Source organism: Mycobacterium sp. DL99, from assembly GCF_004762045.1.
Lineage (GTDB): Bacteria > Actinomycetota > Actinomycetes > Mycobacteriales > Mycobacteriaceae > Mycobacterium.
Genome location: NZ_SJOM01000007.1, coordinates 1,909,158 through 1,966,400, shown reverse-complemented (window position 1 = coordinate 1,966,400; position 57,243 = coordinate 1,909,158). Strand labels below are relative to the sequence as shown.

Sequence of the window (57,243 nt, the reverse complement as noted above, 5' to 3'; positions counted from 1 at the left end):
TGCCGCGGCGGCAATCGTCGCGATCGTCGCGCTGGCGGCCGGCCTGATCTGGTGGACCAGTGACGCCCGGGCCACCATCAGCCGGCCCGCCGCGTCACCGGTCCCCTACCTGACTCCGGCGCGCGAGGTGCCGGCCGGTCTGCAGGAGCTGTGGACCACCGACAGCCCGAAGACCACCGAACCCGTGCTCGCCGGCGGGTCGGTGGTGACCGGCGACGCATCCACCGTCGAAGGCCGTGATCCGGTCACCGGTGCGGTGTTGTGGAGCTACGCCCGCGACCTCGAACTGTGCGGTGTGACGTCGGTGTACCAGTACGCCGTCGCGGTGTATCCGGATGTCCGCGGCTGCGGACAGGTCAGCACCGTCGACGGCAAGACCGGCAGGCGCGGGCCGGCCCGCACCGCCTACGCCGACCCCGAGGTCCGGCTGTCCTCCGACGGCTCCACGGTGCTCTCGGCCGGGGACAGTCGCCTCGAGCTGTGGCGCTCGGACATGGTCCGGATGCTCTCCTACGGCGCCCTGGACGCCCGCATCAAACCGGACGTACCGGCCTCACCGGTGTGCCGCCAGCTGTCGGCGGCGGCGAGTTCCTCGGCGGTGTCGGTGCTGGAATCCTGCCCGAAGAGCAAGTTCATCCGGCTGACGCTGCTGCGCCCGGCCGACGAAGAGGACACCCCCGACGTGCGGTACGTCGAACTGCAGGACATCACCGACGAATCCGGGGCCCAGGTGGTCGCGGTATCGGGCACCACGACCGCGGTATACCTGCCCTCCCCGAAGCCGATGGTGAACGTCATCGACGAGACCGGAAAGACTCTTGCCAGCCTGCCGCTGGCCAAGCCGGCCGCACCGCAGTCGACCACCACCCGCACCGGGGATCTGATCAGCTGGTGGACCGGGGACTCGGTGCTGGTATTCAGCACCACCGGAACCGCCGGCCTTCAGTACAAGTTCACCGTGACGCCCACCGTGGACGAGTCCGGACGTCATATGCCCGTCGGACCCGCCACGGTGATGGCCGGGCAGCTCCTGGTTCCGGTCAACGACGGTTACGACGTCTTCGATCAGCAGACCGGTGCCGGGCAGCGGCACATCGCGCTGCCACGGACACCCAGCGTGTCGCCGGTCGTGCCGGTGGTGGCCGGAGACACCCTGCTCGAACAGCGCGGCACGCAATTGGTGGCGCTGGGCCCAGCGTGACCCGGCCTGGTCAGGCTCAGCCGATGTCGATAACGATCACGGTGGTGTTGTCGCTGCCGCCGGCATCGTTGGCCACCTGAACCAGCCGCTGCGCCGCGACCTCGGGTTCGTCATCCGCGGCGGCGCCCGCGATGTCGGCATCCTCGGCTCCGGCGAACAGTCCGTCACTGCTGATCAGGAACCGGTCGCCGGGACGGCAGTCGAGATCGAACAGATCCGGCCGGATGAAGGGGCCGATGCCCAGCGCCCGGGTCAGCAGGTGCCGGTGCGGGTGGAAGCGGGCCTCCTCCCGGGTGATCTCACCGGCCCGCACCAGCTCCCCCGAGACACTGTGATCGTCGGTGAGCTGACACATGACTCCGTCGCGGATCCGGTTCAACGGCGAATCCCCGATGTTGATGGCCATGGGGCCGCCCTGCTCGTCGTCGAACATCGCCACCACCGTCAGCGTGGCCCCCGAGCTGGTACCCGATGCGCTGACATGTGCGAAGACCTGCTCGTTGGCGGCCTGCACCGCGCCGATGAGCCCGTCGCGGTCAGGTGCGGCGGCGAATCCGGCGGCCAGCACCTCGACCGCGATCCGGCTGGCGTGTTCACCGCCGGGCCCGAAACCGTCGGCGACCGCGTACAGGATGCCGTCCGCGAGCAGTGAATCCTGGTTGCTCTCCCGCACCGGCCCCTGATCAGTGGCCGTCGCGGACCGTAACACCGAAGCCATCCAGATCGTCCTCTCGTCGCTCCGGCGACCCCCTGCCACCGGAGAAAATTGAGCGAGCAGCGCGCCGCGGACCATCACGAGCGCCTTACGGCGGTGCGCATATTCATCATCAAGCGCTGTCCGCCAGGCAGCCAGTTGCTGCTCGGTCGGGTCCCGCAGGAATTCAGCGATCTCGGCGACCGGTACCTGGGCTCCCCGGAGCAACCCCACCGTCCGAGCCTGAGCAATCTGGCCCCGCGAGTAGTACCGGTAACCCGTGAGTTCATCGACAGCGGCCGGCACCAATGCCCCCGATGCCGCATACGAACGCAACATCTTGGCCGACAACCCGGTCCGGGCCGCGAACTCCCCGATGCTCAGCAGATCTTCGTTCATGTCGTCAGCATCGGGTCTGCCCGTAGGAGAAGGTCAAGTAGCGCCCTAGACCACCTCAGGCGTGAACGTCGGCAGCTTCTTGCCGGACTTCCAGTGCTTGAGCAGGGCCTGGGCCAGCTCTCGATAGGCCAGGCCTCCCTTGCTCTTGCGGCCGGCCAGTACCGAGCATCCCGACGCGCTGGCCTCGGCGAACCGGACGGTACGCGGAATCGGCGGGGCCAACACCGGCAGCTCGTACCGGTCGGCAACGTCGAGCAGCACGTCACGACTGTGGGTGGTGCGCGAATCGTAGAGCGTGGGCAGCGCGCCCAGCAGTGCCAGTTCGGGATTGGTGATCTGTTGCACGTCAGAGATCGTGCGCAGGAACTGGCCCACGCCGCGGTGCGCCAGGGTCTCGCACTGCAACGGCACGATCACCTCGTTCGCCGCGGTCAGACCGTTGAGCGTCAACACCCCCAGCGACGGCGGACAGTCGATGATCACCACGTCGAAATCGGATTCGACCTTGGCCAGGGCCCGCTTGAGCGCATATTCCCGCCCGGCCCGCATCAGCAGCATGGCTTCAGAGCCCGCCAGATCGATGTTGGCCGGCAGCAGCGTCATCCCCTCGGCCGTCTCGACCAGAGCCGCCCCCGGCTCGACGTCGCCGAGCAATACCTCGTGTACCGACACCGGCAGCTTGTCCGGGTCATGTCCCAATGAAAACGTCAGACAGCCTTGCGGATCCAGGTCGACCAGCAGAACGCGCCGCCCCTGCTCGGCCATCGCCGCACCCAGCGATGCCACCGTCGTCGTCTTGGCTACCCCACCCTTTTGATTGGCGACCGCTAATACTCGCGTCACACTGTTATCCAAGCACGCTCTCGGCGGCATTACCGGAACGTGGGGCAGAATCGCCGTTGTGAGCGACCGCCTGCACCGCCTGATCCTGCTCCGCCACGGAGAGACCGAGTGGTCGGCGACCGGCAGGCACACCGGCCGCACCGAGCTGGAACTCACCGAGGCCGGACGCGAGCAGGCCGTACTGGCCCGCCCCGCGCTCGCCGAACTGCAGCTGAGCGATCCGCTGGTGATCAGCAGCCCGCGGCGCCGCGCGCTGGCCACCGCCGAACTGGCCGGCCTGCACGTCGATGAGGTCAACCCTGTGCTGTCCGAGTGGGACTACGGCGACTACGAGGGACTGACCACCCCACAGATCCGCCAGACCGTGCCCGATTGGCTGGTGTGGACGCATGGTTGCCCCGGCGGGGAGACCGTCGCGCAGGTCAGTGCCCGGGCCGATCGGGCCGTGGCACTGGCGCTGGCGCATGTGCCCACCCGGGATGTGGTGTTCGTCGGGCACGGGCATTTCTCCCGCGCGATGCTGACCCGCTGGACCGAACTGCCGGTGGCCGAAGGCATCCGGGTATCGATGGTGCCCGCCTCTCTCGCGGTGTGCGGATTCGAGCACGGCGTGCGCCAGATCACCGCGCTCGGCCTGACCGGTCACCCCAACCCGTGCCTGTCGCAGTGAATCCGTCGTTCGTATTGGCCGGCCCGACCGGCGCCGTCCTGGCCGAAGGCAGCCGCGCCGGATATGCCGACATCGCCGACGCCCAGGCAGCATTGCGTTCTGGAACACCAATTGTGTTGGGCGCGTTGCCATTCGATCTATCGACGCCCGCCGCCCTGTACGAACCCGACACAGTTCAGTTCACCGACGCACTGCCGGGCTGGCACGCGAGCCCGCCCCCGGCGGTACTGGATCGCGAAACCCTGCCGCCCGGTCCGGTGCATCGCGGGCGGGTGGCCGAGGCGATCCGGCGACTGCGCGACCCACAGGTCCCGATCGACAAGGTGGTCCTGGCCCGCTCGTTGCGGCTGACCGCGGATTCCCCGTGGGACGTTCGAAGTGTGCTGCGCAGGCTGGCCGACGCCGACCCGGCCGCCACGGTCTACCTGGCGGATCTCTCCGCGGCAGGCGAAGCGCACACCGGTACCGCCCTGGTGGGCGCGAGCCCCGAGTTGTTGGTGGCGCGCGAGGGCGAGATGGTGATCTGCCAGCCGTTCGCCGGATCGGCACCACGATCGGCCGATCCCCAGATCGATGCGGCCAACGCCTCCGCGCTGGCCGCATCGGCGAAGAACCGTCACGAGCATCAGCTCGTGGTCGACGTCATGCGCCAGGCGTTGGACCCGTTGTGCGCGGATCTGCAGATCGCCGAGGAGCCCGAGTTGCACGGCACCGACGCGCTGTGGCACCTGAGCACCCCGGTTGTGGGCCGGTTGCGCGAAAAACAGACCACCGCAATCGATCTGGCGCTTGCACTGCATCCCACCCCGGCGGTCGGCGGAGTTCCCACCGATCGCGCCGCGGCACTGATCTCCGAGCTGGAGGGCGATCGCGGGTTCTACGCCGGCGCCGTCGGCTGGTGCGACAGTCACGGCGACGGACGCTGGGTGGTCTCGATCCGGTGCGCGGTGTTGTCCGCGGATAGATACACGGCACTGGCCAGCGCCGGCGGCGGTATTGTCGCCGAATCCGATCCAGATGACGAAGTCGACGAGACCACCACGAAATTCAGAACCATCCTGACTGGACTAGGGGCGACATGAGCGAGTTGATCCGCCGGGCACGGCCGGGCGACGAGGTCGAGATCACCGCGATGATTCGCGAGTTGGCCGAGTTTGAACGGGCCGCAGACGAGTGCACGGTGACCGAAAAGCAGATGCACACAGCGCTTTTCGGTGACCGGCCGGTGGCATATGCGCACATGGTGGAGATCGACGGGCAGGTCGCCGCGACCGCGGTGTGGTTCCTGAACTTCTCCACCTGGGACGGCGTCGCCGGGCTCTACCTGGAGGACCTCTACGTGCGTCCGGCGTTCCGGCGCCGCGGTCTGGCCCGGAAACTGTTGTCCACGTTGGCCGGTGAATGCGTCGATCAGGGCTACACCCGGATGACCTGGGCGGTGCTGAACTGGAATGTCAACGCCATCGCGCTGTATGACGCCGTCGGCGGCAAGCCACAGACCGAGTGGACCACCTACCGGGTGTCGGGCCCCGAGCTTTCGGCGCTGGCCCGTGAAAACCGCCCGCCCGAGTAGCTCCCTTCGCCGTCAGGACCATTCGACACAATTCTCCCCTCCTTCAATTTTCGACAACCATAGGACTTATCAGGTTGTCTGATAAGTTGTAGGCTCCATCAGGCAGGCCTGCTCCAAGTCACCCGTCGGAAAGTGAGGGCCATGTCCGATTACGAAGATCTGTGCTGGATGCCTGCGGTCGAGTTGTCCAGCAGAATTGCCAAACGCGAGATCACCCCGGTCGATGTAGCCGAAGCCGTCTTGCGCCGGATCTCCGAGGCCAATCCGAAACTCAACGCGTTGGTCCACCACGACCCTGATCAGGTGATGGCCGATGCGAAAGCACTCACCGAGCAGCTCGCGGGTGGGCACCCACTATCGCCGCTGCACGGCATCCCATACAGCCTGAAGGAAGTGTGCGCCGCCGCGGGAACGCCGACGACCTCCGGCATCATCGCATTCAAGGATGTCGTAGCCGACCATGACGAACCCGTGGCCGCACGACTGAAGTCGGCCGGCGGCTTGTTCCTCGGCAAGACCAATCCGGCGGAGGGCGGTTACAAGGCCAACTCGTCCAATCACCTGTACGGCACGACCCATAACCCTTGGCGACGTGGCATGACCGCCGGCGGTTCCAGTAGCGGCGCGGGGGCAGCTGTCGCAGCGGGAATCGGCCAGTTGGCGCAGGGCACCGACGGTGGTGGGTCGGTACGCATTCCGGCGGCGGTCAACGGGGTTGTCGGGTTCAAACCAGCCCTCGGCCGCATCCCGCAGACGCGACTTGCCGGTCGGTTTCACACGTTTGCCTACCATGGCCCGATCACCCGTACGGTGGCCGACGCCGCACTTATGCTCAACGCGATGGCGGGATTCGACTCGGCTGATCCGCTTTCGCTGCCGCCGGATGGGATCGACTACGTCGCGGCGCTGAACCGGGGCATCGAGGGTGCGCGCATCGCCTGGTCGCCGGATCTGGGGTACGCCACCGTCGACCCCGAGATCAATGAGGTCTGCCGCCGGGCGGTGTCGGCCTTCACCGAATTGGACTGCGTTGTCGAAGAAGCCGATCCGGGTTGGGACAGCCCCGAACAGACAATGTGGGAAGGCGTCTGGGCCCCGGTGTATTCGTCGATGCTCGACGCGGCCGATTGGGATGCAGAGGCCGGCCGGGTGGACGAACAGCTCATTGAAGTGATGAGGGCAGGCGCTCGCCTGACAGCGCGCGACATCCAGCGAGCCGACGCCGCGCGGGGTCGCATGGTCGATCAGATGACAGCATTCATGCGCGATTTCGACTTTCTCGTCACGCCGGTCACCACCCAGCCCACCTTCGCAGCCGACGAGTTCTGCCCTGGCAACTTGTCGGATGCTCCACTGCCACACCAGCTGATGGGTTGGGTGCTCACCTACCCGTTCAACATGACGACCAACCCGGCAATCTCGATACCCGCCGGATTCACCGCGGCCGGGATGCCAGTCGGACTGCAGATCGTCGGCGGCCTGCGGGCTGACGCGGCGGTCCTCAACGCCGCGGCAGCTTACGAGCGGGTACGGCCTTGGTCGCATCAACGACCGGATCTGCTTGCCGCACAAGGCTAGTCAGAGTCAGCGTTGCCGCCACCCGAGCGGCGGCGGCAACGCCGGCATCAGTCGGGCGCCATGGCGGCTTGTTCGTTACCCCGGCGGTCGGATTCCAACTGCCCGAGCATCGCTGCCGCAGCCCTGACCGGGTCCCGCTGACGGATTGCCTCCATGATCCGGGAGTGGGCATCCTGGTCATGGCGATGCCGACCATCCGGCGACAGACGCAACATGTCGAGCATTGCCGCCCGGATCCGCGGCGCAAAGGACTCGAACAGCTCCGAAAGCACCGGATTATGCGCCGCGCGTACGACCGCGCGATGGAACTCGAGGTCCGCATCGACCAGATTGTCGTCCGATCGACCGTTTTCGGCGCCCGCTCGATCCTTCAGCGTCGTCCTCAACCGGTCGAGATCCCTGGAATCCCTTCGGCTGGCCGCTAACTCAGCGGCCTTCACCTCGATGGCTTCCCGAACTTCGAGGACATCGTCGATATCGGCCCGGCGTAGTACTGCGTCCCACTCCTCGGATCGCTCGAGCGCAATGACGAAGACCCCGGAGCCCTGCCGGGCTTCCACCAGTCCTCGACCACGCAGTTCTTTGACGGCTTCGCGCACAGTGGATCTGCCCACACCGAGCTCACCGGCCAGCGCCGACTCCGGGGGAAGTTTGGCTCCGATTTCCCATTCGCCTGCCGCGATACGTGCCGCAATCTGGTCCGCCGCCTGCTCGACGAGTGAAGACCTCCGAAGCTCTGGCATGGCGAAACGCTATCAGCTTGTCTGATGTGTCGGCCCGTGACCGGTGGGCCTTGTGAGAGCCACACCACGCTGGGTACCCGAAAGTCGACGCGATCACACTTCCGCTCTTGTCAGGTTGTCTGATGACTTATACGCTTCTGTCAGTCGCCGATGCGACTACTCCTTCGGACCGCGACCTCGACAGCGCCTGGGCCGCAGTTCCTTTCACCATGCGACCCTCAGAAAGTTGGCCTACATGGCTTCCTCGGACAGCAACCCTCCCCCAAGCCTACGATCGGGTCAGATCGGCACGGGCGCAATCGTTTTCATGGTCGTGGCGGCAGCATCCCCACTCGGTGCGATGTTCGTGGGGGCCGGCGCATCCATCGGACACGGCAACGGTATCGGCACGCCGGGCATCTATGTGATCGCAGGCGTGACCCTCGCCCTGTTCGCCGTGGGATACGTGGCCATGAGCCGCCATGTGGTCAGCGCCGGGGCGTTTTATGTCTACATCACCCGCGGGCTGGGCCGTGCCTGCGGCATGGGAGCGGCCATGATCGCGCTGATCTGTTACAACGCCTACGTCGTCGCACTGATCGCATTCGTCGGCATCTCGACCCAAAGCGCCGCTGCAGCCGACATGGGCATCGAACTGCCGTGGCAGGTCTGGTCATTGCTCGCCTATCTGGTGCTGGTGGGGCTGTCATACTTCCGGATCGAGTTCAGCGCGAAGGTGCTCGGTGTTCTCCTGGCGGCCGAGTTCGTCATCCTCGGACTGCTTGACGTGATGGTCTTGGTCAAAAACGGACCGTCCGCATTCCCGTTGCAATCCTTCGAGCCGAGTTCGGTATTCACCGCGACCATCGGGGTGAGTGTCGTCTACGCGTTCTCGTCGTTCACGGGTTTCGAAGCCACGGCGATCTACGGCGAGGAGGCACGCGAACCACGTCGCACCATTCCGCGGGCCACCTACATCGCTTTGGCACTCATTACCGGTTTCTACGTGCTCACCACCTGGTCGCTGATCGCGGCATTCGGCGCCGAGGGCGCAGTCCAAGCGGCGCAACAGGACTCTGATTTCGTGTTCAAGGCCAACAGCCTGTATGTCGGCGGAATATCCGGCCACATCATGCACCTGCTGGTATGCACCAGCCTGTTCGCCGCGCTTCTGGCGTTCCACAACGCCACAGCGCGTTACATGTTCGCGCTGGCCCGCGATGGCGCACTGCCGCACGTTCTGACCCGTGTACATCAGCGGCACGGTTCGCCACACATTGCGAGCCGTACTCAGTTGGGGTTCGCCGGAGCGGTTCTTGTCATCATGGCGCTCACGCGGCTCGACGTCGAAGACATCGCGGCGGGGTTCCTCGGCCTCGGCGCTCTGGGGATGCTGTGTCTGCAGGGCCTTGCCAGCTGCGCAGTGGTCGGATTCTTCGCCGGCAGGCCCGATCGCGGACTGTGGCGGACCACCATCGCACCCACGGCCGCGGCCGCACTCTTGGCGACCGGCATCGGCCTGTCGATATGGCACTTCCCGGCGCTGACAGGTGCGACGTCGGACCTGATGAACCATCTCTGGGTGCTGCTGCCGGTGGCCTTCGCAATCGGGGTGCTGGGTGCCTACTACCTCCGCCAAAACCGGCCGGCCAGCTATGCCGATTTCGGATATCTGAACCCCGCACCCGATGCCGGCAGAAGAACCACCACGTCCAGCTCTACCAACTGAAAGGAATCGCATGCCCCCCACCTGTCTACATCTTCCGATCCTTGCCGGACAGACACCCGCAACCGAGGCATTCCTGGCCGAATTGGACGGCCCTCGCGCTGAGGCCTATGCCGCATCACAACACGAACTCGAAGTGACCAAAGAGGCCTGGTTCATCGTCCGATCCGGAGCTGACGACGTCTTGGTCGCCTACCTGGAATCGGTCGACTTCTCGGTGGCACTGCACCGGATGAGCGCGTCGTCACGACCGTTCGACCGGTGGTTTAAAGAACATCTGCGCACGTGCACGGGACTCGATCTCGACAATCCCCCGGCCATGTCACTGCCGGAACTGGCCGCCTACTACACCGAAAGCTGAAATATGAAAACACTTCTCGATCGCGCCTTCGAACTCAATCCCGCGATGCTCGGCACAGCAGTTGAACTGCACCAGGCAGGTGCGATTCCATCTGCGACGCAGATGATCGACCTGGACGTGATCGCCCAGAATGCTCGCCGTACCGCCGCGGCCGCCGAGGAAAACGGACTGCGGGTGTATGCCATGACCAAACAGAACGGCCTGAACCCCTTTATGACCAAGGTGATGCTCGAGTGCGGCATCCCGTCGACATGCGCTGTGGAAACGCTTCAGGCACACCGGATTCACCGCTATGGGTTCCCTCTAGGCAATGTCGGTCACATCCAGAACATCCCGGCGGCCCAGGTTTCGGCGGTGGTGTCGATGCGTCCCGAGTTCATCACCGTCTACACCTACGAGGCCGCCCAAAGGGTCTCCGCCGCCGCGTCGCGCCTCGGGATCACGCAGCGGCTGTATGTACGGGTAACCAATCAGGTATCGACCGGAACAGCGATTGTCGGTGTCGACGACGGCGCGTTCAGCGGGCTTGTCGGCGGCTGGACCGAGGACACCTGTGTTGCGGGAATCCGTCCGCTGCTGGAACTGCCGAACGTCGAGGTCGCGGGGCTGACCCAGTTCTCCGCGATCAGCTACGGCGAGACCGGGGATCCGTCAGTGGTGAAACCCACGGCGGCATTCTTCACCATGCTGCGGGCCAAGGAGCTGCTGGAAAAAGAGCTCGGCCTGCGCGATCTCCATCTCAACGTCGGTGGCAACGCCAACGTCGGAACGTTTCCGGTGCTCGCGAGCTACGGCGTCACCGAGGTCGAGCCGGGAGTATCGCTAGCCGGCTCCGGGGGCTTCCACGCCAAGCAGGACATGGCCGAACGGCCAGCGCAAGTCGTGGTCACCGAGGTAAGCCACTATTGGGGCGACAACGTCTACACCGCCGGCGGCGTCTTCAGCTTCGTCTCCGATCTGTACGACCCCGAGCCCATGTCCGCCGCGGCCGGCACCGATCTCGACTCCGCACGGCAGTGCCGGATTCCTTACCTCTACAACGAAATGGTCGATGCCCACGGTGTATTCGGGTCCGGGGAGCCGGCGCCGGCGATCGGTGACACCGTGCTGGTGGTGCACCATCCACAAGCGTTCCTCGAACGTGGGTACACCGCAGCCGTCAGCGGTATCGCCACCGGCGAGCCGCGCGTCGAGGGGATCTTCGACGCCGCGTGCAACCAGCTCGACGAGAACTTCAATGTGCTACCGCTGCAGCACACACTCGACCAACTTGATGCGGTGGGCCGGCGCTACCGCGAGGAGGGCTGAGGACAAACCATGACGTCTACGACAACCGATACGGTCACCGTTGCCGGCCATACCCTCCTACCAGCCGTCGCCCGCTTCCTACACGGCCCAAAGCGACTGCTCATCGGCGGCGATTGGACCGACTCCGGTTCTGGCCAAACCTTTTCGACCGAAGACCCCGGCACCGGACTACGCCTCGTCGATGTCGCACGGGCTGACACTCACGATGTCGACCGAGCCGTGCGATCTGCCCGACGTGCCTTCGACACCGGAGTCTGGCCCACACTGAAACCCAACGAGCGCGAACGCCTGCTGTGGCGTGTCGGTGATCTGCTCTCGGAGCGCGCCGAAGAGGTCGGCCAGCTGGAGGCTCTCGACAACGGAAAATCGGCTGCAGTCGCCACGGCCGTCGATGTGGCCTGGGCCGCCGATGTATTCCGCTACTACGCCGGCTGGTGCACCAAGATCGAGGGCACGACGGTCGATGTTTCCATGCCGTTCGTCCCCGGCGACCAGTTCCATGCCTACACCCTGCGTGAGCCCGTGGGCGTCTGTGGACTCATCGTGCCCTGGAACTTCCCGATCCTGATGGCGGCGTGGAAGCTTGCTCCCGCTCTGGCCGCCGGCAACACCGTCGTGCTCAAACCGGCTGAACAGACCCCTCTTTCGGCTCTTCTGCTGGGCGAGCTCTTCGTCGAGGCCGGCTTTCCCCCGGGTGTGGTCAACGTGGTGACCGGGTTCGGCGACGCCGGTGCCGCGCTGGCCGCACACGACGGCGTGGACAAGATCGCGTTCACGGGTTCCACCGAGGTCGGCAAACGGGTGTTGGCGGCGGCCAGTGGCAACCTCAAGAAGGTGTCACTTGAGTTGGGTGGGAAGAGTCCCAATATCGTGTTCGCCGACGCCGATCTCGACGCCGCGGTGACCGGTTCGCTCAACGCCTGGCTGTTCAACCACGGCCAATGCTGCGTCGCCGGAACTCGATTGTTCGTCGAGCACCACATATTCGACGAGTTCACCGCCGCGGTGGCCGACGCCGCGTCACGCGTCACGATCGGCCACGGCCTCGACCCCGCCACACAGCTCGGGCCGCTGATCTCACAGAGCCAGTTCGACAAGGTCACCGGCTATCTGACCGCAGGACTGGCAGACGGGGCACGCGCCCTGTGCGGCGGAAAGCGGTGGGGCGACCAAGGCTACTTTGTCGAGCCGACCGTATTCGTCGACGTACAACCCGAATTCAGCGTAGTGGCGGAGGAGATCTTCGGCCCGGTAGTGGCCGCCATGCCGTTTCGAGCCGATGATGATATCGCCTCTGCCGCCAATGACTCGATCTATGGGCTGGCCGCAGGCATCTGGACGCGTGACATCTCCAGAGCGCATCGGCTGGCCCGGCAACTGCACGCCGGCTCGGTGTGGATCAACCAGTACAACGGCTTCGACACGGCGATGCCGTTCGGTGGATACAAGCAATCAGGGTGGGGCCGGGAGCTGGGTGCATCGGCGCTCGACCTCTACACCCAGATCAAAGCCGTCAACATTGCGTTGTAGCGGCTCCCGGTGCTGCGAGTCGGGCCGGAGCCCCGGCCCGACTCGCAGCCTCGATCAGCGACACGTCACGCACCGCACCCTGGTCCGCCGAGCGCAGCGGTTAGCCGCGTCCGGCGATCCAGTCCACCGCAGACGGGCTGAACAACAGGCCCAACGTCACCAGGCCGAGCAGTCCGATCAGTAGGCCGTACACGATGTGGTGCGAGGTCACGACGTACCAGGCCACCGGTAGCAACAACAGGTTGGCCGTCACCGCGATGCCCCTGCCCCAACGGCGTCCGGTGATCAGCGCCCAGCCACCGGCCAGGACGCCGCCACCGATCAGCGCACCCCAGATCGCGGTGCCGTAACCGCTGACGATGTGCTGGTCGGCGCCGGCCACCGCCCGCACCAGCAGCACGACCGCCCAGACCAACAGGACCACCCCTTCGGCGGCGGTCAGAAAACCTGCGTACCGGATGGCAGGCGGCTGGGTCATGACTGCCGCTCCGCCAGGTAGCGCACCGCGTACTCGTATCCGGCCGGTCCGGCGCCGGCGATCACCACCTCGGCGACGGCCGACACATACGAGTGGTGCCGGAACGATTCCCGGGTGTGGATGTTGCTCAGGTGCACCTCCACCACCGGCAGTTCGGCGGCGCTCAGCGCGTCGCGAATCGCCACCGAGGTGTGGCTGTAGGCCGCGGGATTGATCACGATGCCCGTGCAGTCCACGCGGGCCGCCTGGATGGCGTCGACCAGCACGCCCTCATGATTGCTCTGCACCGCGCGTACCTCGAAGCCGAACCCGGCGGCCACCTCTGCCACCCGCTGCTCGATCTGAGCCAGGGTGGTGGATCCGTAGATTTCGGGCTGCCGGGTGCCGAGCATGTTGAGATTCGGCCCGTTGACGAGCAACAGACAAGGCTTCACAGGGCGTTCGGTCACCTCCGTACGGTACCGGCGCAGGGGTCCCGGCAGGCAAGACGCCGGCCTGCCACACTGACCGCGTGTCGAGCGTCAACCTCTGTCCGTGCGGTACCGGCCGCCGCTACACCGACTGCTGCGGGCCGCTGCACACCGGCGCCCGCCGGGCCCCCACGGCCGTCGCACTGATGCGATCGCGGTTCAGCGCCTTCGCCGTCGGTGACGTCGGCTACCTGCTGGCGTCCTGGCATCCCGACACCCGCCCCGCCGACCTGACCCTCGACGAGGCCATCACCTGGCGCCGGTTGCAGATCGTCGACACCGACGCGGGCGGTGAGGCCGACGACAGCGGCGTGGTCGAATTCCGCGCCCAGTACGTCCACGGCGGCGGCCGGCACATCCTTCATGAACGCAGTCGTTTCGAACGGGTGAAGAGCGAGTGGCGCTACCTCGACGGGGAGCTCTACGAATAACGGCGGGACACCTTGCCCGGTTAGGCTCATGCCCCGTGCGTGCCGTGCTGATCGTCAACCCGAACGCCACTTCGACCACCCCCGCGGGTCGCGACCTGCTCGCCCATGCGCTGGAAAGCCGGGTGACGCTGACCGTGGAACACACCAACCACCGTGGTCACGCCATCGAAATCGCCCGAGACGCCACCCGTGACGGTGTGGACGTGCTGATCGTTCACGGCGGCGACGGCACGGTCAACGAGGTGGTCAACGGCGTGCTCGGGGATTGTGGCACCCGCCCCGATCCCGCCCTGGCCCCCGCTGTGGCGGTCGTCCCGGGAGGATCTGCCAACGTCTTTGCCAGGGCACTCGGCATCAGCCCCGACCCCATCGAGGCCACCAATCAGCTCGTCGACCTGCTCGGCGGGTATCGGATGGGGCGTCCGTGGCGCCGCATCGGCCTGATGGACTGCGGCGAGCGCTGGGGCGTGTTCACCGCGGGGATGGGGGTGGACGGTGACGTAGTGGCGGCCGTCGAGGCCCAGCGCGAGAAGGGCCGCAAGGTCACCGCATCGCGCTACATCCGGGTGGCGGTGCGCGAGATGCTGGCCAGCGCACGCAAGCACCCGAGCCTGACGCTTCAGCTGCCGGGCACCGACCCCGTCGACGGAGTGCACTTCGCCTTCGTGTCGAACTCCAGTCCGTGGACGTATGCGAACAGCCGCCCCGTGTGGACGAACCCCGAAACCACGTTCGATACCGGCTTGGGCGTGTTCGCCATCACGAGCATGAACGTCTGGGCGAATCTGCGGGTGGTCCGCCAGATGGTGGCCCGCAATCCGCGCCTCGAAGCCAAGCACCTGATCCGTGACGACAATGTGTCAGCGGTCACCGTGACGAGTAACACGCCTGTCGCATGCCAGATTGACGGAGATTACATCGGCAAGCGCGAAACCATGACGTTCACGTCGGTTCCCGAGGCGCTGAGCGTCGTCGCACCGACAAAGAAAAGTGATTGACCTGCACAAACACACCGATTAAGGTGGAATTAGGGCGCAGCTAGTTCTGAAGTGTAGTACACAGGAGTGAGCGGTCCGGTCACCGACCCACCCAGTGACTTTGCCCACGTGTTAACTCAATGCTATTGACATCTGTTCAGCCTGTGAAAGCATCAATGCAACAGTGCAGAAACATTCGTGTGCACGCGTTAACAGCCGAAGAAAATCTAGTGCGCTTCGCCGCGCACGCATGACATGTCTAACAAGGAGTTTGATCTTATGGATTGGCGCCACAAGGCCGTCTGTCGCGACGAAGATCCGGAGCTGTTCTTCCCCGTGGGAAACAGTGGCCCGGCGCTTGCTCAGATCGCCGACGCGAAGCTGGTGTGCAACCGTTGCCCCGTAACCACTGAGTGCCTCACCTGGGCCTTGGACTCCGGCCAGGACGCCGGCGTGTGGGGCGGGATGAGCGAAGATGAGCGTCGTGCGCTCAAGCGTCGCAACGCCCGCACCAAGGCCCGCACCGGAGTCTGACCTTCAGTCCAGACCCCGACGCAAGCTATGGCCCCGACGAATGTCGGGGCCATAGCTTATTTTTGTGGCAATTATCGATGGCAAATTGCGTAATAGTCGTCACATTTCGTTTTTGACGCAACTGCGTAATTACTTCATTGGTACTGACGTCCCACTGTGGACGCCCTGTGAACCCTGACGGCGGGCCTCACTGGATCCCGCGACTGCGACGACCGATCGGCACCCGCAGCACCACATCGGTTCCGCCCGAGGCGACGTCATGCATGCCCAGCGACCCGTCCAACTCCGCGGTGACCAGCGTCCGGACGATCTGCAGACCCAACCGGTCGGCCTTCTCCAGGCTGAACCCGTCGGGCAACCCACGCCCGTCATCGTGCACCACGACATCGAGCCAGCGGGCCGAACGCTCGGACCGGATCGTCACGCAACCCTGGGGTGTATTCGCGTCGAAGGCGTGCTCGATCGCGTTCTGCACCAATTCCGTGATCACCATGATCAGCGCCGTCGCGCGATCGGCGTCGAGCACGCCGAGGGCGCCCTCGCGGTTGATCCGGATCGGGGTGTCCACCGAGGCGACATCGTTCATGATCGGCAGGATCCGGTCGATCACCTCGTCGAGGTTGACCTCCTCGTCGACCGACATCGATAACGCGTCGTGTACCAGCGCGATCGAGGACACCCTCCGCACCGACTCGATCAGCGCCTCCCGGGCCTCCAGATTGTTGGTGCGGCGCGCCTGCAGCCGCAGCAGGGCGGCCACGGTCTGCAGATTGTTCTTCACCCGGTGGTGGATCTCCCGGATGGTGGCGTCCTTGCTCAGCAATGCACGGTCACGTCGTTTGACCTCGGTGACGTCGCGGATCAGGACGGCGGCGCCGACCGCGGCGCCGTGCACGACCAGCGGCAGCGTCCGCAACAGCACCGCCGCACCGCCGGCGTCGACCTCCATGCGCATGCTGGAGCCGCCCGCGAGCGAGTCGCGCACGTGGTTGGCCAGTTCCTGGGCCTCGAACGGGTCGGAGATCAACGGCCGGGTCACGGTGACCAGATTGTGCCCGTCGATTTCGGAGGCCAGTCCCATGCGGTGATAGGCCGAGATGGCGTTGGGGCTGGCGAACACCACGTCGCCGACCTCGTCCAGCCGGATGAACCCGTCACCCACCCGCGGGCTGGAACGCGACATGGCCAGATCGCCGACATTGGGGAAGGTGCCCTCGGACAGCATGTGCAGCAGATCGCTGGCACAGTCCAGGTAGGCGCCCTCCAGCGGGCTGGCCATCCGGCGGGCGGCGAGCGCGGTCTGGTGCGTCAGCACCGCGACCACGTGATCGCGGTGCCGCACCGGCACCGCTTCCACGTTCAGCCCGGGCAGGTCTGCCGAATGTCGTTGCGTACCACCGTTTCCCCGCCCGATCGCCCCGGACTCGAAGGCCGTGGTGATGACGTGCTGATCCGCGGCGGCCGCCAGCGTGCCCACCGAGTCGGCGAGCAATACCGTCGGGGCGGTGTTCGGGCGCACCTGCGCGACGCACACCAGTACGCCGTCGTCGCGACGCACCCACATCAGGTAGTCGGCGAACGACAGGTCAGCCAACAGTTGCCACTCCCCGACCACCGCATGCAGATGGTCCACCGCGCTGCCGGGCAGCACGGTGTGCTCGGCGAGCAGGTCACCGAGGGTGGACATCAGTCAGCACCTTTACCGGGGCTCTGCGGCGTCTATTCGATCACCGCGATGAGATCGCCGGCCTGGATCACGTCGCCCTCGGCCACGTTGACCTTGGTCACGGTGCCCGCGACCTCGGCGAGGACCGGGATCTCCATCTTCATCGACTCGAGCAGCACCAGGGTGTCCCCCGCACCGATCTGATCGCCCTCGTGAACGACGACCTCCAGCACACTGGCCACGATTTCGGCGCGAACGTCCTCGGCCATCTTCACCCCACTTCACTCCGGCTGCTACGCGACTACTTCTGCGGCCTATATCGAACCACAACACCGGGTGGTGAGCGCCGCCCCCGGGTCATGAGACACTAGGGAGCAAGCTCTTACACCATCTGGAGGATCATCATGGCCAAGCGTGGCCGCAAGAAGCGGGACCGCAAGCACTCGAAGGCGAACCACGGCAAGCGCCCCAACGCCGGTTCGAAGTCAGTGCGCTAGCCACTTCGGCTGACTGTGACCGCCCGACTCCCTTCGGAGATCGGGCGGTTTGTCGTCGGGCCACTCGGAGCCGGCTGCCCCGTCAGCCCTGGATGATCGTGGTCCGGCTGATCTGGATGCGCAGCCGCTCCCGCAGGCCCTCCGGGGCCTTCTCACCGCTGCACTTGGCCGCGATGAGCCGCTTGACCCGCTCCTCGACCCCGTAGTGACGCAGGCAGGCCGGGCATTCCTCGAGGTGGTGCTTGAGCTTGTCACGGCTTTCGGCCGTGCATTCACCGTCGAGCAGCGTCCATACCTCAGCGATCACCGCGGCGCAGTCCGGGTGCTCGGGATCAACGGGACCGACCGGCGGGGTCCAGCGCTCGTCCTCATCGCGCTTGTCACTCATGACGAGACCTCCTCCGGCTCACCAAGCTGCTGACCTCGGATGAAGCCGCGATCCCTGGCCACATCCGCCAGCAGTTCGCGCAGCTGCTTGCGGCCGCGGTGCAGTCGGGACATCACAGTCCCGATGGGAGTATCCATGATCTCGGCGATCTCCTTGTAGGGGAAGCCCTCGACGTCGGCGTAGTACACCGCCATCCGGAATTCCTCGGGCAACGCCTGCAGCGCTGCCTTGATCTCGGTGTCTGGCAGCGCCTCCAGTGCCTCGACCTCCGCTGATCGCAGCCCGGTTGAAGAATGCTCGGCATTCGCGGCCAGCTGCCAGTCGGTGATCTCGTCGGTCGGGTACTCAGCGGGTTGACGCTGCTTCTTGCGGTAGCTGTTGATGTAGGTGTTGGTCAGAATGCGGTACAGCCACGCCTTGAGGTTGGTCCCCTCGCGGAATGACCGGAAGCCGGCGTAGGCCTTGACCATGGTTTCCTGCAGCAGGTCCTCGGCGTCGGCGGGGTTGCGGGTCATCCGCAGAGCGCCGCCGTAGAGCTGGTCCAGCAGCGGGATGGCATCACGTTCGAACCGGGCGGTCAGCTCGGCATCAGTTTCGGCAGTCGGCTGCGGCGTGTCAGGCTCAGCCTGCTCGACGTCAGTCATCGTGGGAAACACCTTCCCTTCTGTCACGGCGCCACCAAGAGGTCCGGAATACCAGTAGGTATCCGGCGGCCGTTCCAGGCATACGGTTGGCACCAGAATCCTCCTTACAGATCCTAGAGCGTGCTACCGACAAGTAGCGCTGAGCAGGTGTCGAGAGCAATAACAGCATGCGGGGGCCCCGATGTTCCCGGCTACGCTGAGCGCCGTGGCACGCGCAGCAACACCCGCGATCGCAGCTCTGGTGGCGGCCGGTATCGACCACGAAGTGGTGGCCTACCAGCACGACTCCCGCAACGAGTCGTTCGGCGACGAGGCCGTGGCCCAGCTGGCGGCCGGCGGCATCGTCGCCGAGCAGGTGTTCAAGACGTTGGTCATCGCATTGCCCAAGGGACTGGCGGTGGCGGTACTGCCGGTACCGACCAAGCTGTCGCTCAAGGCCGCGGCGGCCGCGTTGGGCGTTCCGAAGGCAGAAATGGCGGATCCGGCGGCAGCGCAGCGGTCCACCGGGTACGTCTTGGGCGGGATCTCCCCGTTGGGCCAGCGCAAGCGCCTGCCGACGGTTGTCGACACCTCGGCGCTGGCCTTCGACAAGGTGCTCTGCAGCGCCGGCAAACGCGGCTTGGACATCGCGCTGTCACCCGAGGACCTGATCCGCGCGACATCGGCGGTGACAGCCGATATCGGCGTTCCCGCCTGAATTCCGGTAAGACGGCGACACCGGCATGTCGCAATCGGAAACGTGTGGGTGTGCGAATGCGTGATTTACACCACGGCCGAGGCCAGATTGCATGGACCCGACGAGGAAGGCGGGTGCACATGACGATCAGCGTGGCCGAGCGAGCGGAACTGGCCGCCGCGGTCTCCGGGTTGCTGCACGACGAATGCACCGAGCAGGACGTGCGCCGGGTGATGGGCACCGACGACGGGTTCGATCGCCGGTTGTGGCGCAAACTCGCTGCCCAGGGCGTCACCGGCCTGCTGGTCGACAGCGAGTACGGAGGCGTCGGGCTCGGCGCCCTCGAGCTCGAGGCCGTCGCCGAAGCGACCGGGGCCGCGCTGCTGCCGGCTCCGTTCCTGTCCAGCGCGGTGCTGGCGTCGGCGCTGATCGGTGCGGCCGGTACCGAAGACGACAAGCGACGACTGCTGCCCGGCCTGGTCGAAGGGACCTCGGTGGGGACCGTCGCGGTGACCGGCTCCCGCGGGACCTGGGCGCCGGAGGGCGTCGCCGTACGCGCCGCGGCCGCCGACGCCCCGGGCGACGCCGACCACACACTGACCGGCAACGCGCACTACGTCATCCACGGTCAGGTGGCCGACGTGATCCTGGTCGTGGCCCGCGTCAACGGAGACTTCGGCATCTTCCAGATCGCTCCCGGCGCCGACGGCTTCGAGCGCACGGCCGCAACGGTTTTCGATCCGACCGTCCCACTGTCGACGTACACGTTCGACGCCACCCCGGCCCGCCGCATCGGCACCACCGGATGGGACGCGGTGCAGGAGGCCCTCGACCTCGCGTTGATCGCGCTGGCCGGCGAACAGGTCGGCGGGACCCGGCGAATCTTCGACATCACCGTCGATTACCTCAAGACCCGGATTCAGTTCGGCCGCCCCATCGGCAGCTTCCAGGCCCTCAAACACATGGCCGCCGACCTGCTGGTGCAGGTGGAATCAGCCACGTCAGCCGCCCAGCACGCCGCGGCCGAACATGACGCGCGAAGCGAAAAGGCCAGTGGCGCAATCGCTCTGGCTGGTTTCACGTGCGCGGAGGCCTACCGCACCACCACCATGTCGGCGATCCAGATGCACGGCGGTATCGGGTTCACCTGGGAACATCCGGCACACCTGTTCCTGCGCCGGGCCCGCACCGGTCTCCAATTGTTCGGCGGCTCCGATCTGCACCGCGAGCGCTACCTCTCGTCGAAAGGCGCCTGAAGATGACGGCGAACAACCTGCCCAGCGCCGATCAACTGCGTACCGAGGTGCGCGACTGGCTCGCCCAGAGTTGGGCCGGGTTACCGAAATCCACCGATCCGTGGGTCAGCTCGCCCGAGCGGGTGGCCTGGCTGCAGAAGGTGCTCGACGCGGGCTACGCCGTGCCGACGTACCCCACCGAATGGTTCGGGCGGGCGTACCCGAATGCGCTGGCCGCGGTGATCGAGCAGGAATTCCGGGCGGTCAAGGCCCCCGGTGCGCGCCAGGACAAATACAGCATCCCGGCCAACACGGCACTCAAGTTCGGCACCGACCAACTCAAGAACGACCTGGTGCGTGACTTCCTGACCGAACGGATCCGCACCTGCCTGCTGTACAGCGAACCGGGCGCGGGGTCCGATCTGGCCGCGGTGCGCACCACCGCGGTCCGCGACGGTGACGAGTGGGTGATCAACGGCCAGAAAGTGTGGACGTCGGGTGCCACCACGTCCGAGTACGCGCTGCTGATCGCCCGCACCGACTGGGACGTGCCCAAGCACAAAGGCTTGAGCTTCTTCATGATTCCGATGCGTCAGCCCGGCATCGAGGTCCGTCCGCTGGTCCAGATCACCGGCGAATCGCACTTCAACGAGGTGTTCATCACCGACGCGCGGGTGTCCGATGCCTACCTCCTGGGCGGCGAGGGCAACGGATGGCGGGTGCTGCAGACCGCGCTGGCCTACGAGCGGTCCATCATGGGCGACGGCGGGCGCGGCTCGCGCAACCGGACCCGGGCCGACGACCTCATCGGCCTGGCCCGCGAGCACGGCCGCCTGGAGGATCCGGCCGTCCGCAAGGAACTTGCGAACGTGCTGGCGTTGCGTGAACTCAACTCCCTCAACAACGCCCGCGCCAAAGCCGCAGCGGCACAAGGTACATCCAGCTCGATCATGTCGCTGGGCAAGCTGGCTATGTCGAACATCCTGCATGCGGAGGCACGGCTCAAGACCGAGATCATCGGTGCGGAAGCACTTTTGGCGGGCCCCGACAACCCCGAAGCCGACGACATCAACTTCCTTACCCTCAACGCGTTCTTCACGTCGATCGGCGGCGGCACCGACCAGATCCAGCGCAACATCATCGGCGAGCGGGTCCTCGGACTGGCCAAGGAACCCGAGGTCGATCGCGACATCCCGTTCCGCCAGGCCCGCCGGAGCTGACACCGATGGCCAATCCGGACGGTTACGACCCACCATTGGCCGAGGTTCGCATCCTCGACCTGTCGCGCGGCCCGATGACGGCGGTGGGACGCCTGCTGGCCGACCTCGGCGCCGCGGTGACCCAGGTGCACCTGCCGGGCGTCACCGACGAACCCGCAGGCCCCATCGCCGAGGGCGCCGGAGTCGATCCCGAATCGGTGGGCATCGCGATCAACCGACACGGAGTGGACACCGTCGTCGTCGATCTGTCGACCCGAGACGATCAAAGCCGATGGGTGCAACTGCTGGCCGGGGCCGACATCCTCATCGAGGACACCCGGCCCGGCTCGGATGCCGAAAAGGCCCTGGCGGCACGCAACATTCACGCTGAACACCCGGGCCTGGTGATCCTGTCCATCAGCGATTTCGGCCGGGACACCAGCTACCGCGGCTGGCACGCCACCACCCCGGTGCTGCACGCACTCACCAGTGAGCTGTCCCGCTCGGGCATCCCGGGACGCGAGCCCCCGGTGCCGCCCGCCGCGCAACTGCCCTATCACGTGGCGGCGGCGCAGGCCGCCGTGATGACCATGAGCGTGTACCTGGACCGATTGCGCACCGGTGAAGGCGATTTCATCGACTTCTCGATCCTCGACGGGGCCATGCAGACTCTCGATCCGCCGTACGGGACGGCAGGCACGGCATCGGCCGGCGTGGCATTGAGCGCGCAGAGACGCGACTGGAACGCCGAACGCCTGCGGTACCCGATCATCGCGTGCAAGGACGGGCACGTGCGGATCTGTCTGCTGGCAAAACGCCAGTGGCACGGCATGTTCGAGTGGATGGGCCGCCCCGTTCAGTTCGCCGATCCGTCGTTCGACCGGCTGCGGGTGCGGTTCAGCTCGCCGGAGCTGATGTCTGAGATCGGGCGCTTCTGTGCCGGGCAGACCCGGGCCGAGCTGGAGGTCGCCGGCCAGCGGCACGGGGTGCCGACGGCGGCGGTGCTGACCCTGGCCGAAACCCTCGGCACCGAACAGGTCAAGAGCCGCGGGTACTTCCACGAGGTCGATCTGTCCCCCGGAATGTCGGCGCCGGTGCCGGCAGGTGTCGTCGAGATCGACGGGCACCGGGCCAACACGGTGAACGTGTCCGAGCCCGCGGGGGCCGGCCACCCGCGCCGCCTTGATGTCGCGCCGCTGCTCGCCGGTCGCCGGCGCCGCGACGAGGGCCTGCCGCTGGAGGGGGTGCGCGTACTGGATCTCGGCGTGATCGTCGTCGGATCCGACACCGGACGACTGTTCGGCGACCTCGGCGCCGACGTCATCAAGATCGAGAACTCGGCCTTCCCGGACGGACTGCGCGGCAATCTGACCTCCATGTCGCAGACCTACGCCGCCGGCCACCGAAACAAACGCTCGATCGGCATCGATCTGCGGACGCCGCAGGGCCGGGCGCTTGCGCACCGACTGGTCACCCATTCCGACGTCGTGCTGACGAACTTCAAACCGGGCGTGGCCGAGACCCTCGGAATGGACTACCGGAGCTTGCGGGAACTGAACCCGGGCATCGTGGTGGTCGACAGTTCGGCGTTCGGACCCAGCGGGCCGTGGGCGAAACGGATGGGCTACGGCCCACTGGTGCGGGCGGCCGCAGGCTTTACCGACCTGTGGGTGTACCCCGACGAACCGGAGTCGTTCTGCGACACGGTCACCGTCTACCCCGATCACGTGGCGGCCCGGATCGGTGCCCTCGGCGCGCTGACTCTGCTGCTGCGCCGCGAACGCACGGGCACCGGCGGGTCTGTCAGCGTCGCGCAATCGGAGGTGATGCTGAGCCACCTGGCCGGCGAGATCGCCGCCGACGTCCTGGTGCGTCGCGGGCACGAACCCACGGTCGAACCCGTCCATGACGCCCCCTGGGGCCTGTTTCCGGCCGCAGGCGAGGATCGCTGGCTCGCCGTGACCGTGCGCGACGACGCCGATTGGCACGCGCTGTGCGGGGTGATCGATCGTCCGGATCTCGGCGTGGATGAACAGCTGTGGACCCGCACCGGACGGGACGCCCACCGCAACCGCGTCGACGAGGCCGTGCGTGCCTGGACGTCGCAGCGCCCGGCGACCGAGGCGATGAATCTGCTGCAGGCGGCCGGTGTTCCGGCCGGCGCAGCGCTGCGCGCCGCCGAGGTCGCCGACTGGGACTACTACGTGCAGCGCCGCGCTTTCCGCGAGGAACTGCACCCCCACGCCGACGAGCCGTTCACGATGGAGAACGTGCAGATCCATTCGGATCGCATCGCTGATCCACCACTGCTACAGGCGCCACTGCTCGGCGAGCAGACCCGGGAGATCGCCGCCGAACTGCTCGGCATGGACGATGCCGACATCGACGGGCTGATCAGCGCCGGGGTGCTCGAAGTTCCACAGACCGTGCAAGCGACCGGACGCTGATCACGCATCTCGTACGATTCGGGGATCACACCCCGAATACCGCCCTCGCACAGCCGGAAATGACCGCATGGACTTCACCAGACTCTCCTACTTCGTGGCGGTCGCGGAGGAACTGCACTTCAAGCGGGCCGCCGACCGGCTGAGGATCACGCCTCCGCCGCTGAGCAAGCAGATCAAGCTGCTGGAGAAGGAGCTCGGCGGGCCGCTCTTCGAGCGCAACTACCACGAGGTCCGCCTGACGCCGCTGGGCGCCAAGCTGCTCGGTCCCGCCCGCGAGATCCTGCGCCAGGTCGATGAGTTGAAGGCCACCGCGGTACGGCTCACCGAGGGAGCCGCGACGGTCCGGGTCGGCGCAACCGCTTATGCGCCATCGGATTTCGTGGCGCAGGTCCGGACCGCCGTCGCCAACCTGGCCGTGCCGACCGAGTTCAGTGTTCCCGGGTCGGCTGCGGAGGTGACGGCCAAGCTCGTGTCCGGCCACCTCGACCTCGGGCTGATCCATCTGCCCACCTCCGACAAGCGGTTGCAATACCGCGTGGTGGCCACCTTCCAGGGCGCGGTCGCGGTGCGTTTCGACGATCCGCTGGCGACCGAGGACCTGGTGTCGATCGAGGAATTACGCGATCGCGACGTGGTGATCGACTTCGCCCGGCCCAATCCGGTCATGCTGGCCGGCCTGACCCGTGCGCTGAACGCACGCGGGGTGACGCGCATCGTGCGCACCACCAACCAGTTCGGCGGCGAACTGGAGATGGCCGCCCAGGTGTCCAACCGCCACCTCGTCGCGCTGGTGCCCTACGCACCCGAATCGCTGATCGGCAAGATCTTCTCCCCGCCGGAGTTCACGCTGGTGCCCATCGATGAGAGCACCTGGTCACCGGCCCGGATCGCCTTGGCCTGGGTGCCCGATCGGCTGAAAAACCCGGCGGAGATCGAGGCGCTGGTGGCCGAGTTGGCGTTGGTACTGGCCCGCACGCGGGCGCAGTAATGTGTTTCCGGTGATGCCGATGATGGTGGGGGCAAGTGTGGTCTCGAGCGTCGCCGCACTGGCGGCCCTGCTCGGCACGTCCGCACCGGCACCACAGATCCGTCTCGTCGACGACACCGTCCCGATGACCCAAGGCGACGGATCACTGGCCGACGGGCAGGTCCTGACCCCGTTCGACGTGCAGAACCCGGCGATCGGCCGGCTGGATCCGCGGCTGCTGGCCGCCATCCAGAACGCCGCCAATGCCGCGGCTGCCGACGGCGTGACCATGACGATCAACTCGGGGTGGCGGTCGGCTGATTTCCAGCAGTCACTGCTCGACCAGGGGGTGCAGACGTACGGCAGCCTCGCGGCCGCACGCCAATACGTCCAGACGCCGACCGCGTCCCGGCATGTCACCGGGGAGGCGGTCGATGTCGGCGGTCCGCAGGCCGATCGCTGGCTGATCGCCAACGGTGGGCGCTTCGGGCTGTGCCAGATCTATGCCAATGAGCTGTGGCACTTCGAACTCGTCGCCGACCCGGCGGGCAACTGTCCCCCGCTGCAGGCCGACGCCGCGGGCTGAACCGCGCCGATTTCTACCTGAGGGTTGTGGAAAACGTCGACCAAAGCCCAGGCGTAGAAACTGGCGACCTAGAGGCGCTTATCGTGTCCCTATGACTCTGTCCGGGAAGACCATGTTCATCTCCGGCGCCAGCCGCGGTATCGGCCTGGCGATCGCCAAGAAGGCCGCCGCCGACGGCGCCAACATCGCGCTGGTCGCCAAGACCGCCGAACCGCATCCCAAGCTCGAAGGCACCGTTTACACCGCGGCCAAGGAGATCGAGGAGGCCGGCGGGCAGGCCCTGCCGATCGTCGGTGACGTCCGCGACGGTGACTCGGTGGCAGCCGCGGTCGCCAAGGCCGTCGAGCAGTTCGGCGGCATCGACCTCTGCGTCAACAACGCCTCGGCGATCAATCTCGGCTCCATCGAGGAGGTGCCGCTGAAGCGCTTCGATCTGATGAACGGGATCCAGATCCGCGGCACCTATGCCGTGTCGCAGGCCTGCATTCCGCACATGAAGGGTCGCGAAAACCCGCACATCCTCACCCTCTCCCCGCCGATCCGGCTGGAGTCCGAGTGGCTCAAGCCCACCGCCTACATGATGGCGAAGTTCGGAATGACGTTGTGCGCGTTGGGTATCGCCGAAGAGATGCGGGAGGCGGGCATCGCTTCGAACACGCTGTGGCCGCGCACCCTGGTGGCCACCGCAGCGGTGCAGAACCTGCTCGGCGGTGACGAGGCGATGGGTCGCGCCCGCAAGCCTTCGGTGTATGCCGATGCGGCGTACACGATCTTCAACAAGCCCGCGCGGGAGTACACCGGGCAGAGCCTGCTCTGCGAGGACGTCCTACTCGACAATGGTGTCACCGATCTGTCCGTGTACGACTGTGTGCCCGGATCGGACCTCGGCGTAGACCTGTGGGTGGACACCCCCAACCCGCCGGGATACGTCCAGCCGTAGCCGGGCGCGGCGACCGTCGGCGACAACCTGAAAAACGTTGCTGGGGTGCCAATTCACGACCATTGTCGAACATGTGTTCGAATTGGTCGATCGGCCGGCGCTCGGTGAACTCACTGACGCCGCGCTGATCGATGCCGTCGAGCACCGCACCCGCGCCGAAGCGGTCGAGGCCGCCGGGCGCCTGGCCGCCATCGCCGAGATCGTGGCCCGCCACTGCGACGACGAGGACGACACGTCCGCCTACCGGGCGATCGACGGCTGGGAAACCGCGACCGCCGCGGTCAGCGCGGCGTGCAACCTCAGTCGCGGTGCCGCGTCCGCCCAGATGCGCATCGCCCAGGCATTGCGCGACCGGCTCCCCAAGGTCGCCGCCGTCTTCGCCCGCGGAGACATCTCGGCGAAAGTCGTCTCCACCATCACCTGGCGCACCCAGCTCGTCACCGACGATGACGCATTGGCACTGATCGACACTGCCCTGGCCGGCGCCGCCACCACCTACGGTGCGCTGACCGCAACCAAAACCGAACAAGCCATCGATGTCTGGGTGGAGAAATTCGATTCCGCCGCCGTGCGGAAAACCCGTACCGCCGCCCGAGAACGCGACGTCCACTTCGGCGACCCCGACGATCCCAACGGCACCGTCTCCATCTGGGGACGGCTGCTGGCCACCGACGCGGCCCTGCTCAAGAATCTGCTCAGCACCATGGCACACGGAGTCTGCGACAACGACCCGCGCACCATCGGGCAACGCCGCTCCGATGCGCTCGGCGCCATCGGCGCCGGAGCCGACCACCTCACCTGCCAGTGCGGCAGCCCGGACTGCGAAGCCACCGGCATTGATCCCCGCTCTCGCGCCGTGGTCATCCACCTCCTCGGACAAACCCTGCCCGAGTCCGCCACCAGCACCCACAACGACGACGCCCCAGCCCCGGCGCAACTACCCCGGGACCCACGCATCCACGGCAAACCCGACCCCAGCGACTACCCGCCGATCGCACACCAGCCGTATCCGGCAGTCCCGCAGTCATTCTCGGCGGCGGGGTCGTGCCCGCGCCGCTGCTGGCCGAATTGATCGCCACCGGGGCCACCGTCAAACACGTCACCCACCCCGATGACCTCACCGCCCAACCGCATTACCGGCCCTCATCAAAGCTGGCCGCGTTCGTCCAAATGCGCGACCTCGTCTGCATGTTCCCCGGCTGCGGAGTAGCAGCCCACAATTGCGACCTCGACCACACCACCCCCTGGCCCGTCGGTGCCACCCACCCCGGCAACCTCGGACCAAAATGCCGAACCCACCACCTCCTCAAGACCTTTGAGACCGGTGACAACGGCTGGACCGATGTGCAACACCCCGACGGCAGCCACACCTGGACCGCGCCGACCGGCCACACCTACCAGACCACACCCTTCAGCCAGATCTTGTTCCCCGACTGGGCCAACCACACCCCAGCCCTACCCACACAACCAGCCCCGACAACCACCGCCGACCGGCACATGAAAATGCCGGTCCGCCAACAAACCCGTCAACAAGCCCGCACCCAACGCATCAACACCGAACGCCGACTCAACACCGAACAAGACAAACCCGCGCCCTACTAAGGGAATTCGCGCCAAGAGGCGTTGACGCACCGAACGATGCGCGGATCTGCCCCGCGCACGGACCGGCAGCATCGCGTATCCGTCCAGCTAGGCTCGTCGGTATGCCTGACCCACAAGCCACCAACTGGGCCGCCGGCCGCTACCAGGCCGTCGCCGAACGCATCGCCGTCATCGCCGATAAGGTCATCGCCGCAGCCGATCGGTTGCGGCCGGTGCGTGACACCGCGCTCGTCGATCTGGCCTGCGGTACCGGAAGCGCGGCACTTGCCGCCGCCGAAGCCGGCGCCCAGGTCACCGGCGTGGATCTCACCGCCGAGTTGATCGCCATCGCCGCCGAGCGGCCCGGTGCCGATGCGGTGCAGTGGGTGGTCGCCGACGCCGCGCACACCGGCCTGCCCGACGGCGATTTCGGCACGGTGGTGTCGAACATGGGCATCATCTTCGTCGAGCCCACGAGCCTGGTCGCCGAGGTCACCCGCCTGCTGCCCCCGGGCGGCGTGTTCGCGTTCTCCACCTGGGTCCGCGATGAGGCGGGCAACCCGTTCTTCACCCCGATCGTCGAGACCCTGGGCCGGCCGCCGGCCTCGGTGTATTCGCCCGATCAGTGGGGCGACCTCGACATCGTGCAGGCTCGGCTGGCCGCCGGGTGCGACGACGTGCACTTCGAAACCGGTTCACATACCTGGCAATTCGACTCCGTCGAGTCCGCGGCGCGCTTCATCGCAGACGAATCACCGATGCATGTGGACCTGCTGAGCCGGCTGGACGAGCCAATGCGGGGCCGTCTGCTCGACGCGTTCACCGGCGCGCTGAGTGCACAGGCCGACGAAGAAGGCCGGGTGGCCTTCGACGCACCGTATGCCGTGGTCTCCGCTCGCCGCAGGGCATGAAACATGCTGCATGACATGAGGAGCAGCGCCAAAGCCGTGCCGCGATTACTCGCCGTCGTCGTCTTGCTCTGTGCGTTCGCCAACGCGACCGCTTCCGGAAGCCCCGATACGCTCGCGGCCACCGTGGACCGTGCGTTTCGACCGCTCATGGCCCAGTACGACATACCGGGCATGTCCATCGCGGTGACCGCCAACGGCCAACAGCGCTACTTCAATTTCGGCGTCGCAGACAGACAACGCGGGACACCGGCGACCCAGGACACGCTCTTCGAGATCGGTTCGGTCAGCAAGACGTTCACGGGGACACTGGCGTCCTATGCGCACGCACTCGGGCAGATCTCGCTGACTGATCACCCCAGCACCTACATGCCGCAGTTGACGGGCAGCGCCATCGACAAGGCCGACCTGCTCAACCTCGGCACGTTCACCGCGGGTGGATTGCCCCTGCAGTTTCCGTCGGATGTCACGGATGACGCCCAGATGCAGACCTACTTTCAGCAGTGGGAGCCCGATGCCGCCCCCGGCCGGCAGCGGCGATACTCCAACCCGAGCATCGGCCTGCTCGGCCACCTCACCGCACTGGCGATGAACCGTGACTTCAGCGACCTGATTGAAGGGGAGATCTTCCCGAAGCTGCAGTTGCACCACAGCTACATCCGAGTGCCGCAATCCCAGATGGCCGACTACGCCTGGGGCTACAACGCCGACAACGAGCCAATCCGGGTGAACCCAGGCGTTTTCGATGCCGAAGCCTACGGCGTCAAGTCCTCTGCGGCTGACTTGCTCCGTTTCGTCGAAACCAACATCGCGCCGAACGATCTTGAGGCACCGATGCGCGATGCTGTCCAAGGAACGCACGTCGGATATTTCCAGACAGGCGACATGATCCAAGGGCTCGGCTGGGAACAGTACTCCTACCCGGTCACCCTCGACCGGCTGCTGGCAGGCAACTCAAACACCATGGCCATGCAGCCGAATCCGGCTACTCCGCTCACGCCCCAACCCACCTCGACCCCGGCGCTGTTCAACAAAACCGGCTCTACAGATGGTTTCGGCGCCTATGTCGTGTTTGTACCCGACAAACGGATCGGCCTGGTGATGCTCGCGAACAAGAACTATCCGATCGCCGCGCGCGTCACCGCGGCCCACGCTGTCCTGCAACAGCTTTCGACCGAAAAGCCGTAGCTCTCTAGCGCGGACGCGTCCCGCCGGACAGCATGGTCTCGACGCTGCCGGCGAAGGCCGCGGTGGTGAAGCAGGTCGGCTCGGCGAACTCTTCGAGCGTGAGCGCATCGTTCCAACTGGCGTCAGCCGCGGCGCGCAACAGGGGTTTGGCCATCGCGACCGCGTGCGGCGGCAGCGCAGCGACCCGCGAGCACCACACATCCGCGGTTTCGAGCAGCTTCTCGTGGGCGACGACCTCGTGCACCAGCCCCAGCCGCTGCGCGGTCTCGGCGTCGATGTGCTCACCCTTGAGGTAGTAGGCAAGCGCACCCTGATAGCCAAGCCTCCGGGTCAGCGCCCAGCTGGTGCCGACCTCCGGGATCAATCCGAGGCGCGCGAAAGCGGGCACGATGACGGCCTTCTCACTGGCGATGGTCAGATCGCAGGTGAGCGCCCATGCCAGCCCGACGCCGGCCGCGGGTCCGTTGAGGGCGGCCACGAAGATGGTGTCCGAACCCGCGATGAGCCGGGCGATGCCACCGAATTCACGCCGTATCCAGCGCCATACGTCCGCGGTTCCCTCACCCTCGTACCGGCTCTCGATGGCCGCCCGCATCATGCGCAGGTCGCCGCCCGCGCTGAAGCCCGGATCGGCGCCCGTCAGCACCACGGTGCGAATGTCGTTGTCGGCAGCCAGACCTTCCAGAGCCCGGCGCAACTGCCGGACCAGTGGTGCGGACAGTACGTTCAGCCGGTCGGGTTCATCGAGAGTCACCACGGCGCGATCACCGCTGCGGTCGACGAGAATCCGTTGTGGAGCGTCCGGGTCGTCCCCGTCGGCCACCATGCTGCGATACAAGGGCTTGTCCATCACGAGAGCTCCTCAACTGGTCTGGCCTGCAGTGCTTTCCATGCCGCATCGGCGAATGTCTCGACGGCGTCGCTGTCCATGTCGGCGGTACCGCCGGCTACCCAGTAGCGGGCGTACTCCTGCGCGGGACCGAGCCACAGGGCGGCCGTGATACCCGGCCGCATGTCCACCAGCGCCCCGTAGGTGTGGTGCGGGCGCCACCAGTCCCGGATGGTCGCGAAGAAGTTCTGGTTGGCGTCACGCAGCTCCGGGCTGTCCAGCCGATCGCCCAGCAGTAGCGCCGCCTCACCGCGGTGGGTCGCCACCCAGTTCAGGTGGTTGCGGACACCGCCCCGGATCCCGTCTTCGGCGGTGGCCTGTTCGCGCAACATGGCCAGGAAACCCACCTGGTACTCAGCCATGAGCTGTGCGTAGACCGCCGCCGCCAACGCGGGCTTGTCGGGGAAGTGATGGTAGAGCGATCCGACGCTCACCTCGGCCTCGCGCCGCACCTCATCCAGCGTCGGCGCGATGGTCCCCTCGGCAGCGAAACGACGACGCGCAACCGAGATCAACCGGTCTCGCGCACCTCTGGCCCTGGACGGTCCCACGAGAAATATTCTAGCAAAACCGAGGAATCCTCTAGAGCCCTGTCACTCCGCCTGATAGAGGATTCCGCGACCGATCGCCTCCCGCACCTCCGGCAGTGCGGCCTGCGCCAGGGCATCGGAATCCACCCCGTGATGGGCGGCGAGCAGCTGGATCAACGTTCCGAGTGGCACCTCGCCGCGACAACCTGCCAGCAGCGCCCGCAGCACCTCGTCGACGCCGATCACCGCGGCCGGGCCGCCCGGGCGGCGCACCGCGGCCCCGACCTCCTGCCAGCCCTCTGGTCCTGGGAGCGACTGCTCCTCCAGGAAAACCGGCGCCGTGGACAGCCGGGCCGCCAGCAGCGCATCGTCGGAAGTGTCGCGCAGGTAGACCCGCCGGGCGAAGAACGCGTCCACTTCCGAGCCGGTGAGCGCCTCGTCGGCGCCGGTGATCTCCTCGAGGATCTGCTCGGGCGGTTCCCCGTCGCGCGGGACCCGCAGCGAGATCATGCCCATGCCGATTCCGGCGATGCCCTGTTCGGTGAACCAGTCGAGCCATTGCCCGCCCCGCTGCGCCTGCCGTTCGAGATCCTCGCCCGCATCGGCCAGCCACAGCGACACGTAGCTGACCGGGTCGGCCAGTTCGCGCTGCACCACCCAGGCGTGCAGGCCGGTCCCTGCCAGCCAGCCACGGACCCGGTCACGCCACTCCTGGCCGTCCCGCACGATCCAGTTGGCCATGATGTGCGCGGTACCGCCCGGCGACAGATGATCGCCGACCTGCTCGATGAGGCTCTGGCACAACGCATCCCCGGCAAGACCCGAGTCGCGGTAGATGTAGTCACGGGCGCCGGAGCCCACCACGAAGGGCGGGTTCGACACGATCAGATCGAAACGCTCACCGGTGACCGGCTCGAACAGGCTGCCATGCCGCAGATCCCACGCCATACCGTTGAGCCGCGCGGTCATCGCCGCCAGGGCCAGAGCCCGCTCGTTGGTGTCGGTTGCGACGATCTCGTCGCTGTGCGCATTCAAATGCAGAGCCTGGATACCGCATCCGGTGCCGAGATCGAGCGCGCGGCCGGCGGGGTTGCGCGTCACCGCACGGGCCAGTGACACCGACGCCCCACCGATGCCCAGCACATGGTCGTGGCGCAACGGCCCACGCCGCACCGCAGCGTCCTGATCCGACACCACGTAGAAGTCCCGCTCGCCGTCACTGTGCGGCCGGATGTCCAGGGCCGCCCGCACCCTGTCACCGTTGAACTCCAGAACGCCATTGGCGGCCAACGTCTGCACGCTGACGGACGGGAACGCCGCCTCGACCGACGGCGGCGTCTCCTCGGTGCCCAGCAGCAGAAGACGCACCAGCACACCCAGGCGCTGGCGGTCGGCCGGCACGGCATGGGTGACCCGCAGTGCGGGCCACCACACCCCCCGGCTCAGCGCCGCGTTGGCGTCGGCGCCCAGCAGATCGGCCACGCCGTCGGTGGTGAACCCGGCCGAGCGGAGGTCGGCACCGATCGCGTCGACGACGTCTACATCAACGCCGCCACCCCCGAAACCGCTCAAAACAACCCCATCTCTTCTTCGGGCCCCGCCGGCTCGATGAGCTCCGGGCCGTTGTTGCGGACACTGTTGACCAGTCGCGACACCTCGCGAACCGCGATCCGGTCCAGATCCCCGTGGCCGCGCAGCAGCCCCTCGTCGATCGGCGCGTCGGGATCCATCCAGCGGTCCCAGTCAGTCGCACTGATGGTCAGCGGCATCCGATCGTGGATCTCGGCGAGCGGACCGGCCGCATCGGTGGTGATGATCGTGCAACTGAGCAGGGGCGGCGCGTCCCTGGGGGCCCCTTGGGGGCGCCACGTGGTCCACAGCCCCGCCATGAACAGCAGCTCACCGTCGGCGCCGTACATGTAGTACGGCGTCTTGGCTTTCTTGTTTGCGTCCGGATTCGGCTTCCACTCGTACCAGCCGTCCATCGGGATCAGGCAGCGCTTGTTCTTGGCGGAGTTGCGGAATGCCGCTGAGCTGGTGACCTTGTCGGCGCGCGCGTTGATCAACAACGGGCCCTTGGTGTCGGGGCCGCCGCCCTCGGCGGTTTTCACCCACGGCGGGATCAGTCCCCAGCGCATCGAGCGGACGCGGCGCGTCGACTCGTCGGTGGGTTCGCTGTGCCGTTTGACCACGCTGCTGATGGTCGTGGTGGGCGCGACGTTGTAGTTCGCGCCCGCGACATCCTTGTCCCCCGAGCTCGCCGTGCTCGACGTGCTCTCGTCGATGGCCTGGATTTTCTGCGCCAGCAGCGCGGGATCGGTGGTCACCGCGAAACGTCCACACATAGTGCCCATGGTTGCAGAATCGGCGGACAAGGCAGGATGTAGTGCGTGAGCGCGCGTGAGGAACAGTGGGAGCACTGGCCGGCTCCGTCGACGACAACCCCGGTCGATGCCACGGTGACGGTGCCCGGTTCGAAGTCTCTGACCAACCGAGCGCTCGTGCTGGCCGCGCTGGCCACCGCACAGGGCCCCTCGACGGTCCGCGGCTCGCTGCGTAGCCGCGACACCGATCTGATGATCGACGCCATCCGCACCTTGGGTGTCACCGTGCAACCGGCCGAACACGACGACACCGAGTTGACGGTCAGCGGCGGTATCGCGCCGGCCACCGATGCCCGGGTCGACTGCGGACTGGCCGGCACTGTGCTGCGGTTCGTGCCGCCGGTCGCAGCGCTGAGTACCACCTCGGTGACGTTCGACGGCGATGAGCAGGCCCGGTCCCGGCCCATCGCCCCACTACTCGACGCGCTGCGCGGTCTGGGGGTGGATGTCGATGGTGACGCGCTGCCGTTCGCGGTGCGCGGCCGTGGCGCCGTGGCCGGCGGCACGGTCGAGATCGACGCCTCGGGCTCCTCGCAGTTCGTCTCCGGGCTGTTGCTGTCCGGTGCGACGTTCGCCGACGGGCTCACCATCGTGCACACCGGCACCTCGGTGCCCTCGGCCCCGCATGTGTCGATGACGGTGGCGATGTTGCGTGACGCCGGCGTGCTGGTCGACGACTCCGTCCCCAACCGGTGGCGGGTGTCCCCCGGCCCGGTCGCCGCACGGGACTGGAGCATCGAGCCTGACCTGTCCAACTCCACGCCGTTTCTGGCCGCCGCGATCGTCACCGGCGGAACGGTGCGGATCGCCGGCTGGCCGTCGGTGAGCATCCAGCCTGCCGACACGATCCTCGACCTGCTCACGAAGGTGAATGCGACTGTTCACCAGCGTGATTCACATCTGGAAGTCAGTGGCGCCGAAGGCTACGACGGGTTCGACGCCGACCTGCACGATGTGGGCGAGCTGGCCCCCACCGTCGCCGCACTGGCCGCGCTGGCCCGTGACGGCGCGACGTCGCAGCTGCGGGGCATCGCGCATCTGCGCGGGCACGAGACCGACCGGCTGGCGGCACTGACCACCGAGATCAACGGGCTCGGCGGCGACTGCCGCGAGACCGAGGACGGCCTGCTCATCACGGCGCGGCCGCTGCACGGCGGTACCTGGCGCTCCTATGCCGACCATCGGATGGCCACGGCCGGCGCGATCATCGGCCTGCGGGTGCCCGGTGTGGAGGTGGAGAACATCGCGACCACGGCCAAGACCCTGCCGGACTTCCCGTCGATGTGGGCGCTGATGCTGGCGGGCGACCCGCCTGTGAGGGGGAAGTAAGCCACCTTGGGAGCGCGGGATTACGACGAGTCCGATGTCCGGATCAGGCCGGGTAAAGGCTCGCGTCCGCGCACCAAGACCCGGCCGGACCACGCCGATGCCCAGTCGGCGATGGTGGTCACCGTCGACCGTGGCCGGTGGGGCTGTGCGCTCGACCGCGACCCGCATCACCGCGTGGTCGCCATGCGGGCCCGTGAACTGGGCCGCACCCCGATCGTGGTCGGCGACGACGTCGACATCGTCGGCGACCTGTCCGGGCGGCCCGACACCCTGGCCCGCATCGTGCGCCGCGGTGAGCGCCGAACAGTGTTGCGCCGCACCGCCGATGACACCGATCCGACCGAACGTGTCGTGGTCGCCAATGCCGATCAGCTGCTGATCGTGGTGGCGCTGGCCGACCCGCCCCCGCGCACCGGGTTCGTTGAACGAACACTGATCGCCGCCTACGCCGGAGGGCTGAAACCCATTCTGTGCCTGACGAAGTCGGACCTGGCCCCGCCGGAACCCTTCGCTGCACAGTTTGCCGACCTGGACCTGACCATCGTCAACGCCGGCCGAGAAGATCCCCTGGAGGCAGTCGCCCCGCTGCTGATCGATCAGGTCACCGTGTTCCTCGGCCACTCCGGGGTCGGCAAGTCCACCCTGGTGAATCGTCTTGTCCCAGAGGCAGACCGGGCAACCGGCGAGGTTTCCGGGGTGGGCAAGGGCAAGCACACCTCCACTCAGTCGGTGGCGCTGCCGCTCGATGGAACCGGTTGGGTGATCGATACCCCGGGGATCCGCTCGTTCGGCCTGGCCCACATCCAACCCGATGACGTGATCCTGGCGTTCTCGGACCTGGCGGAGACCATCGACGACTGTCCGCGCGGGTGCGGCCACATGGGCCCGCCCGCCGACCCGGAGTGCGCCCTGGACAATTTGTCCGGCCCGGCGGCCGGCCGCGTCGCGGCCGCTCGTCGCCTGTTGGCGGTTTTGAAGGAAGCCTGATCGCTTCCCGCGTACCGCTGGGCGGCACATCGCGCAAATCCACCGCCGCGGCGCACTAGGGTCGCTGATTGTGGCTACTTATGTTCTCACCGGCAGCGCCTCGGGACTTGGCGCTGCGACCAAGAAACGGCTGGAGTCCGACGGACATCGGGTGATCGGCGTCGACCTGCACGATGCCGACGTGAACGTGGACCTGAGCACCCCGGACGGGCGCGCGGAGGCGATCGCGAAGGTCACCGAGCTGGCCGGCGACGGTATCGACGGTTTCGTCCCGTTCGCCGGGCTGGCCGCCGCAGCCGGCCGTCCGGCGCACCTGCTGATCGCCGTCAACTACTTCGCGGCGGTCGAGCTGCTGGAAGGTCTGCGCCCGCTGCTGGCCAACAGCGAGAACGCTTCGGTGGTACTGATCAGCTCGAATTCGACTACCAGCCAACCAAATTGGCCGGTCGAGATGGCCGAGGCCTGCCTCGCCGGCGACGAGGTCGGCGCCAACACCGTCGCCTCCACCTATGGCGATTTCGCGGCGCTGCAGGCCTACCCGGCCACCAAGGCCGCACTGGCGTACTACGCGCGCACCAAGTCCGCGGAGTACATCGCCGAAGGCATCCGGCTCAACGCGATCGCACCCGGGCTCATCGATACGCCGATGACCCAGGAGGGGCGCAAGGACCCACTGACCGGCGAGGCGATGGAGCAGTTCCTCAAGACCATCCCGGCCGGACGCGGCGGGCGGCCCGAAGAGGTGGCCGCATTGGTGGCGTTCCTCCTCGGCCCCGAGGCGGGTTACTTCGTCGGGTCGGTCATCTTCATCGACGGCGGTACCGACGCCGCGTTCCGCGGGAAAGACTGGCCGAAGGTCTGGGAGCTGAATATGTGACGCGCCCCGGCGAGGTCAAGCCAGCTCAGTGCTTGGTCTTGGCCTCGTCGGCCGCTGCCTGCTGCTGCTGCTGTTCGGCCTGCTGCTTGGCCGCCGCGATGGCGGCGCGTCCCTCCGGGCTGGCGGCCGAGTTGCCCGGCGTCTTCGCCGACGCCACCCCGGCATTGCAGTTGAGGTTTAGCAGCACGGTGTCGGTGACCGGTGCGAAATTGTCACCCTTGTGCCAGGACGCCTTTTCCGAACTCGTCACCACGCAGTCGTCGTCGGATTCCGAATCACCGGAGCGGGTCGCGATGACACCCTTCATGCCGGAACCGGCCAGCGCCGACTGCACGTCAGAGTACTTCTGGCCCGCGTAATCGTCGGCCGCGGCGACACCGGTGGCCAGCGCACCCATGGGGACGACCGAGGCACAGAGCACCATGGCAGCCGCGCCGAGCTTCCTCTTCACGAGCGACAGAGTATGAGCGACGGCTGCGAGGAACCTGGGAGTACGTGGGGCGATTGCTTGGAATATGGCATCCGGTCAGACACGAATGTGGGCTTGCGCTCTCCGATCCCGACGGATCCTCGAACACAAGCCCACATTCGATGAAGAAACTGGATGAAGCTACTTGCGGCGCCAGCCCCGCACCGTCTCGATGGCCGTCTTCAGGCCACGACGGCGTCCGGTGTCGGGATCGGTGACGCCGTAGCCTTCGAGCTCCGTGAACATCCGCTCACTACGAGTTTCCGGGGCGTTGTCGGCCGTGTCCTTCAGGAACCGGTCCGGCAGCGACAGCTTGGCGATCGTGCGCCAGGTCTTGCCGTACTGCACCAGGAACGGTCCCGTGGTGTAAGGCAGGTCGTACTTGTCGCACAGCGCCCGCACCCGGACCGCGATCTCGGCGTACCGATTGCTCGGCAGATCCGGGAACAGGTGATGCTCGATCTGGTAGCTCAGGTTGCCGCTCATGAAGGCCAGCGCCCGACCCGAGTCGAAGTTGGCACTGCCCAGCATCTGCCGTAGGTACCACTGCCCGCGGCTCTCACCGACCATGTCGGTCTTGGTGAATTTCTCTGCGCCATCGGGGAAATGGCCGCAGAAGATCACCGCGTTGGCCCACACGTTGCGGATGACGTTGGCCACCGCATTGGCCTTCAAGGTGGACTTGAAGGTCGCGCCGGGCGACAGCGACGTCAGCGCCGGCCACACCACATAGTCCTTGGCCAGCTGATGGCCGGCCTTGACGCCGAACTCGCGGACCCGGACCAACGTGGCGTTGCGATTGTCGCGGCCCTTGAAGATCTTGCCGAGCTCCAGGTGCTGCAGCCCCACGCCCCACTCGAAGCCGATCGCGAGGAGGGTGTTGAACAGCAGGTTGCCGTAGAGGTTGAACGGCTTCCACCTGGCATCCCGGGTCACGCGGATGACGCCGTAGCCCACGTCATCGTCCATGCCGAGGATGTTCGTGTACTTGTGGTGCATGAAGTTGTGGGTGAACCGCCAGTGCTTGGACGCCCCGCTCATGTCCCACTCCCACGACGAGGAGTGAATCTCGGGATCGTTCATCCAGTCCCACTGGCCGTGCATGACGTTGTGGCCGATCTCCATGTTCTCGATGATCTTGGCCACGCCCAGGGTTACGGTGCCCGCCCACCACGCCGAACGCTTGGAGCTCGCCGCGAGCATGACGCGGCCGGCGACGTCGAGCGCACGCTGTGCCGCGATGGTGCGGCGGATGTAGCGCGCATCGCGTTCACCGCGGGAGTCTTCGATGTCCTGCCGGATCGCGTCGAGTTCTATGCCCAGGTTCTCGATGTCGGCATCGGTCAGATGCGCGAATGCGGGAACGTCGGTAACTGCCATCGTCAGCCTCCTCTCAATTACCTACGGTAGCGTAACCTACGATTCCGTAGGTTACTAGCCAGTAAAGCCTAGACGTCCAGAACACAGTCGCCGGAAGCAGCCGAAACACACGTCTGGATCCGGGTGCCCGGGTCATGCTCGACACCGGTGCGCAGATCGCGCACATGCCCGTCGACCAGACTCACCACGCACGACTGGCAGATCCCCATCCGGCAGCCGAACGGCATCTGGATACCGACCTGCTCCCCCGCATCCATCAACGGCGTCGCCCCGTCAACGGTGACCTGCTTGCCGGTGCGCTCGAACGTCACCGTGCCCCCGGCGCCATGCGGAGCCGCCCGCGATACCGCGAACCGTTCCAGGTGCAGGCTGTCAGCGATACCGGCCGCCGCCCACACCCGCTCGGCGTCGTTGAGCATGCCTTCCGGCCCGCATGCCCACGCTTGACGCTCACGCCAATCGGGAACCACGTCGCCGATCTGCGCCAGATCAAGCCTGCCCTCGGTCCGTGTACTGCGCAACAGCAGCCGGTAGCCGGGATGCGCATCGTGCAGCGCCGCCAACTCCTGGCCGAACATCACGTCGGATTCCGTTGGCGCGGAATGCACATGCACGATGTCGGTGATCTGGTCGCGGCGCTCCAGGGTGCGCAGCATCGACATCACCGGGGTGATGCCCGAGCCCGCCGTCACGAACAACACCGTTGCCGGCGCCGGATCGGGCAAGACGAAGTTGCCCTGTGGCGCGGCCAACCGCACCACGGTTCCGGGACGCAGGCCGTCGACCAGATGAGTCGACAAGAACCCTTCGGGCATCGCCTTGACGGTGATCGTGATGGTGCGCGCACCTACCGCAGGGGATTTCTCCGGCGTCGAGGTGAGCGAATACGACCGCCAGCGCCACCGCCCGTCGATCAGCACACCGATGCCCACATACTGGCCGGCCTCGTAGTCGAACGAGAATCCCCAACCCGGTTTGATCACCAATGTCGCGGAATCAGCCGTTTCCCGCCGCACCTCGACGACCCGGCCACGCAGCTCCCGCGCCGACCACAACGGGTTGGCCAGCTTGAGGTAATCGTCGGGCAGCAGCGGGGTGGTCACCTGACCGACGATGCGGCGAAGAGCATTCCAGCCGGGACGCCGCGCAGCGCCGGCAATCGTGGGACGGACCGTGTCGGCCACATTGGCCGAGACTTTGATGGAGTTCTTGGCCATGAACCTACGGTACCGTAGGTTACTGCCACGTAGCTAGTCGCACGACTGCTGTTGCAGGTCAGGACACCAAAGTGTTCTTGTACGTTTTCCCGTCCTTCATGATCACCTTGAAGTTGCGTTCCGGATCGGCCACCAGGTCCAGGCGTGCCAACGGGTCGCCGTCGACCAGCAACAGATCCGCCAGTGCACCCTCCTGAACCACGCCCAGCTTGCCGGCGTAGGGGCTGCGCTTGCCCGACATCGCCAGCAGTTCGGCGTTGGTTCCGGTGGCCATCGTCAGCGTCTCGGCGGGCGAGAACCACTTACCGAGACCGGCCAGCAGCGCACCCTGTTTCGGCGCCAGCTGCGGCGAGAACAAGATGTCCGTGCCGAAGGCCGTCTTGAGCTTGTACTTGCGGGCCAACTGGTAGACGTTGTTGACACCGTCGACGATCTCCTTGGCCTTGGCGGCCTCGTCGGAGCCCGGCGGGAACGCACCGATCATCTCGGCCGGGATGGGCTGCGTGCTCAGCCAGATGTTCTTGTCCGCCATCTCCTTTGCCGTCGCCTCATCCATCAGGTGGGCGTGCTCGATGCACGTGACGCCGGCACGGATCGCCTGCTGGATGGTCTGCGGGGTGTAGGCATGCACCGTCACGTACGTGCCCCAGTTGCCGGCCGCCTCGGTGGCCGCCCGCAGTTCGGGTTCGGTGAAGGTGGTGACGTCGAGCGGGCTGTGCGGCGAGGACACCCCGCCCCCGGCGGTCAGCTTGATCTGCGACGCGCCCTGGAACAACTGCTCACGGGCGCGCATCCGCACCTCGTCGGGACTGTCGGCGACCATGGCGGCGCCGAGTTCCTCCTGGCGCGACAGCGGGCCACCCGGATTACGCGGAAGGTCCGCGGGCGTACGGAAATCACCGTGGCCGCTGGTCACCGTGATGATCGCGCCGGACGGGTAGATGCGTGGTCCGTCGATGACCCCTTCGTCGATGGCCTGCTTGAGACCGAAGCTCGGGCCGCCGAGATCACGGACCGTGGTGAACCCGCGCATCAGAGTGTCGTTGGCCTCGGCACCGGCCAACAGGTTGAGGTACCCCGGATCCAAGGTCGTCAACTGGGTCACCGGCGGCCTCACGAGCATCGTGTGCCAGTGGTTGTCGATCAGCCCCGGCATCAACGTCCGGCCGCCGCCGTCGATCACCGTGGCCCCCGACTCTTCCGGCAGCGCCTCGGTGGAGATCCGCTCGATCCGGTTGCCCTTGACCCGCACGTTCGACGGCGCGGACAGCCGATCACTGTGGCCGTCAAAGATTTTGACGTTCCGGAAGTCCGTGATGGCCATCCCGGCGGCAGAAGGTGCCGGAGGCGGCGGCGCCGGCGCGGACTCTGCCGGTCGGTCGGGCTCGGAAGATCCGGCCGATGCGGTGTCGCCGTCACCGGCCGAACACGACACACTGGCCAAGATCACCGCCATCGACGCCAACAGCCCGAATGCGCGCATGAAGATCCTTGCCTCGTCGGTCAGAGCAGTTCGAGCAGGAACGGCAATTCTTGCGGGGCGTACCACGCGAGGTCGTGATCCTGGGCGTCTCCCACCGTGAGTTCGGCGTCCTCATCCCCCAGATCCGCATCGTCGATGGCGTCCACGGCGGCCAGCACCGCCGGCTCCGCATCGGCGTTGTCGACGTACACCGCGACGACGGCGTCGATCGGCAACGGCCCGGACAACCGCACGACGGCGTCGTCGAGGTCGGGCCGGATCGTCACCTCCACATCGGCCCCCGTATCGGCCACCACCACGGCACGGCGCGGCGGCAGGCCCGAGTCCGGCCGCGAATCCGCACCCGCGAGCAACCGCAGCGAGGCCAACGCGGCCTCCCGCAACGCCACCTCGGCGAGTTCGTCGTCGTCGCCCTCGGCGTAGGCCTCCCGCAGCGTCGGGGTGACCGCGAAGGCGGTTCCGTTCACGACGAGCAGGTGGCGGTCGGCGACAAGCTGCTGCAAGGCGACCAGAGTCGTCGGGATGTAGACGCGCACACCGCGACCCTAGCCGTCCTCGGCGTCCTTTCGATCCGCGGCTTGCGGGTCCTTCTCCACCGAAATCACGAAGTCGTCGCCATGCTGGGTGACACCGCTGACCACGGCGCTACTCACCGCCTCCACCGCGTACTGACGACGAACCACCAACGGATCCTGGCGAAGGTCGCGCACAAGTGCCACCGCGAGACCGATCATCACCAGCACGAACGGCACCGCGACGACGATGGTGATCGACTGCAGACCGTTGAGGGCATCGGCACCACCTACCAGCAGCATCACCGCGGCGACCGCACCGGTGGCGACACCCCAGAAGATCACCGTCGGGCGGGTCGGTTTGATGGTGCCGCGCTCGGACAGCGAACCCATCACGATCGACGCGGCGTCAGCGCCCGACACGAAGAAGATGGCGACCAGCACCATCACCACGACGCTGGTGACAGTAGCGATCGGATATTCACCGAGCAGGCTGAACAACTGCCGCTCCTGGCTGCCCATACCTGCGAGGTCCACACCGTTCTGCTGCTCGAAGATGGCCGCACCGCCGAACACACAGAACCAGACCAGCGACACCACGCTGGGCACCAGCAGCACCCCGGTCACGAATTGCCGGATGGTGCGGCCCCGCGAGATCCGGGCGATGAACATGCCGACGAACGGGGTCCAGGAGATCCACCACGCCCAGTAGAAGATGGTCCAGTCCTGGAGCCAGGCGCTGACCGCGGGGCCCTCAGCCCCGGTACGGGCTGCCATCTGCGGGAGGTCTCCCAGGTAACTGCCGATCGCCGTCGGAATCATGTCCAGCATGAACATCGTGGGACCGACCACGAAGATGAACAGGGCCATCGCAACCGCCAGCACCATGTTGGTGTTGGACAGCCATTGAATCCCGCGCGCGACCCCGGACACCGCCGACAGGACGAACGCGATGGTCAGGACCGTGATGATGATGATCAGGATGGCATTGCCGGTCTCACCGATCCCCGTGACGATGTGCAACCCGCTGCGGATCTGCAGCGCGCCGAGCCCCAGTGAGGCGGCCGACCCGAACAGCGTGGCGAAGATCGCCAGCATGTCGATCACCTTGCCCCACGGCCCGTTGGCACGTTTGCCCAGCAGGGGCTCGAACGCCGCACTGACCAGCTGCAGCCTGCCCTTGCGATACACGCCGTAGGCAATGGTCAGGCCGACGACCGCATAGATCGCCCACGGATGCAGCGTCCAGTGGAACATCGTCGTCGCCATGGCGGTCTGCGCGGCCTCGGAATTGCCGGGTGCGCCGGTGCCCGGTGGCGGGGAGGCGAAATGCGACAGCGGCTCGGAGACTCCGAAGAACATCAGACCGATCCCCATACCGGCGCTGAACATCATCGCCACCCAGGACACCGTGCGGAACTCCGGCTCATCGTCGTCACGGCCCAACGGGATGTTGCCGTAACGGCTCATGGCCAGCCAGATCACAAAGACCACGAACCCCGACGCGGTCAGGACGAAAAGCCAACCGACATCGGCCATCACCCAACTGAGCGCGTTCGACGACGCCGCGGCAAGCGAATCCGTGCTGACGAATCCCCAGACCAGGAAAGCGAGAGCGATGGCGGCGGTGACGCCGAAGACCACCCAGTCCACCCCGGCTCGCCGGGTATAGGCCTTCTGCTCCACCGGAACATCGAGCGCCGGATGGTGCGGCACCACATCGGTGACGCGCGACTTGAGCGTGCCTTGCGTTTTCTTTACTGCGGTTTCGTCGGCTTCTTGCGTGTGCTTGTCGGATCTACTTTTTCGTATCTCAGCTGGCATGATCAATTCATCAGACCGCGAATTCCAGCTCAGGTCAAACACGTCATGCGTTTTGCCAGATTTACTTGGCGGCCTCGAGCAACTCGTCAAGAGATTCACGGAACAGGCTCGGCAGGACGTCGACGTCGCTCATCGCGTCACGGTCGGCGTTGATCCCGAAATACAACATGCCGTCGTACGAGGTGACCCCGATGGCCAGAACCTGATTCTGCAGCAATGGCGGCACGGCATAGGTCTCCAGCAGCTTCGTGCCCGCGACATACATCTGCTTCTGGGCCCCGGGCACGTTGGTGATCAGCAGGTTGAACAGCCGCGCCGAGAACCCCGTCGCCACACGAATACCCATGGCGTGCAACGTCGGCGGCGCGAACCCGGACAGGGTCACGATCGTGCGCGCGTCGACCAGGCTGGCCGCGGTGGAATGCGACTCGGTGGCATGGGCGATCTGAGAGAGCCGCACCACCGGGTTGCCCTCACCGACCGGGAGATCGACCAGGAACGGCGAGACCTCGCTGATCGCCTGCCCCGGCCCCGACGAGTCCAGTTCGGCGTCCGGATACACCGACATCGGCGCCATCGCCCGCACCGTGGTGGTCGGGGTCACCGGCTCCCCGCGCGACAGCAGCCAGTTGCGCAGCGCGCCGGCCACCACGGCCAGGACGACGTCGTTGATGTCGCAGTTGTAGCGGGCCCGCACCAGCCGGTAGTCCTCCAACCGATGCTGATCCACCGAGAACCGGCGGTTGCGCGAGACCGTCGTGTTCAGCGGGCTGTTGGGCGCGGTGCCACGCGCCACCGTGCGAGCCACGTCGGCAACCCGGCGACCCACCGCGGCCAATTCGGTGGCACTGGTTGCCACCTCGGTCACGGTGTCCCGCAAGGCGGCCAGCTGGCTGGTCGGCCGGGTGACCCACTCCCCGATCGCACCGAGCATCAACTGGCGGTCGCTGGGCTCGCGGGCCGGAATCCAGATGTCCTCGCCGAACTCCGGCGGCTTCTGCGCGCGGTCGGCGATCACGTGCCCGATCTCGAGTGCGGTCATACCGTTGACCAGCGCCTGGTGCGTCTTGGTGTAGATCGCGATGCGGTTCTTGGTCAACCCTTCGACCAGGTACATCTCCCACAGCGGCCGGGTCCGGTCCAACGGCCGCGAACCCAGCCGGGCGATCAGGTCATGCAGCTGAGCGTCGCTGCCCGGAGAAGGCAGCGCCGAGCGCCGGATGTGGTAGGTGATGTCGAAATCCCGGTCGTCCACCCACACCGGCCGGGCCAGGCCCAACGTCACCTCACGCACCTTCTGCCGGTAGCGCGGAATCTGCGGCAAACGGTGCTCGACGGTCTCCAGCAGGGTCTCGTAACTCAAGCCGGCACGCGGCTTCCGCAGGATCGACAAGGATCCGACGTACATGGGCGTGGCGGTGTTCTCCAAGTGGTAGAACGCTGCGTCGGAAGCCGACAGCCTGCTCACCATGCGGCGCCAACCTCCCCCATCTCGCTCCGCTCGAACCCCGTCACGTTAACCGGCGATTCTGTCCCCGCGCATCACGGGTACTGCCGCCCGTCAATTTCATCCTCCTGGTCACGCCGGCGCCACCCGGACTTCAGACCGAAATCACCGAAAGCTCCCATCTCCCGTCGCCCTCCAGGCTCAACCGGGACCGGTGATGACGATCGACCGTGGACCGGTGCCCCACACTGACCACCACGCAATCGGGTAACCGTTTCCGCACCAACCCATACATGGCGTCTTCGAGCCCCTCGTCCAACGCCGATGTCGACTCGTCGAGAAACACCACCCGCGGGCGCACCAGCAACACCCGTGCGATCGAGACGCGCTGTTGTTCGCCCAGCGACAGCACCGACGCCCAGTCGGCTTCTTCCTCCAGGCGTTCGGCCAGGTGCCCGAGGGCCACCGCGCACAACGTGTCCCGCAATTCGCTGTCGCTCACATCGGCAATCGGAAGCGGGTACACGACCGCGGCCCGGAGATCGCCCAGCGGCAGATACGGCAGTTGGGGCAGGAACAGCGTCGCCCATCCCGACGGGTATTCCACCAGTCCTGCTGTCCGCGGCCACAACTCGGCCAGGCTGCGCAGCAGGGTGGTCTTACCGCACCCGGACGGTCCCTTCACCACCACGCTGTCCCCCGGGTTCAACACCATCGTCAGATCGGTGATCAGCGGACGCCCCTGCAGGTCACCGACCTCCACATCGGTCAGTGCCAGCGATTCCGCCGTCGGACCGACGGCGATCCTGGGCAACTCCCGAGCCCGGCGATCGCTGTCGAGCATCTGGTCGATCCGCATCAGCGCGGCCCGGTACACGGTGAACTCGTCATAGCTGTCCCGGAAGAACGCCATTGCGGCACAGACGTTTCCGAATGCCGCGACGGTCTGCAGCAGACCACCCAGAGTGATCTGACCGGCGAAAAACCGGGGTGCCTGCACGATGTAGGGGATCATGCCGGTCGTCACATCGCCGACGCCGCGGTTCCAACCGTTGAGCCGGAGTTGGGCGAACACGATGCGCCACATGTTGGCGATGATCTCGGCGAACCGGGAGTGCAGCAACCGCCGTTCGCGCTCGGAGCCCCGGTAGAAGGCCACGCGCTCGGCACTGTCCCGCAACCGCACCAACGCGTACCGGAAACTGGCGCTGAACCGTTCGTTGAGGAAGTTCAGCCGCACCAGCGGGCGGCCGATCCAGAACGCGATGACCGTCACCGTGATCGAGAAGATGAATGCCACGAAGACCATCGCCCGCGGAATCACCCAGCCGCCCAACTGCAACGGCCCCGACAGTTGCCACAGCACGCCGGTGAACATGACGATCAGCAGCGACTTGTTGACCGCCCCGACACTCATGTCGACCGACTTGGTGGTGACAGTCTCGACATCGTTCTGGATGCGCTGGTCGGGGTTCTCCACCGGAGGATCCAGGAAGCGGTTGCGGTAGAACGCATCACCGGTCATCCAATCGTCGACCAGGCGGGTGTTGAGCCAGATGCGCCAATGGATGGAGAAGACCCGGCGCAGGAACAGGTCGACCACCGTGTAGATCACCGTGAGCGCCACCAGAATCCCGCTGATCGCAAACGACGTCATGAACGCCTGGCGCGCGGCATCCAGTTTGTCGGCGTCGTGGGTGGCCAGTGCCTCCGAACCGGCCTGGATCGCATTCATCAGATCCGCGTACTGATAGGTGAAGATCACCACCACCCGGGCCGAATACACGGTGTGCCACAGGATGAACGCCAGCAGCGCCCAGGTGCGCCAACTGCCCCGGCCGCGGAAGAACGGGGCGTTGACCCGCCAGAACTGTCGTCCCCACCGGGTGGACCTCGCGATGAGCAGCGCGACTGCAAGGAACACCACGAAGGTGATCACCCACGCCTGCAACGTCCATATCAGCGAGCGCAGCGGCTCGGCCGGCCAATCGATACTGGGCTCAACCATCTGTCCCCCTGGTCAGTGCCCGAGGTGTGCGTCACCGTCACGTTATCCGGCAAAACCGATGGCCCCATGATCCGTGCTTTCGGCACGCCGAACGCATGCGATCATGGGGAGGTCTGCACCTCTCCAGCAGATGTCGTCCATGATGCCGACCGCTGGAGGTTGCCTGTGCCCATCCCGAAACTCACCGCGCTGACCGCCCCGGTGATCGACTGCGAGCCGCCCGCGCTGCCGCTGGGAGCCGCACCGGCTTGCACGGCGCCGACCGTGCTGCACGGGCCTACCCCGCGCCGGTTGCGGCTGGCCATTCCCGAGCCGGAACGGCGACTGCAGCCCGGCGCCGCGCAGTTCACCGACATGGCACTGCGCCGGGTCCTCGAAGTCCTCGATCGGCGCAGGCCGCCGGCTCAGCTGAGGTCGTTGATGAGCCAACTCGTGCTCGACGCAGTCATCGCCGCCGCCAAGTCCCGCCACCCGACCACAGCGAGCCTGCGCCGGGTGGGGCTGCGCCCGGCAGCCTCATCAGAGGCCGCCGAGCTGTTCGCCACCTACACCCGCGGGGCCCGGGTGCGCGCCATCGCCGGCCGTATCGAATTACGCAGTGGCCGTTGGCAACTCACTGCGCTGCAGTTGGGTTAGCTCTTGCGGTGCGACTTCGCCGGCCGGCCGGTCTTGGCCTGCTTGCGGGCCGCTTCACGACGCTCACGCCGGGTGCCACCACCGGTCGGCGCGGAATGCCGTCCGCCGCCCGAGCGCTGCACCTCCGCGGTGCCGTCCTCGGACGGTCCGGTGTAGGTCAGCGGCGGTGCTTCGGTCTCGATCCCTTTCGCACGCAACGCCGGCGCGGGGCGCTCCTTGGTGGCCACCGCACCCGACTCCGGATCAGCGGCCGTGGCCTCCCCGGCCTTTGCCGCGGCGGCCGCAGCGAACTCGGCCAGCCCGCTGGGCGCAGCCACGGGTGCGACTTGAGCGCTGGGGGGAGCCGGCGCGGCCTCGACCTGAACGTTGAACAGGAATCCGACGGACTCCTCCTTGAGCGCGTCGAGCATGCCGACGAACATGTCGTAGCCCTCGCGCTGGTACTCGACCAGCGGGTCGCGCTGGGCCATCGCCCGCAGGCCGATGCCCTCCTTGAGGTAGTCCATCTCGTAGAGGTGTTCGCGCCACTTGCGGTCGATCACGTTCAGCAGGACGTTGCGCTCCAACTGACGCATGGCGCCCTCGCCGGCCAGCTCTTCGAGCTGCTTCTCGCGCTCGGCGTAGGCGCGGTCGGCGTCGGCGATCAACGCCTCGAGCAGCTCCTCGCGGGTCAGCTCACCGGGCTCACCGACCGCGTCGGAGTCGACCAGATCGTGGTGGTCGATGCCGACCGGGTACAGCGTCTTCAGCGCGTCCCACAGCTTGGCCAGATCCCAGTCCTCGGCGTAGCCCTCGGCGGTGGCACCGTCGACGTAGGCGGTGATCACGTCGACGAGCATGTCGTGGGCCTGCTCCTGGAGGTTCTCGCCCTCCAGCAGCAGCCGCCGTTCCTTGTAGATGACCTTGCGCTGCTGGTTCATCACCTCGTCGTACTTGAGGACGTTCTTGCGGACCTCGAAGTTCTGCTGCTCGACCTGCGTCTGGGCGCTCTTGATGGCGCGGGTCACCATCTTGGCCTCGATCGGCACATCGTCGGGCAGGTTCAGCCTGGTCAGCAACGACTCCAGCGTTGCGCCATTGAACCGTCGCATCAACTCGTCGCCCAGCGACAGGTAGAACCGGGACTCGCCCGGGTCACCCTGGCGGCCCGAGCGGCCGCGCAGCTGGTTGTCGATACGCCGGGACTCGTGGCGCTCGGTGCCCAGCACGTACAGCCCACCGGCGTCGGTGACCTTCTCGGCCTCCTTGCCGGCCTCTTCCTTGATGGCCGTCAGGGTGTCGTCCCAGGCGGCCTCGTACTCCTCCGGGGTCTCCACCGGGTCCAGGCCCTTTTCGCGCAGCCGCTTGTCGGCCAGGAAGTCGGCGTTGCCGCCGAGCACGATGTCGGTACCGCGACCGGCCATGTTGGTGGCGACGGTGATGGCGCCGAGCCGGCCGGCCTCGGCGATGATGTTGGCCTCTTGCTCGTGGTACTTCGCGTTCAGGACGTTGTGCGGAATCTTGCGCTTGGTGAATTGCCGCGACAGGTACTCGGAGCGCTCGACGCTGGTGGTACCGATCAGCACCGGCTGACCCTTTTCGTAGCGCTCGGACACGTCGTCGACGACGGCGATGTACTTGGCTTCCTCGGTCTTGTAGATCAGGTCGCCCTGATCCTGACGGACCATCGGCCTGTTGGTCGGGATCGGCACCACACCCAGCTTGTAGATCTCGTGCAGCTCGGCGGCCTCGGTCTCGGCCGTGCCGGTCATGCCGGACAGCTTGTCGTAGAGGCGGAAGTAGTTCTGCAGCGTGATGGTGGCCAGTGTCTGGTTCTCGGCCTTGATCTCGACGTGCTCCTTGGCCTCGATCGCCTGGTGCATGCCCTCGTTGTAGCGGCGTCCCAGCAGCACACGGCCGGTGAACTCGTCGACGATGAGCACCTCGCCGTCGCGGACGATGTAATCCTTGTCGCGCTGGAACAGCTCCTTGGCCTTGATGGCGTTGTTCAAGTAGCTGACCAGCGGCGAGTTGGCGGCCTCGTAGAGGTTCTCGATGCCCAGCTGGTCCTCGACGAACTCCACACCCAGCTCGTGCACACCGATGGTGCGCTTGCGGATGTCGACCTCGTAGTGGGTGTCCTTCTCCATCAACGGGGCCAGCCGGGCGAACTCGCTGTACCAGTTGGAGGCGCCGTCGGCGGGGCCCGAGATGATCAGCGGGGTACGTGCCTCGTCGATGAGGATCGAGTCGACCTCGTCCACGATCGCGAAGTTGTGGCCACGCTGGACCATGTCGTCGGTCGAGTGCGCCATGTTGTCGCGCAGGTAGTCGAAGCCGAACTCGTTATTGGTGCCGTAGGTGATGTCGGCGGCATAGGCCGTCCGGCGTTCCTCCGGGGTCAGGCCCGAGAGGATGACACCCACGTCGAAACCCAGGAACCGGTGCACGCGACCCATCCACTCGCTGTCGCGTTTGGCCAGGTAGTCGTTGACCGTGACGACGTGCACGCCCTCGCCGCCCAGCGCGTTGAGGTAGGCGGGCAGCACCGCGGTCAGGGTCTTGCCCTCACCGGTCTTCATCTCGGCCACGTTGCCGAAGTGCAGGGCCGCGCCGCCCATGATCTGGACCTCGAAGTGCTTCTGGCTCAGCACCCGCCAGGCGGCTTCACGGGCCACGGCGAACGCCTCGGGCAGCAGGTCGTCGAGGTCCTCGCCGTCGGCGATCCGCTTCTTGAACTCGTCGGTCTTGGCTCGCAGCTCGGCGTCCGAGAGCTTCTCCATGTCGTCGGACAAGGTGTCGACATAATCGGCCACCTTCTTGAGGCGCTTGACCATGCGGCCTTCACCGAGACGGAGCAACTTCGACAGCACGCTATTTCCCCTGTGGGTTCGATGGATCCCATGGGCGGGATCGCTCGGGCTTAGTTGGCCTCCATCGTAGGTGACCGGTCGAAGTCGCTGGTTCTGCTGGCGCGAAGAAACAAAATCGCACCCCGGATTGCTCCGAGGTGCGATTTCGTTTCTTCGTGTCTACCCGAGACGCACTACGCCAGGCGGATCAGCCCGTAGTCGTAGGCATGGCGGCGATAGACCACCGACGGCCGATCGCTCTCCTTGTCGTGGAACAGGAAGAAATCGTGGCCTACCAGCTCCATTTCATAGAGGGCGTCGTCGACCGTCATCGGCCTCGCCGGGTGTTCCTTGGTCCGCACGATCCGGCCAGGCTCGTGGTCGTCGAGGCCATCCGCCAATCCGGCGTCGGCCGTCGACGTCGGTTGGGCTTCGAACACCGCCTCGTGCGCGGTCGCTTCGGCAAGCGAGACCGGGGTCTTGTCGCCGTAGTGGATCTTGCGCCGGTCCTTGCTGCGGCGCAGTCTGCTCTCGAGTTTGCCGGCCGCTGACTCCAAAGCGGCATAGAAGCTGTCAGCGCAGGCCTCGCCGCGCACCACCGGGCCACGGCCGCGGGCCGTGATCTCGACGTGCTGGCAGTTCTTGCGCTGACGGCGGTTACGTTCGTGGTCGAGCTCGACGTCGAACAGGTAGATGGTGCGGTCAAACCGCTCCAGGCGCGACAACTTCTCCGAGACGTAGATACGGAAATGGTCTGGAACTTCGACGTTTCGACCCTTGACCACAACTTCTGCGTTCGGCTCCGGGGTGGTGTCGCCGACCTGCTCGTCGGGGTCGACCACCATGGTGGCGCTTGTTTCCGGGGAATGGGTTGACATACTCGGCAACTCGTTTCTCTCAGTTGTCACACGCTCACGCGTGCCCTACTTCTCAACGAATCGTGATCGTGCCGACGGGCCGGAAAATTTGCTCCACCCATCGGCGAAAGGTGTCGGGTACTCACCTCCTACCGTTCAGCGGTGAAGTGGCGCTGCGTTACGGGAGCGCCGCCGTGAGTCATTCACGGGTGGTTGCTGCCGACGGTAGTCCGTGTTCACCCACTCGTGCCACCAATTTCAAATACGTGTTTTCAGTTCTTCATGTGGGTTTGATCGCAGCGAAATGACGCGTGCGTCAGGCATGCGAAATCGCCAGCACAGCGGACACCTGAGCCCCGGCGCGCGTGAGCATCCGCACCGATTCGGCGGCCGTCGCCCCGGTGGTGACGATGTCGTCGACCAACACCAACTCACCTGCAACCGGTCGGATCAGACGCACCCGGCCGGCGATGTTGCGCTGACGTGCGGCGCTCGACAGGCCCACCGAATCACGCACCCACGGCCGCAGGCGCAGCGCCGGTACGACGCGCACACCTGGCAGACCGGACGCCGCCGACGTCGCGATCCGGCCGACCGGATCACCTCCGCGGCGACGCGCTGCCGCACGCCGGGTGGGCGCGGGTACGACGGTCACCGGAGTGCCGACGATGCCCCAGGTCAGCAGGTGCTGAAGGCCGGTACTCAGCGTGCCGGCCAGCGGGGTGATCAGGTCGGTACGGCCGTGCTCCTTGACCGCCACGATGGCGCGCCTGCGGACACCGGCGTGGCGTCCCAGCGCGAAGACCGGGACTCCCGGATCGGTCCGCGGAGTCACCAGGTGCGGCTCGTCGTCAGCGACGCCGAGTTGTGCGGCACACGACGCACACCACCGGGTCGACGGCGCCCCGCAGCCGCCACACTCCAGCGGCAGGATGAGGTCGAGCATGCCGGCAGTCTGCGCGCCGGCACCGACATCGCCGGTTTCCACTTCGCCGCTTTCCACACCTGGGTCATGGATCCGGGCGGGTGCACAGCCCGGGTGCAGAAACCGGCGCGGCAGCGGCTCAGCCGGGCAGCACCGGCAGCGAGCCGGGAACCATCAGCGGGCGCACCTCGACCCAGCCGGGGTTGCCCTCACTGGCCGACGCGGAAAGCTGCATCACGCCGCGTTGGTCGGCGACGTACACGGTCGACGGATTGGCGGCCACCGTGGACACCGGGGCCACCAGGTTGCTGCTGGGCCCGTCCGAGTTCACCCCGTCGAGGTTCACATACGAGACGGGGTGGGTCGGGTCGGTCCGGCTTACCACGATGTCGTCGCCGGTACGCCAGGACAGCGACACCACGCTGTTGCCCAGACCGAAGCCGAGGCGCCGCGGATAGGTGAGCAGGAACTGTCCCTCGGGCGTTCGCTCGATCCCGGCCAGGATCACCTGTCCACCTATCACCATCGCCGCGCGGGTGCCGTCGCGAGAGAGCTGCAATTCGGTGATCGGACCCGGATAGCGGGTGGATACCGCGGCCACATCGACCGGAATGCGCGCCGGCACACCGGATGCGTCACGGATGGCACGCACCACGTTGGCATTGTCGACCACCACCCACACGGCCTGGTCGAGCGACCAGCTGGGCCGGGTCAGGGTGCGGCCTTCGATGGCCATGGCGGTGGGCCCGCCCAGCGGCCCCATCCACAGCGAGGCGGCGGTGGCCTCCGGCGCATCCGGCAGCACCACGACCGAGGCCGCGTCCTGACCGTTGCGCGACACCGAGGCCGACATCTGATTTGGCGCCGAGCCGAACGCCCCGGCAACCCGGCTGGTGCTCTGCCCGTCCAGCGCCACCAGTGAGCCGCCCACCAGCGCATGCAGGCCGGCGGCGGCACCGGGCACCGCCCCCGGGTCGGCGGCCGCGACGTCGGAGGTCTCCCATCCGTCGGTGAACCGATCGTCCAGCGGTGCACCGTCCGCGTTGATGACATAAGGCCCGCTGATCCCGGCCCGCGACAGGGTCCAGATGACCTGTGCGGCAAGCAGTTGACGACTGTGCGGATCGGTGGTCGAGAGGTTCTGTAGGTCGATCCGGGCACCGCCGTATCCGCGGCCCACCCCGGTCTTGCCACCGTCGGCCCGGGTCACCGGACCGCGCAGCTGCAGTGGCGCTTCGAGCAGGTTGCGCACCGTCCTGGCCATCTCCGGACGTGGCCCGGCCACCAGTTTGGAGATGAGCTCGGTGGCCAACTGGTCGGGATCGGAGACCGCGACGTAGCGCGGATCGGGCACGACCGTGGTTCCGGTCGGGTCGACGAAGTAGAGGGTGTTGCGCTTGTACGTCGACTGAAACTGTTGCCAGTCAAGGAAAACGCCGTTGGGCAGCTTGTCGATCCGCCAGCCGCCCGGAGTCTGGACGAGCTCGATCGGACCAGGGTCCGGCAGTGCCCCCTCCCCTGTCTCGAACACTCCCATATCGGACAGGGATCCGAGGATGTCCGCCCGCATATTCACCGAAACCCGGTCCGAGCCACGCGTTTCGACGAACACCACCCGATCGAGCAGCAGCGCGCTGCCGGCGTCGTCCCATGAGCTGGAGGCCGACTCGGTCAGAAACTGCCGGGCTGCCAGATGCCGGTTCGCGGGATCGGCAGTGGCCTTGAGGAATTCACGCAGGAGCACGTCGGGGTCCATCCCCGGCGCCGGTTTGGGCAGATTCGGTGGCGCCGGTCTGTCGACCGTGCCGATGGCCTGCGGGGACGATGAATTCGGAATTCCCGCGCACCCGGACACCAGAACTACCAGACCGACGATCACCACCGTCAGCAGGCGCTTCACACGTTCTCCTCAGCATGTTCCCGGTCCCGGTTGGGACTCTGCCGCGACTTCTGCTGGGGCGCAGCTGGTTTGAGCGGCAGCGGGCTGGCGGTCACCTTGTGGCCACGTACCAGCGGCAGCGTCAGGCGGAAGCAGGCCCCCTTGCCCGGTTCACCCCAGGCCTCCAACCGGCCCTGGTGCAGTCGCGCGTCCTCGATGCTGATGGCGAGGCCGAGCCCGGTTCCACCGGAGCGCCGGACCCGCGACGGATCCGATCGCCAGAAGCGGCTGAACACCAGTTTCTCCTCGCCGGGACGTAGGCCGACGCCGTAGTCGCGAACGGTGACCGCGACGGTGTCCTCGTCGGCGGCCATGCGGATTCGCACCGGTTTGCGTTCGGCGTGGTCGATGGCGTTGGCGATGAGATTGCGCAGGATCCGTTCCACCCGGCGCGGATCCACCTCGGCGATCACCTCGTCACCTGGCATGTTGACGTCGAGTTCGACCTCGGCGTCGGCCGCCAGGTGCCCCACGTTGTCCAGTGCGCTCTGCACCGTGGACCGCAGATCGACCGACTCCACCGACAGCTCGGCCACACCGGCATCGTGGCGGGAGATCTCCAGCAGATCGGCCAGCAGCGTCTCGAAGCGATCCAGTTCGTTGACCATCAGTTCGGTGGACCGGCGCAACGCCGGGTCCAGGTCCTCACTGTGGTCGTGGATCAGGTCGGCCGCCATGCGCACCGTGGTCAGCGGGGTGCGCAGCTCGTGGCTGACGTCAGAGGTGAAGCGGCGCTGCAGGTTACCGAATTCCTCGAGCTGCTGGATCTGGCGCGACAGGCTCTCGGCCATGTCGTTGAACGACACCGCCAGCCGGGCCATGTCGTCCTCACCCCGCACCGGCATCCGCTCGGTGAGGTGGCCTTCGGCGAACCGCTCGGCGATCCGCGAAGCCGAACGCACCGGCTGCACGATCTGCCGCGCCACCACCAGGGCGATCGCGGCCAGCAGACCCAACAACACCACACCACCGGTCGCCATGGTGCCGCGCACCAGCGAGATGGTGCTTTCCTCGTTGTTCAGCGGAAAGATCAGGTACAGCTCAAGATTGGGTACCGACGAGGACGCCGGGCTGCCGACGATCAACGCCGGTCCGGAGAACGCATCGGTCTGCACCGTGGCGTACTGGTAACTGACCTGCCCGGCTTTGACGAAGTCCCGCAGCGCCTTCGGCACCTGCTGCACCGGCCCGGCCGCAGCGGCTTCGCGCGGACCGTCGCCGGGAACCATGAGCACCGCGTCGAACGCCCCGGCCATATCCGCGCGGGCATCGGCCTTGCGATCGATCAGGGTGTTCCGGGCCAGCTGCAGGCTGCTGTCGAGCGAGCGGCTCTCCTCACCGCCGACGATGCCGCCGACCGTGATGCGGGCGCGCTCGACCTCCTCGGTGGCGGCCTTGACCTTGACCTCGAGAATCCGGTCGGTGATCTGGCTCGTCAGCACGAATCCGAGAACCAGGATGACCGCGAGCGAGAGCCCCAATGTCAGGGTGACCACCCGCAGCTGCAGCGATCGACGCCACACCATGCTCAGCGCTCTGCCGAGCGTCCCCAATCCGCGCAACAGTGGGCCGGAGCTTCCCCAGCGACCACGGATGCGCCGTCTGGAGCTGAAGATCACGGGGGTCCGGCCTTGTATCCCACTCCTCGAACGGTCAACACCACCTGCGGGTTCTCCGGGTCTTTCTCGACCTTGGCCCGCAACCGCTGGACATGCACGTTCACCAAACGGGTGTCAGCGGGGTGGCGATATCCCCACACCTGTTCGAGCAGCACATCACGAGTAAACACCTGGCGCGGTTTGCGTGCCAGCGCCACGAGCAGGTCGAACTCCAGAGGTGTCAGCGAAATCTGCTCACCCTGACGGGTCACCTTGTGGGCCGGCACATCGATCTCGACATCGTTGATCGACAGCAGCTCGGCGGGCTCGTCCTCGTTGCGGCGCAACCGCGCGCGCACGCGGGCGACGAGCTCCTTCGGCTTGAACGGCTTCATCACGTAGTCGTCGGCGCCGGATTCCAGGCCCAGCACCACGTCGACGGTGTCGGTCTTGGCGGTCAGCATGACGATCGGCACGCCGGAGTCGGCACGGAGCACCCGGCACACGTCGATCCCGTTCATGCCGGGCAACATCAGGTCCAGCAGGACCAGATCGGGCCGCAGTTCGCGGACCGCGGTGAGCGCCTGACTGCCATCGCCGATGACCGCGGTGTCGAATCCCTCACCACGCAAGACGATGGTGAGCATCTCGGCCAGCGATGGGTCGTCGTCGACGACAAGGATCCTTTGCCTCATGGTGTCCAT

At 66.6% G+C, this 57,243-nt stretch carries 55 protein-coding genes (1 of these 55 cut by a window edge); 28 read left to right on the top strand and 27 right to left on the bottom strand.

Translation table 11 applies throughout. The features are described 5' to 3' along the window. A protein-coding gene (locus tag EYZ64_RS09900; RefSeq protein WP_135453282.1) for an Rv3212 family protein crosses the window boundary here: on the top strand, window positions 1-1,201 show its 3' portion. The gene continues 38 nt to the left of window position 1, outside the view; the window shows 1,201 of its 1,239 coding nt (coding positions 39-1,239); its start codon lies beyond the left edge, outside the window; its stop codon occupies window positions 1,199-1,201. 16 nt (window positions 1,202-1,217) lie between these two features. Here EYZ64_RS09900 and EYZ64_RS09895 read toward each other — a convergent pair whose 3' ends face one another. Further along, window positions 1,218-2,294 carry a MerR family transcriptional regulator gene (locus EYZ64_RS09895; RefSeq protein WP_135453281.1) on the bottom strand — a complete coding sequence of 359 codons (1,077 nt, stop codon included), beginning with the start codon at window positions 2,292-2,294 and terminating at the stop codon, window positions 1,218-1,220. Window positions 2,295-2,339: 45 nt separating this feature from the next. Continuing rightward, window positions 2,340-3,167 (bottom strand): ParA family protein, encoded by an 828-nt coding sequence (locus EYZ64_RS09890; protein ID WP_167857771.1) that lies wholly within the window; start codon window positions 3,165-3,167, stop codon window positions 2,340-2,342. Window positions 3,168-3,195: 28 nt separating this feature from the next. Between EYZ64_RS09890 and EYZ64_RS09885 the strand changes: the two genes are divergently transcribed. The 4 genes from EYZ64_RS09885 to EYZ64_RS09870 all read left to right on the top strand — a co-directional run bounded on the left by EYZ64_RS09885 (window position 3,196) and on the right by EYZ64_RS09870 (window position 6,958). Then, window positions 3,196-3,807, top strand: coding sequence for an acid phosphatase (locus EYZ64_RS09885; protein WP_135453279.1), 612 nt, complete (start codon window positions 3,196-3,198; stop codon window positions 3,805-3,807). Further along, the gene (locus tag EYZ64_RS09880) at window positions 3,792-4,889 is read left to right on the top strand and encodes an isochorismate synthase (RefSeq protein ID WP_167857770.1); all 1,098 of its coding nucleotides are present in this window, start codon (window positions 3,792-3,794) and stop codon (window positions 4,887-4,889) included. The genes EYZ64_RS09885 and EYZ64_RS09880 overlap by 16 nt, the downstream gene beginning before the upstream one ends. Next, the gene (locus EYZ64_RS09875; protein WP_135453278.1) at window positions 4,886-5,380 is read left to right on the top strand and encodes a GNAT family N-acetyltransferase; all 495 of its coding nucleotides are present in this window, start codon (window positions 4,886-4,888) and stop codon (window positions 5,378-5,380) included. Before EYZ64_RS09880 ends, EYZ64_RS09875 begins: the two co-directional genes overlap by 4 nt. A gap of 141 nt (window positions 5,381-5,521) precedes the next feature. Then, on the top strand, window positions 5,522-6,958 hold the full coding sequence (locus EYZ64_RS09870) for an amidase (protein WP_135453277.1): 1,437 nt from the start codon (window positions 5,522-5,524) through the stop codon (window positions 6,956-6,958). A gap of 47 nt (window positions 6,959-7,005) precedes the next feature. Here EYZ64_RS09870 and EYZ64_RS09865 read toward each other — a convergent pair whose 3' ends face one another. After that, a complete protein-coding gene (locus tag EYZ64_RS09865; RefSeq protein WP_135453276.1) occupies window positions 7,006-7,701 on the bottom strand; it encodes a FadR/GntR family transcriptional regulator in 696 nt (231 codons plus the stop codon). 307 nt (window positions 7,702-8,008) lie between these two features. Between EYZ64_RS09865 and EYZ64_RS09860 the strand changes: the two genes are divergently transcribed. The 4 genes from EYZ64_RS09860 to EYZ64_RS09845 are packed head-to-tail and all read left to right on the top strand — an operon-like array spanning window position 8,009 to window position 12,605. After that, on the top strand, window positions 8,009-9,409 hold the full coding sequence (locus EYZ64_RS09860; RefSeq protein WP_167857769.1) for an APC family permease: 1,401 nt from the start codon (window positions 8,009-8,011) through the stop codon (window positions 9,407-9,409). A 10-nt stretch (window positions 9,410-9,419) separates the two neighbouring features. Further along, window positions 9,420-9,767 (top strand): hypothetical protein, encoded by a 348-nt coding sequence (locus EYZ64_RS09855; RefSeq protein WP_135453274.1) that lies wholly within the window; start codon window positions 9,420-9,422, stop codon window positions 9,765-9,767. Between the two features lie 3 nt (window positions 9,768-9,770). After that, on the top strand, window positions 9,771-11,075 hold the full coding sequence (locus EYZ64_RS09850) for an alanine racemase (protein WP_135453273.1): 1,305 nt from the start codon (window positions 9,771-9,773) through the stop codon (window positions 11,073-11,075). A 9-nt stretch (window positions 11,076-11,084) separates the two neighbouring features. Further along, window positions 11,085-12,605: an aldehyde dehydrogenase family protein gene (locus tag EYZ64_RS09845; protein ID WP_135453272.1), complete on the top strand. Its 1,521-nt coding sequence runs from the start codon at window positions 11,085-11,087 to the stop codon at window positions 12,603-12,605. 100 nt (window positions 12,606-12,705) lie between these two features. On the opposite strand, the gene EYZ64_RS09840 is transcribed toward EYZ64_RS09845, so the two are convergent. Then, the gene (locus EYZ64_RS09840) at window positions 12,706-13,083 is read right to left on the bottom strand and encodes a hypothetical protein (RefSeq protein ID WP_135453271.1); all 378 of its coding nucleotides are present in this window, start codon (window positions 13,081-13,083) and stop codon (window positions 12,706-12,708) included. Further along, window positions 13,080-13,532: a type II 3-dehydroquinate dehydratase gene (gene aroQ, locus EYZ64_RS09835; protein WP_286174718.1), complete on the bottom strand. Its 453-nt coding sequence runs from the start codon at window positions 13,530-13,532 to the stop codon at window positions 13,080-13,082. The genes EYZ64_RS09840 and aroQ overlap by 4 nt, the downstream gene beginning before the upstream one ends. Window positions 13,533-13,594: 62 nt before the next feature. Between aroQ and EYZ64_RS09830 the strand changes: the two genes are divergently transcribed. From EYZ64_RS09830 to whiB1, 3 genes are all read left to right on the top strand, one after another. After that, on the top strand, window positions 13,595-13,984 hold the full coding sequence (locus EYZ64_RS09830; protein WP_135453270.1) for a YchJ family protein: 390 nt from the start codon (window positions 13,595-13,597) through the stop codon (window positions 13,982-13,984). A gap of 35 nt (window positions 13,985-14,019) precedes the next feature. After that, entirely contained in the window at window positions 14,020-14,982 is a 963-nt protein-coding gene (locus tag EYZ64_RS09825) for a diacylglycerol/lipid kinase family protein (RefSeq protein ID WP_135453269.1), read from the top strand. A 258-nt stretch (window positions 14,983-15,240) separates the two neighbouring features. Next, on the top strand, window positions 15,241-15,495 hold the full coding sequence (gene whiB1 / locus EYZ64_RS09820) for a transcriptional regulator WhiB1 (RefSeq protein WP_003882795.1): 255 nt from the start codon (window positions 15,241-15,243) through the stop codon (window positions 15,493-15,495). 187 nt (window positions 15,496-15,682) lie between these two features. Here the strand turns inward: whiB1 and EYZ64_RS09815 are convergent, their stop codons facing one another. After that, window positions 15,683-17,182: a sensor histidine kinase gene (locus EYZ64_RS09815; RefSeq protein ID WP_135453268.1), complete on the bottom strand. Its 1,500-nt coding sequence runs from the start codon at window positions 17,180-17,182 to the stop codon at window positions 15,683-15,685. Between the two features lie 32 nt (window positions 17,183-17,214). Continuing rightward, entirely contained in the window at window positions 17,215-17,430 is a 216-nt protein-coding gene (locus EYZ64_RS09810; protein WP_135453267.1) for a biotin/lipoyl-binding carrier protein, read from the bottom strand. Between the two features lie 135 nt (window positions 17,431-17,565). Here EYZ64_RS09810 and EYZ64_RS32750 point away from each other — a divergent pair, with 135 nt between their 5' ends. Further along, complete coding sequence (locus EYZ64_RS32750; RefSeq protein ID WP_003882799.1) at window positions 17,566-17,658, top strand: 50S ribosomal protein bL37; 93 nt, start codon at window positions 17,566-17,568, stop codon at window positions 17,656-17,658. An 82-nt stretch (window positions 17,659-17,740) separates the two neighbouring features. On the opposite strand, the gene rsrA is transcribed toward EYZ64_RS32750, so the two are convergent. Both rsrA and EYZ64_RS09795 read right to left on the bottom strand, forming a co-directional pair. Next, window positions 17,741-18,046 carry a mycothiol system anti-sigma-R factor gene (gene rsrA / locus EYZ64_RS09800; RefSeq protein WP_135453266.1) on the bottom strand — a complete coding sequence of 102 codons (306 nt, stop codon included), beginning with the start codon at window positions 18,044-18,046 and terminating at the stop codon, window positions 17,741-17,743. Continuing rightward, on the bottom strand, window positions 18,043-18,690 hold the full coding sequence (locus EYZ64_RS09795) for a sigma-70 family RNA polymerase sigma factor (protein WP_167857768.1): 648 nt from the start codon (window positions 18,688-18,690) through the stop codon (window positions 18,043-18,045). Before EYZ64_RS09795 ends, rsrA begins: the two co-directional genes overlap by 4 nt. A 205-nt stretch (window positions 18,691-18,895) precedes the next feature. Between EYZ64_RS09795 and ybaK the strand changes: the two genes are divergently transcribed. From ybaK to ampC, 11 genes are all read left to right on the top strand, one after another. Then, window positions 18,896-19,387: a Cys-tRNA(Pro) deacylase gene (gene ybaK, locus EYZ64_RS09790; RefSeq protein ID WP_135453265.1), complete on the top strand. Its 492-nt coding sequence runs from the start codon at window positions 18,896-18,898 to the stop codon at window positions 19,385-19,387. A gap of 119 nt (window positions 19,388-19,506) precedes the next feature. Next, a complete protein-coding gene (locus tag EYZ64_RS09785) occupies window positions 19,507-20,622 on the top strand; it encodes an acyl-CoA dehydrogenase family protein (protein ID WP_135453264.1) in 1,116 nt (371 codons plus the stop codon). A gap of 2 nt (window positions 20,623-20,624) precedes the next feature. Then, entirely contained in the window at window positions 20,625-21,821 is a 1,197-nt protein-coding gene (locus EYZ64_RS09780) for an acyl-CoA dehydrogenase family protein (RefSeq protein ID WP_135453263.1), read from the top strand. A 5-nt stretch (window positions 21,822-21,826) separates the two neighbouring features. Beyond that, on the top strand, window positions 21,827-24,247 hold the full coding sequence (locus tag EYZ64_RS09775) for a CaiB/BaiF CoA-transferase family protein (RefSeq protein WP_135453262.1): 2,421 nt from the start codon (window positions 21,827-21,829) through the stop codon (window positions 24,245-24,247). A 67-nt stretch (window positions 24,248-24,314) separates the two neighbouring features. Beyond that, window positions 24,315-25,235, top strand: a complete 921-nt coding sequence (locus tag EYZ64_RS09770) for a LysR family transcriptional regulator (RefSeq protein WP_135453261.1) — start codon at window positions 24,315-24,317, stop codon at window positions 25,233-25,235. A gap of 19 nt (window positions 25,236-25,254) precedes the next feature. Next, complete coding sequence (locus tag EYZ64_RS09765; protein ID WP_135459920.1) at window positions 25,255-25,800, top strand: M15 family metallopeptidase; 546 nt, start codon at window positions 25,255-25,257, stop codon at window positions 25,798-25,800. A 91-nt stretch (window positions 25,801-25,891) separates the two neighbouring features. Beyond that, entirely contained in the window at window positions 25,892-26,740 is an 849-nt protein-coding gene (locus tag EYZ64_RS09760; RefSeq protein ID WP_135453260.1) for an SDR family oxidoreductase, read from the top strand. Window positions 26,741-26,813: 73 nt separating this feature from the next. Next, a complete protein-coding gene (locus EYZ64_RS32375) occupies window positions 26,814-27,812 on the top strand; it encodes a DUF222 domain-containing protein (RefSeq protein ID WP_286174717.1) in 999 nt (332 codons plus the stop codon). After that, window positions 27,785-28,342 carry an HNH endonuclease signature motif containing protein gene (locus EYZ64_RS32370; RefSeq protein ID WP_286174716.1) on the top strand — a complete coding sequence of 186 codons (558 nt, stop codon included), beginning with the start codon at window positions 27,785-27,787 and terminating at the stop codon, window positions 28,340-28,342. Before EYZ64_RS32375 ends, EYZ64_RS32370 begins: the two co-directional genes overlap by 28 nt. Before the next feature lie 101 nt (window positions 28,343-28,443). Then, window positions 28,444-29,232, top strand: coding sequence for a class I SAM-dependent methyltransferase (locus tag EYZ64_RS09750; RefSeq protein WP_135453259.1), 789 nt, complete (start codon window positions 28,444-28,446; stop codon window positions 29,230-29,232). 3 nt (window positions 29,233-29,235) lie between these two features. Continuing rightward, window positions 29,236-30,417: a class C beta-lactamase gene (gene ampC / locus EYZ64_RS09745; RefSeq protein WP_135453258.1), complete on the top strand. Its 1,182-nt coding sequence runs from the start codon at window positions 29,236-29,238 to the stop codon at window positions 30,415-30,417. A 4-nt stretch (window positions 30,418-30,421) separates the two neighbouring features. Here the strand turns inward: ampC and EYZ64_RS09740 are convergent, their stop codons facing one another. Genes EYZ64_RS09740 through EYZ64_RS09725 form a run of 4 tightly spaced genes read right to left on the bottom strand, consistent with a single transcriptional unit; the run spans window position 30,422 to window position 34,181 of the window. After that, window positions 30,422-31,267, bottom strand: a complete 846-nt coding sequence (locus EYZ64_RS09740) for an enoyl-CoA hydratase/isomerase family protein (protein WP_135453257.1) — start codon at window positions 31,265-31,267, stop codon at window positions 30,422-30,424. Further along, on the bottom strand, window positions 31,267-31,857 hold the full coding sequence (locus tag EYZ64_RS09735) for a TetR/AcrR family transcriptional regulator (RefSeq protein WP_135453256.1): 591 nt from the start codon (window positions 31,855-31,857) through the stop codon (window positions 31,267-31,269). Before EYZ64_RS09735 ends, EYZ64_RS09740 begins: the two co-directional genes overlap by 1 nt. Before the next feature lie 42 nt (window positions 31,858-31,899). After that, entirely contained in the window at window positions 31,900-33,408 is a 1,509-nt protein-coding gene (locus tag EYZ64_RS09730; protein WP_135453255.1) for a DUF7782 domain-containing protein, read from the bottom strand. After that, window positions 33,405-34,181 (bottom strand): SOS response-associated peptidase, encoded by a 777-nt coding sequence (locus EYZ64_RS09725; RefSeq protein WP_210115493.1) that lies wholly within the window; start codon window positions 34,179-34,181, stop codon window positions 33,405-33,407. Before EYZ64_RS09725 ends, EYZ64_RS09730 begins: the two co-directional genes overlap by 4 nt. Window positions 34,182-34,226: 45 nt before the next feature. Between EYZ64_RS09725 and aroA the strand changes: the two genes are divergently transcribed. From aroA to EYZ64_RS09710, 3 genes are all read left to right on the top strand, one after another. Beyond that, a complete protein-coding gene (gene aroA, locus EYZ64_RS09720; protein WP_135453253.1) occupies window positions 34,227-35,549 on the top strand; it encodes a 3-phosphoshikimate 1-carboxyvinyltransferase in 1,323 nt (440 codons plus the stop codon). 6 nt (window positions 35,550-35,555) lie between these two features. Further along, window positions 35,556-36,536, top strand: a complete 981-nt coding sequence (gene rsgA / locus EYZ64_RS09715) for a ribosome small subunit-dependent GTPase A (RefSeq protein ID WP_135453252.1) — start codon at window positions 35,556-35,558, stop codon at window positions 36,534-36,536. A 70-nt stretch (window positions 36,537-36,606) separates the two neighbouring features. Beyond that, complete coding sequence (locus tag EYZ64_RS09710; protein WP_135453251.1) at window positions 36,607-37,413, top strand: SDR family oxidoreductase; 807 nt, start codon at window positions 36,607-36,609, stop codon at window positions 37,411-37,413. 25 nt (window positions 37,414-37,438) lie between these two features. Here EYZ64_RS09710 and EYZ64_RS09705 read toward each other — a convergent pair whose 3' ends face one another. From EYZ64_RS09705 to EYZ64_RS09670, 8 genes are all read right to left on the bottom strand, one after another. Beyond that, window positions 37,439-37,837 carry a hypothetical protein gene (locus EYZ64_RS09705; RefSeq protein WP_135459919.1) on the bottom strand — a complete coding sequence of 133 codons (399 nt, stop codon included), beginning with the start codon at window positions 37,835-37,837 and terminating at the stop codon, window positions 37,439-37,441. A gap of 186 nt (window positions 37,838-38,023) precedes the next feature. Then, window positions 38,024-39,262, bottom strand: a complete 1,239-nt coding sequence (locus EYZ64_RS09700) for a fatty acid desaturase family protein (RefSeq protein WP_135453250.1) — start codon at window positions 39,260-39,262, stop codon at window positions 38,024-38,026. 68 nt (window positions 39,263-39,330) lie between these two features. Next, window positions 39,331-40,479, bottom strand: a complete 1,149-nt coding sequence (locus EYZ64_RS09695; RefSeq protein WP_135453249.1) for a ferredoxin reductase — start codon at window positions 40,477-40,479, stop codon at window positions 39,331-39,333. 58 nt (window positions 40,480-40,537) lie between these two features. Then, window positions 40,538-41,962, bottom strand: a complete 1,425-nt coding sequence (locus tag EYZ64_RS09690; protein WP_286174715.1) for a metal-dependent hydrolase family protein — start codon at window positions 41,960-41,962, stop codon at window positions 40,538-40,540. A 20-nt stretch (window positions 41,963-41,982) separates the two neighbouring features. Next, on the bottom strand, window positions 41,983-42,498 hold the full coding sequence (locus EYZ64_RS09685; RefSeq protein ID WP_135453248.1) for a DUF6912 family protein: 516 nt from the start codon (window positions 42,496-42,498) through the stop codon (window positions 41,983-41,985). Window positions 42,499-42,507: 9 nt separating this feature from the next. Beyond that, window positions 42,508-44,298: a BCCT family transporter gene (locus tag EYZ64_RS09680; protein WP_135453247.1), complete on the bottom strand. Its 1,791-nt coding sequence runs from the start codon at window positions 44,296-44,298 to the stop codon at window positions 42,508-42,510. 61 nt (window positions 44,299-44,359) lie between these two features. After that, window positions 44,360-45,769 (bottom strand): WS/DGAT/MGAT family O-acyltransferase, encoded by a 1,410-nt coding sequence (locus EYZ64_RS09675; protein WP_135453246.1) that lies wholly within the window; start codon window positions 45,767-45,769, stop codon window positions 44,360-44,362. A 130-nt stretch (window positions 45,770-45,899) separates the two neighbouring features. After that, window positions 45,900-47,753, bottom strand: coding sequence for an ABC transporter ATP-binding protein/permease (locus EYZ64_RS09670; RefSeq protein ID WP_135453245.1), 1,854 nt, complete (start codon window positions 47,751-47,753; stop codon window positions 45,900-45,902). A 165-nt stretch (window positions 47,754-47,918) separates the two neighbouring features. On the opposite strand from EYZ64_RS09670, the gene EYZ64_RS09665 reads away from it, so the two are divergent. After that, entirely contained in the window at window positions 47,919-48,389 is a 471-nt protein-coding gene (locus EYZ64_RS09665) for an Rv3235 family protein (RefSeq protein WP_135453244.1), read from the top strand. Here EYZ64_RS09665 and secA read toward each other — a convergent pair. The 6 genes from secA to mtrA all read right to left on the bottom strand — a co-directional run bounded on the left by secA (window position 48,386) and on the right by mtrA (window position 57,243). Then, on the bottom strand, window positions 48,386-51,241 hold the full coding sequence (gene secA, locus EYZ64_RS09660; protein WP_135453243.1) for a preprotein translocase subunit SecA: 2,856 nt from the start codon (window positions 51,239-51,241) through the stop codon (window positions 48,386-48,388). The genes EYZ64_RS09665 and secA overlap by 4 nt on opposite strands. A 173-nt stretch (window positions 51,242-51,414) precedes the next feature. Beyond that, window positions 51,415-52,065, bottom strand: coding sequence for a ribosome hibernation-promoting factor, HPF/YfiA family (gene hpf, locus EYZ64_RS09655; protein ID WP_167858091.1), 651 nt, complete (start codon window positions 52,063-52,065; stop codon window positions 51,415-51,417). A gap of 328 nt (window positions 52,066-52,393) precedes the next feature. Next, entirely contained in the window at window positions 52,394-53,023 is a 630-nt protein-coding gene (locus EYZ64_RS09650) for a ComF family protein (protein ID WP_135459917.1), read from the bottom strand. A 118-nt stretch (window positions 53,024-53,141) separates the two neighbouring features. Then, the gene (lpqB, locus tag EYZ64_RS09645) at window positions 53,142-54,902 is read right to left on the bottom strand and encodes an MtrAB system accessory lipoprotein LpqB (protein ID WP_135453241.1); all 1,761 of its coding nucleotides are present in this window, start codon (window positions 54,900-54,902) and stop codon (window positions 53,142-53,144) included. Then, entirely contained in the window at window positions 54,899-56,560 is a 1,662-nt protein-coding gene (gene mtrB, locus EYZ64_RS09640; protein WP_135453240.1) for an MtrAB system histidine kinase MtrB, read from the bottom strand. Before mtrB ends, lpqB begins: the two co-directional genes overlap by 4 nt. Continuing rightward, window positions 56,557-57,243 carry a two-component system response regulator MtrA gene (gene mtrA / locus EYZ64_RS09635; protein ID WP_019343547.1) on the bottom strand — a complete coding sequence of 229 codons (687 nt, stop codon included), beginning with the start codon at window positions 57,241-57,243 and terminating at the stop codon, window positions 56,557-56,559. Before mtrA ends, mtrB begins: the two co-directional genes overlap by 4 nt.

What these genes read in the sequence shown, in the direction of transcription:
- EYZ64_RS09795 (WP_167857768.1), bottom strand. Translation starts at nt 18,690, where the DNA reads ATGACTGACGTCGAGCAGGCTGAGCCTGACACGCCGCAGCCGACTGCC.
- EYZ64_RS09650 (WP_135459917.1), bottom strand. Translation starts at nt 53,023, where the DNA reads ATGCTCGACCTCATCCTGCCGCTGGAGTGTGGCGGCTGCGGGGCGCCG.
- EYZ64_RS32750 (WP_003882799.1), top strand. Translation starts at nt 17,566, where the DNA reads ATGGCCAAGCGTGGCCGCAAGAAGCGGGACCGCAAGCACTCGAAGGCG.
- EYZ64_RS09840 (WP_135453271.1), bottom strand. Translation starts at nt 13,083, where the DNA reads ATGACCCAGCCGCCTGCCATCCGGTACGCAGGTTTTCTGACCGCCGCC.
- EYZ64_RS09875 (WP_135453278.1), top strand. Translation starts at nt 4,886, where the DNA reads ATGAGCGAGTTGATCCGCCGGGCACGGCCGGGCGACGAGGTCGAGATC.
- EYZ64_RS09775 (WP_135453262.1), top strand. Translation starts at nt 21,827, where the DNA reads ATGGCCAATCCGGACGGTTACGACCCACCATTGGCCGAGGTTCGCATC.
- EYZ64_RS09770 (WP_135453261.1), top strand. Translation starts at nt 24,315, where the DNA reads ATGGACTTCACCAGACTCTCCTACTTCGTGGCGGTCGCGGAGGAACTG.
- hpf (WP_167858091.1), bottom strand. Translation starts at nt 52,065, where the DNA reads ATGGTGGTCGACCCCGACGAGCAGGTCGGCGACACCACCCCGGAGCCG.
- EYZ64_RS09760 (WP_135453260.1), top strand. Translation starts at nt 25,892, where the DNA reads ATGACTCTGTCCGGGAAGACCATGTTCATCTCCGGCGCCAGCCGCGGT.
- EYZ64_RS09725 (WP_210115493.1), bottom strand. Translation starts at nt 34,181, where the DNA reads ATGTGTGGACGTTTCGCGGTGACCACCGATCCCGCGCTGCTGGCGCAG.
- EYZ64_RS09670 (WP_135453245.1), bottom strand. Translation starts at nt 47,753, where the DNA reads ATGGTTGAGCCCAGTATCGATTGGCCGGCCGAGCCGCTGCGCTCGCTG.
- EYZ64_RS09860 (WP_167857769.1), top strand. Translation starts at nt 8,009, where the DNA reads ATGGTCGTGGCGGCAGCATCCCCACTCGGTGCGATGTTCGTGGGGGCC.
- EYZ64_RS09895 (WP_135453281.1), bottom strand. Translation starts at nt 2,294, where the DNA reads ATGAACGAAGATCTGCTGAGCATCGGGGAGTTCGCGGCCCGGACCGGG.
- ampC (WP_135453258.1), top strand. Translation starts at nt 29,236, where the DNA reads ATGCTGCATGACATGAGGAGCAGCGCCAAAGCCGTGCCGCGATTACTC.
- EYZ64_RS09675 (WP_135453246.1), bottom strand. Translation starts at nt 45,769, where the DNA reads ATGGTGAGCAGGCTGTCGGCTTCCGACGCAGCGTTCTACCACTTGGAG.
- EYZ64_RS09815 (WP_135453268.1), bottom strand. Translation starts at nt 17,182, where the DNA reads ATGTCCACCCTCGGTGACCTGCTCGCCGAGCACACCGTGCTGCCCGGC.
- EYZ64_RS09850 (WP_135453273.1), top strand. Translation starts at nt 9,771, where the DNA reads ATGAAAACACTTCTCGATCGCGCCTTCGAACTCAATCCCGCGATGCTC.
- EYZ64_RS09700 (WP_135453250.1), bottom strand. Translation starts at nt 39,262, where the DNA reads ATGGCAGTTACCGACGTTCCCGCATTCGCGCATCTGACCGATGCCGAC.
- EYZ64_RS09765 (WP_135459920.1), top strand. Translation starts at nt 25,255, where the DNA reads ATGATGGTGGGGGCAAGTGTGGTCTCGAGCGTCGCCGCACTGGCGGCC.
- mtrA (WP_019343547.1), bottom strand. Translation starts at nt 57,243, where the DNA reads ATGGACACCATGAGGCAAAGGATCCTTGTCGTCGACGACGACCCATCG.
- EYZ64_RS09750 (WP_135453259.1), top strand. Translation starts at nt 28,444, where the DNA reads ATGCCTGACCCACAAGCCACCAACTGGGCCGCCGGCCGCTACCAGGCC.
- EYZ64_RS09870 (WP_135453277.1), top strand. Translation starts at nt 5,522, where the DNA reads ATGTCCGATTACGAAGATCTGTGCTGGATGCCTGCGGTCGAGTTGTCC.
- EYZ64_RS09690 (WP_286174715.1), bottom strand. Translation starts at nt 41,962, where the DNA reads ATGCGCGCATTCGGGCTGTTGGCGTCGATGGCGGTGATCTTGGCCAGT.
- whiB1 (WP_003882795.1), top strand. Translation starts at nt 15,241, where the DNA reads ATGGATTGGCGCCACAAGGCCGTCTGTCGCGACGAAGATCCGGAGCTG.
- EYZ64_RS09845 (WP_135453272.1), top strand. Translation starts at nt 11,085, where the DNA reads ATGACGTCTACGACAACCGATACGGTCACCGTTGCCGGCCATACCCTC.
- EYZ64_RS09740 (WP_135453257.1), bottom strand. Translation starts at nt 31,267, where the DNA reads ATGGACAAGCCCTTGTATCGCAGCATGGTGGCCGACGGGGACGACCCG.
- EYZ64_RS09680 (WP_135453247.1), bottom strand. Translation starts at nt 44,298, where the DNA reads ATGCCAGCTGAGATACGAAAAAGTAGATCCGACAAGCACACGCAAGAA.
- EYZ64_RS09780 (WP_135453263.1), top strand. Translation starts at nt 20,625, where the DNA reads ATGACGGCGAACAACCTGCCCAGCGCCGATCAACTGCGTACCGAGGTG.
- EYZ64_RS09785 (WP_135453264.1), top strand. Translation starts at nt 19,507, where the DNA reads ATGACGATCAGCGTGGCCGAGCGAGCGGAACTGGCCGCCGCGGTCTCC.
- EYZ64_RS09890 (WP_167857771.1), bottom strand. Translation starts at nt 3,167, where the DNA reads ATGCCGCCGAGAGCGTGCTTGGATAACAGTGTGACGCGAGTATTAGCG.
- EYZ64_RS09705 (WP_135459919.1), bottom strand. Translation starts at nt 37,837, where the DNA reads ATGGTGCTCTGTGCCTCGGTCGTCCCCATGGGTGCGCTGGCCACCGGT.
- EYZ64_RS09810 (WP_135453267.1), bottom strand. Translation starts at nt 17,430, where the DNA reads ATGGCCGAGGACGTTCGCGCCGAAATCGTGGCCAGTGTGCTGGAGGTC.
- rsrA (WP_135453266.1), bottom strand. Translation starts at nt 18,046, where the DNA reads ATGAGTGACAAGCGCGATGAGGACGAGCGCTGGACCCCGCCGGTCGGT.
- EYZ64_RS09865 (WP_135453276.1), bottom strand. Translation starts at nt 7,701, where the DNA reads ATGCCAGAGCTTCGGAGGTCTTCACTCGTCGAGCAGGCGGCGGACCAG.
- EYZ64_RS09855 (WP_135453274.1), top strand. Translation starts at nt 9,420, where the DNA reads ATGCCCCCCACCTGTCTACATCTTCCGATCCTTGCCGGACAGACACCC.
- EYZ64_RS09695 (WP_135453249.1), bottom strand. Translation starts at nt 40,479, where the DNA reads ATGGCCAAGAACTCCATCAAAGTCTCGGCCAATGTGGCCGACACGGTC.